Origin of the sequence: Roseivirga thermotolerans, from assembly GCF_014653175.1 — a bacterium.
Classification (GTDB): Bacteria; Bacteroidota; Bacteroidia; order Cytophagales; family Cyclobacteriaceae; genus Roseivirga; species Roseivirga thermotolerans.
The window spans coordinates 519,044-576,714 of record NZ_BNAG01000004.1; the positions used below are offsets into that span (position 1 = coordinate 519,044).

A 57,671-nucleotide genomic window follows, 5' to 3' on the forward strand; every position below is an offset into this window, starting at 1 on the left:
TGGCCTGGCTGTGGGCATTTGTTGCTGCCTGCTCATTTTTCTCTATGTGAAAGATGAACTGACTTACGATAGATTTCAATCAAAGGCCAACCGTATTTACCGAATAAACTCTGTGATCGACTGGTTCGGCAATAAAGATACCATGGGGGCCACTAACAGGGTAGAAGCCTTCGAGTATACCCAGCGCATACCGGAAATAGTAGACTTTACGAGGTTTTCTTCCGCCACCATTGTGGTTCAGAAAAATGAGGAATGGGTGCAAGAATATGGCTCGTTTTATACAGACCCCGGTACATTCCGCATATTCGACTTTAGGGTGTTGGATGGCTCTTTAGAAGAGGCACTCTCCAACATCAACTCTGTGGTGATTAATCGGACTATGGCCGAGAAGTATTTTGGCTCGGTAAAGGTGGCTGGCAGACAACTAAACATTAAACTGGAAGGAAATGTAGAGAAGTACGTGATTGATGCCGTTTTTGAAGACTTACCTCACAATAGTTCTTTATATGGACAGGCCTATTTTTCATGGCAGAAGTTTGAGCGAGTTCGTCCACTCAGAAACCCGACAAGGGCATGGTCAAATATTGGCTATACTTCGGTGGTCCTATTAGATAAGGAAAATGTCGACATTCAGCTTCTTGAGCAAAAACTAAAAGAAGTTCGGCTTACACTAAACCCCGATGAAAAAGAAGGTGAATGGGCAAGAAACATAGATAGTAAGCTTCAGGCTTTTACCTCCATTCATCTCGATAAGGAAATCTCCAGCTCGGCAGGATTGAGAAGTTCCAGCAACCCCACCTATTCTTACATACTATCAGGCATTGGTTTTCTAATTTTGTTACTGGCCTGCATCAATTTTGCCAACCTATCAGTAGCACGTTCAATACCACGCGCCAAAGAAATTGGTATTCGAAAAGTACTGGGCGCGCGCAAAAAGCAAGTGGCCTGGCAATTTTTAGGAGAGGCCTTGTACATATCTATCATAGCCTTTGTTCTGGGGCTCATTCTGGCCGAACTTTTCTTACCCACCTTTAGCCAATTGACCAATAAATCATTCTCCTCAGGCATTATTCAAGATGCCTATCTTGTATTGGCCTGCCTGGGAGTAGTTGCATTAAGTGCTTTGTTGGCAGGGGCTTATCCAGCCTTTGTGGTGGCACGTTTTCAGATACTTAAAAGCCTGAGTGGAAAAGTTAAGCTGCAAGGGCGTCAATACCTTACCAAAGGACTTGTGCTCTTTCAGTTTGCTATAGCAGCTATTCTGGTTATTGGTACCCTGGCCATGAATAGGCAGATTTCCTTTCTGCTGAATACGGATTTGGGCTATGAAGATAAAAATATGGCTGTAATGCAGTTGGGTGGTAATCGGTCGCAGGCCGGTGTGATAATGTCCGAGCTTTTAAAGAACCCAAATATTTCTATGACCTCATATTCTGATGGCTTTGGATCGGCCACTTCGTTGGGTTATAACAATAAAGAATTTTTCTCGGCCTACACAGAAGTGGATACCAATTTCATTCATCTGATGGACCTTGATCTGGTAGCTGGAAGAAACCTGAAACCCTTGCGCGATGTGTACCTTAAAGGGACAGATACATTGACCAACCTAATTGTGACCGAAAACTTTATTGAAAAAGCAGGAATAGAAGGTGACGCTGTAGGCACATTTTTAACTGGGGGCGGGGGTGATAATGCCAAAGATCAGTACAGGATTGTTGGAGTGGTAAAGGACTTCATTTATTCTTCTGCCAAGAATGGAGTATCTCCTGTAGTAATGATTGCCGGCAACCCCGACAATGGAGACTTTGGGTCTATTAGCATGCGCTACCAACCGGAATACAGTACTCAATTAGAGGCAACACTAAACGAAATATGGAGAAAGGTTGATCCTTACACCCCTTTGCAATTCTTCTTTCAGGAAGAAATTAACCGAAATAGTTATGGAGAAGAAAAGCGTTGGAAATCTATAATTACAACAGCATCAGTAATTGCCATCATTATTTCTTGTCTTGGCCTTTTCGGAATGGCCCATCTTTCTGCTCAACAACGACAAAAAGAAATAGGGGTACGAAAAGTACTAGGAGCTACTGTAGGTCAGCTAGTCTACATGCTTAACCTCAGTTTTACCAAACTGGTGCTTTTGGCTTCACTCGTGGCCATACCTGTAGCTTATTATTTTCTGGATGATTGGTTGTCGAATTTTGCGTTTCGAATAAACCTGGGGGCTTTGTTGTTTTTAGCGCCTACACTGCTTACTCTGTCCATAGCCTTACTAACGGTAACGGTGCAATCGTTCAGGACAGCTAGTGCCAATCCTGTAGACTCATTGAGAGATGAATAGAATAGATCAGTTCAAAGTTCCATGTTTTAGTTCATAGAATACCGTACCATCATGAACTATGAACCATAAACCATAAACAATGAACCACTCCACTTAAACTAAAAACACATGATTAAGAATTACCTCAAAACTGCCATTAGAAATATTAGAAGAAACAAGCTTTATGCAGGACTCAATATTCTAGGGTTGAGCATTGGCTTGGGTTCATTCTTTATCATTTATCTGTTTTTGCAAAATGAGCTGGCTTATGATCAGTTCCATGAAAAAAAGGACAGGATTTATCGGGTTGTTCATGCTCTCAACAATGTGGGTTCACATAAATATGGTGCGGGAATTACACCTGCTTTAGGGCCTGCAATCAGAGAAGAAGTACCTGAGATAGAGGCTTACAGTAGATTAGATAATTGGAATAAATCAGTGATTATTCCAGGCATAGCCGATTCTACAGATAATGTGCAAACCGCTTCAGTTGACCCTGAATTCCTCGACTTCTTTCACTTGGAAATACTGGCTGGAAGCAAAGAAAATGCCTTGGATAACGATGCCGGAGTACTGCTGAATGAGTCGAAAGCTATTCGGTATTTTGGGTCACCACAAGCAGCCTTGGGGCAAACACTTAAGGTAAGCCGTTCTAAACCGCTTCTGGTAAAGGGAGTGTTTAAGGATTTACCGAAAACCACTTCCATTAAAGCAGAATTGATTGCTCCCATTATGGCGGTTAATTCCTACCGGGGAGACAATATGACTAAGTGGAACCTTAGTTATGGTGATCAATTATATGTTCTGTTGGCCTTTGGAGTAGATCCAAATTTGGTATCTGAAAAGATACTTAAGGTAGGGAAGGAAAAGAGTAAAGGTAAGGGAGTTGAGTTTAAAGACGTTCAACTTCAGCCTTTGAGAGATGTTCATTTTTCCTTAACCACTGCTGGCCCTGTACAGGAGAAAACCGACAAGCAGTACATATTCATTTTCACCCTAGTGGCCATATTCATATTGGTTTGTGCAGTATTCAACTATATCAGTTTGGCACTTTCGCAATCTGTTGAGCGAACCAAGGAGATTGGCATTAGAAAAGTGGCCGGAGCAGTTCGGTTTCAACTCTTCAGACAGTTCATCACTGAGTCCTTTTTGCATGTGATACTCAGCTTTCTGGTGGCCATTATTTTAGTTGAATTACTAACGCCTGAATTGGAAAACCTGATTGGAAGGGATTTAGAGTTTAGTGTATTAGACGAACCCGTTTTGTTGATTGAGAGCATCGTTTTCTCAATGGTAGTGGCTGTGCTTTGTGCGCTTTACCCAGCCTATTTGAGTACAAGATTGAGTGTGGTTCAAATATTCAGGAGTGGAAGAGGAAGCTTTTCTACTAAGAGACTCATTAACGCGGTAAGCGTCTTCCAGATAGTAGTCTTTGTGGTGCTGATCTGTGTGGCGGTTACGGCCAATAAACAGATGTACTTTATGAGAAATGAGAACCTTGGTTTCGATAAAGAGACTCAAGTGGTCATCTCCAGGTTTTCTCGTGAAGCAAGTACCAAGGTTGAGCTTATTAAAAATGAATTACTTGCCGTTCCCGGAGTTGTGAGTGCCTCATTTGCCTCCTCGGTCCCTTCTCGGGTAATGGGGTCAATGGCTTATTCTGAATACCCATTTACATGGCATGCTTTCGAGATTGATGAAAACTATCTGGATGTATTGGGTATCAAACTGAAAGAGGGAAGAAACTTTCTACCTGAAGATTCAGATTCTGCCAATGTGGTCTTGATCAATGAAACAGCGGCCAAAAACCTTGATTTTGAAGGTGGAGCCATTGGGAAGACCTTGCACTTGGGAAAAGATATGCGAATTATTGGTATTGTTGAAGACTTTCATTTCAACTCAAAGAAGGAACCCATTGAGGCAACACTTTTTAAACCTATTCAAGGCCCGTTCTATAGGTTGGTGCTAAAACTAGCTCCACAGAAAATAGGCACCACGATGGATGCTATAAAGGCTAAATACAGATCGGTTACCGGAGGAGATGAAATGAATTTTTTCTTTTTGGAAGACCAGATTAATTCACAGTACAAACAAGAAAACGTAATGATCACCTTGATCAATACTTTTGTAGTGGTGGCAGGAGTAGTGGCTTTCATAGGTCTCTTTGGGATTTCCGGCTATTCGGCCCGAAGAAGACTCAAAGAAATGAGTATCAGAAAAGTGTTGGGAGCGAGTTTTATGGCTATACAGAAAACCCTTAATTGGAGTGGTTTCATGAGGCTGGCTTTAGCTACTTTAATCGCCATTCCTGTGGTGTATTACTGGATGGACTCCTGGCTTTCTTCATTTGCTTACCGCATTGAACTGCCCATTGGTCTTATTATTCTGGCCATACTAATAGCCTCTGTAATTGTGCTCAGTACTGCTATACTCCATAGTATCAGGGCTTATTTGATTAACCCGGTAGATGTGCTCAAGGAAGAATAGATCAGTTCAAAGCTCCATGTTTTAGGTTCATAGAGCACCGTACCACCATGAACTATGAACCACTCCACTTAAACTAAAAACACATGATTAAGAATTACCTCAAAACCGGGTTTAGGAATCTCTTGAGAAACAAGCGGTTTGCTCTTATTAACATATTCGGTTTGGCTGTTGGAGTAGCCAGTTGCTTGCTCATCAGTTTGTTTGTTAAAGATGAACTAACCTTTGATAATTGGCATTCCAACGGGGACAATATTTATAGAATTACTACAATCTCTGAAAGACAAGGAGAAGAGTCAACAATATTAGCTGTTGGTTACCCGGTTGCTGAAGCCTTTGCCAATGAAATTCCAGAAATACAAGCCTTTGCCCGACTGAGAAAAGAAGGGGCAACAGTTAAGTCGGGCAATAACTACATCGATGAAAAAAGTCTTGTATATACCGACCACGACTTATTTAAAATATTCGATTTCGAGGTGGTGGATGGTGCTTTGGATGAGAGGATGAGTGATTTGGAGTATATAGTGATCACTGAGAGTACAGCTATCAAGTATTTTGGTTCGACACAAGTAGCAGGAGAGTCGCTTACCATCAAGTTGAGAGATCATTTTGAAGATTTTGTGGTGGTTTCCGTTATCAAAGATCATCCGTCTAACTCTACCTTTAATTTTAGCATGGCTATCTCCTGGAGTAAGTTCAAAACCATTATGGATGATTTTTCCTTAAATATGTGGTCTATAACTCCGGCCAATGCCTATGTACTCTTAAATCCAGAGGCCAATTTAGACTCGGTACTGAGAAAAATGGCTGCTTCCAGGGCGTTGCATAATGAGGGAGAGGAATCATTCAAGGCCTTTGCAAGAGAGCAGGAAAATGGACTGCTTCCTTTGTCAGACCTACATTTTTTCGATGGGTATGGTGGTGCAGATATCAATCAGGTTTATATTCTTTCCAGTATTGCTATGCTCATTCTAATCATCGCTTGCTTCAATTTTGCCAACCTTTCTTTGGTTAACTCAATGAGCAGATATAAAGAGGTTGGAGTGAGAAAAACCATAGGTGCAAGCAAAAAGCATCTGGTTACTCAATTTCTCATAGAGGCCTGTATTATATGTGTTATAGCTTTTGTATTAGGGGTTATTATAGCAGAGGTTTCACTTCCCACTTTCGAAGGTTTCATGCAAAAGGACTTCAATAGAAACTTACTACATGAGGTCGATTTGTTGTTAGTTTGTCTTGCCGGAGTGGTTGGTGCTTCCATGGTTTCCATTATCTATCCTTCCCTGTTTTTATCGGCCATAAAGGTGAGCAATGTGCTTAAAGGATTCACGGGATCAGGTGGTAAAAAGTGGCTTACAAAAGCTATTGTTGGCTTTCAGTTCTTGCTGGCATTAGTTCTTATCACTGTTACAGTTACACTTAATAAACAGCACCACTTTTTAATCAATAAAGACAAAGGCTATAACGATCAGAACCTCATTCGGTTGGAAATTCCTAATGATGATACCGAGGCCATGGCAAAAAGAATTGGCAATAGTTTGAGTCAATCTCCAAATATCGTTGCCATAGGAGCCTCTAGTAGTATGAATGAAGCCATAAGCCTGAAAAGAGCCGATGGTTCTAACCTTCTTGTTATTCAGTCAGACATTGATGAAGGTTATATTGAAACTCTTGGAATTGAATTACTTGAAGGGAGAAACATTACTGAGGCCGATAAAATTGACATTGAAGAAGAACGACTTACCTCCAATGTTTTAATCAATAAGGCAACGGTTAAGGCTCTGGGTATTGTTGATCCGGTAGGAAAGATCATAGGCGATGGAGCTTTCCGAATTGTTGGAGTTATTGACGATTATCAGCTCTTTTCTGCAACTTCGCCAATGAATTCAGTAATGCTCATGGCTAATAACTGGCCAAGAGCTACAGCGAATACAAACCAAATTTATCTGCGTTATAAACCCTCTAAACTTTCTGAGGTTATTAGCTCTGTTGAAAAGGTTTGGAAAGAGGTTCTGCCTTATGAACCCATTAATATGACCTTTGTAGATGAGTATAATTCCAACCTATACACCAAGGAAGCCCGCTGGTCTAAAACCTTAAACTACGCTTCAATTTTGGCCATTTCTGTGTCTTTGGTAGGTCTGTTTGGTTTGGTGGGACTATCGGTGCATAAAAGAAAAAAAGAGGTTAGTGTAAGAAAGGTATTGGGTGCTTCTGTGGCCAATTTGTTATTGCTTTTAAATCAAGGTTTTACAAAAATATTGCTCCTGTCGGCCCTTATATCGATCACTGTTGCCTACTATGTCATTAGTGAAATCTTGCAAGGCTATATTAACAGAATAGATATTACGCCAATGCTCCTAATACTGCCATTACTAGCCACGATTGTAGTGGCTTGGCTAACTGTATCATCGATCACCCTTCAATCTGCCCATGCCAACCCTGTAGACTCATTGAGAGATGAATAGAATAGACCAGTTCAAAGTTCCATGTTTTAGTTCATAGAGCACCGTACCATCATGAACTATGAACCATAAACAATGAACCACTCCACTTAAACTAAAAACACATGATTAAGAATTACCTCAAAACTGCCATTAGAAATATTAGAAGAAACAAGCTTTATGCAGGACTCAATATTCTAGGGTTGAGCATTGGCTTGGGTTCATTCTTTATCATTTATCTGTTTTTGCAAAATGAGCTGGCTTATGATCAGTTCCATGAAAAAAAGGACAGGATTTACCGGGTGATTCAGAATTATGAAAGTGACTTTGGTTCCGAAAAACAAGCGAGTTTTAGCGATGCCTTTTCCCCAAAATTAGTGGAGTCAGTCCCGGGAATTGAAGCTTTTAGCAGGGTACATAGTAATTCTATTGGCTTTGGTTTCAATAAGGAAGAGCAGGGTAGGTCCAACATTGCAACCATATTAGTAGATCGTGGTTTTCTCGACATTTTTTCTATTGAAATAATCAATGGTTCAACGGTTAATCCGTTGGAGTCTCCCAGTGCTATGCTTATTAGTGAATCTGCTGCTATAAAGAACTATGGAACCATAGATGTAATTGGCAAAGAGGTAGATTACTACGGAAGGGACACTTATCTGATATCAGCAGTCTTCAAGGATTTGCCTAATAATTCTTCCATTAAAGCAGACGCTATTGCCTTGTATGAGAAGATGTATGCCTACAAGGGAGATGGTAATTGGAATGTCACTATGAATTCTTTGCAGACATTTCTCCTATTGAATGCCAACACAGCAATTAGTGATGTTGAAGGTAAGCTCACAAATATTTATGGAGAAGAGAACCCTTGGGGAGCTGAAAAGACATTAAGTCTACAGCCATTAAGCAATGTACATTACTCTCTGGATGTGAGAGATGAGGTAACGGAAAAGACCGACCGTCAATATGTGACTATTTTCTATCTGGTGTCTTTTTTCATTTTGGCCTGCTCTGTTATAAACTACATCAGCTTGGCAGTTTCTCAGTCAATTGAAAGAGGGAAAGAGATTGGTGTAAGAAAGGTGGCTGGAGCAAGTAAAGGGGAACTCTACAGGCAGTTTATGGTAGAATCGGTTATCCATGTTTCGGCCAGTTTTGTACTCTCTATGATATTGGTAGAGTTGCTAATTCCTCAATTAGAAACTTTGGTTGAAAGAGATTTGGGAATCAGTACCTTGAATCAACCTACACTTATTTTAAAAGGGGCGATTTTCTCTGTTTTCATTGCCATCGTTTGTTCACTTTATCCAGCTTATTTAAGTACTAGGCTTAGGGTGGTCAGTATCTTCAAGCATACCAATCAGGCACTTTCACCACAGAGCTTAATAGGGGCTATCAGCCTCCTTCAAATAGCTGTTTTTATTGTCCTTATCTGTGTTTCAGCTACCGCCAATAGACAAATGCATTTCATGCGAAATGAGAATCTTGGTTTTAATAAAGATCATCAGTTGGTCTTGGAAAACATGCCTTGGACAACAAGGCATGCCAAAAAGAATGAATTATTAAAAATACCTGGTGTAAATGCTGTCAGCGGGGGAGGCCAACTTCCAAACGATGTTACCGCTTCAATGAGCTTTTCCGGTCACGATTTTAAGTTTCGCTTTTTTGAAATAGAGAAGGATTACTTTAAAACCCTTGAAATAGATTTTTTGGCAGGGAGAAACTTCTTGCCCGAAGACCCTGACTCTTCCAAACTGGTAGTGATTAATGCCACTGCAGCTCAGAAGCTGGGCTATGATGCCGAGTCTGCTGTAGGCAAAACGCTTGGCTCAGGCCGTTCCACACATAAGATAGTTGGGGTGGTCAATGACTTTCACTTTGCGTCCAAGAAGGAAGTTATTGAACCTGTATTATTTAAGCGCTTTATAAAGGGCTCAAATGGTGAATTCCTGATTAACATTGATGGTGCCAATTGGGCTGAAACCGCTCAGGCTGTTTTAGACTATTACCACGACATTCCTGATGTATATGAGTACTCCTACTATTTCTTAGAAGACCGTATTGGTGCACAGTACAAACAAGAAAATGTGATGATTACCATGCTCAATACCTTTACAGGAGTTGCCGCGGTGGTTGCCTTTATCGGCTTATTTGGAATTACCGGCTATTCGGCCCGAAGAAGACTCAAAGAAATGAGTATCAGAAAAGTGTTGGGAGCGAGTTTTATGGCTATACAGAAAACCCTTAATTGGAGTGGTTTCATGAGGCTGGCTTTAGCTACTTTAATCGCCATTCCTGTGGTGTATTACTGGATGGACTCCTGGCTTTCTTCATTTGCTTACCGCATTGAACTGCCCATTGGCCTTATTATTCTGGCCATACTAATAGCCTCTGTAATTGTGCTCAGTACTGCTATGCTCCATAGTATCAGGGCTTATTTGATTAACCCGGTAGATGTGCTCAAGGAAGAATAGGTCAGTTCACTCAGTACTTTTGACCGCCAGATTACACATTAGAGGATAAATCCAAAACATAGTGGGGTTACGTAGGTTAGTGATGTAACTTGACCCCGCCAATGGAAACTTCTTCACCGACAACGGCCATTATCTTCTTTGCTTTTTCAGCATCTCGAGAAACGAGTCGTAAAAAGCTGATGAATGAAAGCAAAGCTAACACTGCTCTGCTGGAGGCTCTTCGTGCTCAAAGCCTGCAAAAAGCCATGGCTACTCAGTTTCCTGTTTTTGAGTTCAACGAACACAATCAAAGAGGCGCTAATTTTGGAGAAAGGCTCCAATCAGCTTTTGACAGTGTTTTTAGCCAAAACTTTGAGAGGGTTATTTGTATTGGTGCCGATTGCCCCGAGCTAACCTCTGAAGATTTGACCACAGCGGCCAATGCCCTTAGCAAAACAGATATTGTTATTGGCCCCGATTTGAGAAAAGGAATGTTTTTACTGGCCATGAATCGTTATGGCTATGAGCAGCTTTCATTCGAAGCTTTAGCCTGGCAAAGCCCACAATTAATCGAGAGCCTCCACACTCATTGCCAACAGCTATCCATTTTCTTTCTCAACCCTAAGTTCGATCTGAATAAAGCCTTCGATCTCTGTGCTCAAAGTAACTCAACCGTTCTTAAAAAACTGCTCAAGGTCATTCGGTCAACTCTTAACACAGCCACCTACCATTTCAATTTTCTTTGCAGTATTCTCATCAACTCACAACTTCCCCAGCGTGCTCCGCCCATGCAGTAATCGGTTCATGCACACATAAACATTCATCTACCACCTTATAAATTACATATGAAAACGCTTCTTTTAGGGCTGTTCGGGCAGTTCCTTTTTCTGTCTGTTATGGCACAGTCGTCTGTGACCGGTGTTGTGACCGACATAGGCAAAAATCCATTGCCTGGAGTAACCATTGCCATAGAAGGCACCACAAAAGGCACCATTACGAATGCTCAGGGTCAATTTCAGATAAACACTGAAAGCGGTGAAGTACTGGTGTTCTCATCGGTTGGCTTTCAAACCCTCAAAATTATAGTGGACGGACAAACACCACTGAATATAACTATGCAAGAAAGCTTAGGCTCTCTGGGAGATTTTGTGGTCACAGCCCTTGGTATAGAGCGGCAAACCCAAGATCTTGGCTATAATATTCAACGACTTGAGCCTAAAGCCATAGGAGAGGTAAAAGCTGCCAACTTTGTAGATAATCTGGCCGGTAAACTAGCCGGTGTTACTGTAACCCAGGGGGCTACAGGCGTTGGATCTACTTCTAAAATCACTATTAGGGGAGAAGCTTCATTTACCAACAATAATCCTTTGTTTGTGGTAGATGGCACTCCAGTAAATAATAATTCGGTAGTAAACTTTACCAACGATGCAGCTGCCGGTTTTCAGGAAGTAGATTTTGGCAACGGAGCCATGGAAATCAACGCTGACGATGTAGCATCGGTTTCTGTGTTGAAAGGCCCCGCAGCCTCGGCTCTATATGGCACCCGGGCGTCTAACGGAGTTATAATCATTACCACCAAAGACGGCCGTAGTGCACAAGGAATGGGACTCAGCTTCAACAGTAGCACCTTTTTCGATCGAGCCTTTCAACTGCCCCGGTTTCAAAACAGCTATGGTCAAGGCAACTCCGGTCAGTTTGAGTTTGTAGACGGCCTGGGTGGGGGGATTAATGACAATATCTCTTACAGTTGGGGGCCAAGACTAGATGCCGGGCTTCTTATACCTCAATACGATAGTCCTGTAACTTTGCCCGATGGAAGGGTGGTAAGGGGAGGCGATGTGGCCGTACATGGCGGTAGCCCCATTACACCTACTCCCTTTGTTTCTCATCCTGATAACCTTAAAAACTTCTACCAAACGGGAATTACAGCCATTAATAATCTTGCCGTAGCCTCAGGCACTGAAAAAGGCGATGTAAGAATCTCCTTTACCGATCTTAGAAGCAAGTCTATTATACCGGGAGTTAATCTGGATCGTACCACTCTTTCGGCCAGGCTGAATCTCAGGCCTAACCCAAAGCTTAAAATTTCAAGCTTTATCACTTATTCCAATGCTCAATCAGACAATCGGCCTTCCAGTGGCTATGGATCGGAAAACGTCAACTATGCTTTGGTAGCCTGGGGGCCACGATCTTTAAACATTGCCCCTATGAAAAACTACTGGCAACCCGGACTGGAAAACACGCAGCAATACTCTTTTAACTATACTTTTTTTGACAATCCCTACTTCACTTTGTTGGAGAATCGCAACTCATTGAACCGGGACAGACTCTTTGGCAACCTGATGGCCCGCTACATTTTGTCGGACTATTGGAGTGCGAGTTTGCGCAGTGGCATGGATTATTCCTCCGAACAACGCCAATTTAGGAGAGCATTTAGTTCTAACCGGTTTAGGAATGGTGCCTATGCCGTGCACGATGTATTGTTTAGGGAACACAATACCGATGTTCTCATCAATTATGTAAGGGAATTCGGGTCTTTCAGCTTTGAAGGTTCTGCCGGAGCCAATCGAATGGATCAGCGGGCATCTACCCTGCAATCACAAGCACTTTCACTGGCTCAGCCGGGAGTGTTTAGACTCTCCAATGCGGCCTCACCTCTGGAGGTTTTTGAGTTTTTATCTAAAAAACGAATTAACAGTGTCTATGCTTGGGCAAAATTGGGTTATCATGATTTTCTCTTTCTTGAACTTACGGGCCGAAATGACTGGTCCAGTGCCCTGGCAAGCCCTACGTCTACCGAAAACGTGAGCTTCTTTTATCCATCCGTTTCAGGATCGTTCGTAGCCTCAAACCTATGGAGAATGCCCACTTCCGTAGACTTTCTAAAACTAAGAGCTTCTTATGCGCAGGTGGGCAACGATACCGATCCCTACCAGACTGCCGGTGTTTTTAATGCACAAACACCCTATAGAGGCCAGCCCACATTCAGTGAGCAATCTACCATTGCCAATCCCAATCTGCTTCCGGAAAGAACCCGGTCTTTTGAAATTGGGAGCGAGGCCCGAATGCTCAACAGTCGCATACATGTGGACCTCACATACTACAATGCCATTACCAGCAACCAGATAATTTCGCTTCCTGTCTCCATCACTTCGGGCTATACAGAACGAGTAGTGAATGGTGGCCGCGTGAGATCGGAAGGAGTAGAGGCTATTGTTGGAGTTAACTGGATGTCGCGAGGCCAAATGAGCTGGACAGGTACCTTTAATTTTAGCCGTAACATAACCACCGTACTCGATCTTCCCAATGGTGTAGACCGACTTACGCTGGCTTATAGCCGTATTTATGATAACGTAAATCAAACTGTATTCTTTCAGGTGGAAGAAGGCGGAAGAGTTGGTGATATGTATGGAACAGGTTACCTGAAAACCGAAGATGGGAGATTTATAGTGGGTGAAAATGGCTTGTACATTCCTGACAATCGCTTACAAAAACTGGGCAACTATAACCCCGATTTTATACTGGGTTATACTAATGAAATTCGCTTTAACAATTGGAATTTCAATTTTGTATTTGACTGGCGTCAGGGTGGAGAATTGGTATCCCGAACACTGGCCCTGGCCGCAGTAGGAGGTCAGTTAGAAGAAACCGCTTATCGACCAGAGGCAGGTATTGTGGCTAATGGTGTAGTCAACACCGGCTCTGCCGACAACCCTGTGTATGTAGAAAATACCAAAGCAGTATCTGCTGAAGCCTACTATCGCAATTTTTACGATAGAAACCATGAAGAAAACAATACTTACAATGCCAGCTTTCTCAAACTACGTCAGCTATCCGTTGGCTATCGTTTTAGTGGTTCCTTCTTTCAAAATGGTAAAAGTTTAGATGTAGCCCTTGTTGGCAGAAATCTTTTTGCAATCTCTGAAATACCTCATTTCGATCCGGAACAACTGGCCGTACAAGGACAACAGTTTGTAAGTGGTGTTGAAGATATGTCTTATGCCACCACCAGAAGCATAGGGTTTAAACTAGGTTTCAATTTTTAAAAGAAGTCAGATGAATACTTTATATAAGAACTATATACTTCTGTTAATCAGTATGTTATTCGTATCTTGTTCGGATGGTTTTGAAGAAATCAATACCAATCCGAATGCGCCCATAGAGGTGCAGCCAGAGTTGCTTTTCCGTCAGGTAATTTATGACTATGGAGAACAAATGTCGTACGAAGGTTTCGTGGCGGGTAATCTACTGAGTCAGCATTTTGCCATGGTCGATTTCAATCTGTTCGATCGGCACGACCTAAGCTCACCACAGTTGGGCGGCAATCCATGGCCCATTATTTATCGCAATTTGCGAGATAATGAACTGGTATTAGAGGCAGCCGGAAAGAGCCCAGTTTATGAGGTATTCGAAGGGCCTGCTCTTATTCTGAAGGCCTATATGGCTGCTGCCCTCACTGATATTTATGGAGATGTACCCTATTTCAATGCTTTAAACGGTAAGCAAGGCCACATTACCCCGGCATATGATGCTCAAGAAGATATCTATCTGGCTTCCGGAGGCATTTTAGACAATCTGGAAAAGGCCGTTGTCGCCATTAAAAATTATTCCGGGTCGCAAACATTAAAGGGAGACCTCCTGTACAACGGTAGGCTTCAGGCCTGGATAAATTTAGCCAACTCGCTGAGGATTAAGTATCTCATGAGAATTTCTGATTGGGTTGATGTAGCCCCGGCACTTCAGGCCATAGTCAATGAAGGTGAGTATATTCAAAACAATGCAGACAACGCCACGTTCGATTTTACCAACTCTCAGCCCAATACATTCAGAATGGCCGTATTGCGCTCTGGTGATTTTAATCTTTTTGTTCAATCAGAAACCTTAGAAGAGGTTTTGGAAAACCTTAACGATCCCCGGCAGCGGGTTTTCTTCAGACCTTCTGAAGCCACAGGAAATTATGAAGGACTAAGAAATGGACCTGATGCTTCGAACACTTCCATTTCTGTAGCCAATTACTCGCTCACCGGCACCATTTTCAGAGAGAATACGGGGGCCCTTGATGCCAATTTTATGACGGCCTGGGAAACGTACTTTTTATTGGCAGAAGCTGCGGAAAAAGGTCTTATTTCACAAAATGCTCAAGCTTATTATGAAATGGGGGTGCAACTGGCTTTTGAATACTGGCAAAGCGAAATGCCTTCAAGCTACCTGACAACAGGAAATGCGGCTTATGGAGCGAATGGAGCGAACCCACTGGAGCAGATCATTACTCAAAAGTGGATTGCAAACACCATCAATGGCTACGAGGGATGGATTGAATTCAGAAGGACTGGATTTCCTCAACTGAAAAATGTAGCTGCCAGCCTGAACAATGGTCTCATTCCGGTAAGAATGCCATATCCTGCCGATGAAGCTGCATTAAACGCTGTGAACTACCAGGCCGCAACAGCCAACAATAAAAATAGTGTGAATAGTAAGGTTTGGTGGGATGCGAATTAAATCCGTCTTTGTCATTCCCTCGCAGGCGGGAACCTCCGTATTTAATGATCAAATGAGATTCCGGACATTTTTCTTCATTTTGAAACTTATGAAGAAAAATTCCGGAATGACGATAGTATGGAGTGCAGCAAACATAAGAAATGCAAAATAGCCCCCATCCAAACCTTCCGTTTGTGCGGAAAAATTTCACAATGGCAGGCTGCCATGTCCCCCGCTGGCGGGGGTTAGGGGGTGGAAAAGTAATCAGGAAATGACCACGCAAAACATAACCCTCTGGCAATGGATACTAGTCATCGCATCTAGTTTGGTGCTGATTGCCATTTCCCCATGGGCAAAAACCAAGAGTGACTTTTTCCAAGCCACCAGAAAAAATAACAAAAAGCCCGGCTTATGGCTGTTAACGAGCAGCTTGGTCATTAGCTGGATTTTTGCCAAAAGTATTACCAATGCGGCTAATCTAGGCCTTTCTTATGGCATTGTGGGAGGCGTGGCTTATGCCACCTATTACCTATCGTTCCTTTTTGCCGGCATCATCATTTTCAAGCTGCGCGTTAAGGGAGGTTTTCAGAGCATTCATCAGTTTCTTAGTTCCAAATACGGAAGGGGAGCCGTGATTCTCTTCTCTCTTCTCATTGCTTTCAGGCTCTTTAATGAAGTCTGGTCTAACACCATAGTGATTGGCAGTTACTTCGGTGAAGTGGGCTCCAAGCCTTATTATTTGGCTATTCTGGTCTTTACCTTGCTCACTTTGCTCTATTCCCTCAAAGGAGGGCTCAGCAGCTCTATGCTGACTGATGCCATTCAGATGGTGCTGTTTGCCGTACTGTTATGCGTAATTCTTGGGGTAATACTTCCTGATTCCGATGGTATTTCAAGCTATCTCGGCTCTGGTGACTGGAGCCTTTCTGGTGGAGTAGATTTGCTACTGGTTGCTCTGATTCAGTCCATTAGCTACCCATTTCATGATCCTGTGATGACGGATAGGGGTTTTATTACTGATCCGCAGACCATGAAGAAGGCCTTCTATTGGGCGGTTCCTATCGGCTTTATCTGTATTGTGCTCTTCAGTTTTATAGGCGTCTATGCTGCTCAAAAGGGCATGGAAGGTGAAGCTGCGGTTGAAGTAGCACAATCACTTGGAATCATTAGCATGTTGGTAATCAACTTGATCATGATTACATCAGCCTCGTCTACGCTGGACTCTGCCTTTGCTTCCTTTTCCAAGCTGATGGCGGTTGACCTGAAAATCGGACAGGCCAGTGTCAGTTCTGGCCGCTTGATTATGGTGTTGATTGCTGTTCTCGGTACCATTCCAGTGTTTTTCAATCCCACGGTGTTGTCGGCTACCACCATTTCCGGTACCATGGTTATTGGTTTGGCGCCTGTTTTTGTTTTCTGGCAATGGCGCGTTCATCGCTTGGCATTTGTGTTGACGGTGTTAACAGGAACGGCCTTCGGTATCTGGTTTGCCACAGGAGCTTATCCCAAAGAATGGGTGTTCTTTCCGGGAAGTTATGGCGATTTACTTAGTGTAAACCTATTGGGTACAGCGGCCTGTTTTTTAGTATTTATCTTCATGAAAAGAAAAGGAAATGCATTGGTTGGATAAGGTGAAGGACATAGGGACACTCTGTGGCGAAGTGATGATATTTGGTGGTGTGTACAGTAATCTTCAGGCACTGGAAGCTTTGCATGAGATAGCCGGGGAGAAGGAAATTCCGGCATCCAATATCATCTGTACGGGTGATATGGTGGGCTATTGTGCTCAGCCGGTGGAAGTGCTGGACTTCATCAGAAACTGGGGCATTCATGCCATTCTGGGCAATGTGGAGATACAGCTCAAAGAAGGGGAAGGGGACTGCGGTTGTAACTTCAATGACGGCTCCCGCTGTGATCTGTTTTCCAGGCAATGGTATCCTTTTGCGCAATCGCAAGTAAGGTCTGAACAAATTGAATGGCTACGGGAATTACCGGAGTTTATCCGCTTTCAATTTGCCGGAAAAAGCTGCTTTGTATTGCATGGGGGCCTTGAAAACATCTCAGAATATATTTTTGAGTCTACCCCAGACGAACGCAAGCGTGCCATTTTAGATCAGACGCAGTCAGACATTATCCTGGCCGGACATTGCGGTTTGCCCTTTAATAGCCCTGTAGAAGATAAACTTTGGCTCAATCCCGGAGTCATCGGCATGCCCGCCAATGACGGCACTCCACGCGTCTGGTATATGTTGTTGAACGACCGAAACGGATTCTCCTTTCAACACCAGTCCTTTACCTACAACCACGACCTCGCCAACCAGTTGATGTTGGAAAAAGGCCTACCTAAAACCTATGCCGCCACCCTTAAAACAGGCATCTGGGATAATTGTGAGATTTTGCCGGAGGTAGAGGCTGGGAGGCAGGGGAAGAGGATTAGGCTTGATTAGTGCGCTTACAATCTGCGTATTGCTCCCTGTTTTGATTCCTCCCGATTTAAAGTAAGCAACGTGTCGGCTAATTACTATCACCTACCGTTTCGAATAGTAGATTGTCACATTCTTGGATAATGTATTCCGGAATAATATCGTATTCCATAGGGTTGAGTTGTGCTATAAATTCATTTTCTATATGATAGGTTTCATTGATAAACTTTTTGAGCACAGAGTTCTCAATGTTCAATTCAAAGAATCGAAACACCTGCAATTTCTCATACCCATTCTGACAACTACTATATAGGGTCATTAACTCACTATCATTTTGAAGAATATTCAACAGTGAATTGTAATCGAATTGGGGTATGTGTTCTTTAATGTCATTGCAGCCATTAAGAAGTTTATGAGGTTCCAATTCTGGATATTCCCTATTATCGCCTAGTTCTCTGGTATCAATTAGAGTAGGTCTTTTATGAAATAAATTTGAAAGCACTTGATATGCATCGCAGGAATCATCCAAGATTTCGAAGTGTCTACGTAGATATATTAATTTAATAAGGTCTGGTAACTGGGTTTGTATTACTGACTTACAAATATTAGAGAAAGTCTGGATATTATCTTTTCTAATTTCCTTCTCAGTAATTACTCCTTCTCTGAGCTGTAAAAATGATGCCCTTGTAATCCCTTGGAAATTTCTCGACAATGACTTGACGGTGTCAATAATTGGTTCTACATCATGAGTTAGCATTAATACTGTTTTGCTTTTTAGGCAGAGCTCCGAGTCGCGTCTGAATAACATTTCCAATATTGCATACTTTTTGTTTTTGTCAAAGGATGAAATTGGGTCGTCAAGAATTATAATATCAGGCCTTTTAGCAAGACACTCATACATGAAGAGGACAATTGCGAAGGCATTTTTTTCACCAAAGCTTAAATGTTGGGTTCCACCACTCAAATGCTCTGGATAATCGATATGATACAATTTTAATCGAGCCTGCTCTCTACTACCTGCAATCTTGACCTGATATTTATACCCTGCACTTGCAAGGAAGTTATTAATATCCAACTGATGTTTTTGAATTATTTGTCGTAGATGATTACGTTGATGGTTAATTTTTCCCTTTAATACTCCAGCTCTACTAATTATTTCGTCTATTGAATTATTGATTGGTTCGATTGCCAGTCGAGTATGATCGGAGTTCAAATGATCATAGAAATCTAAGCCAAGCCTAAATCCATTTAGTTTTTCTGTCACATCCTCTTCCTCAGTAAAGTCAAATCCAGAGAGTGTACGGAGCTGCTGAAGTTTTTTAGTCAGGTTGTCAATTTGCCTGCTAATGCTAATTAGATAATCAATATGTTCCTGTTCTAAACCACTGTTTAGGGTTGTAATTGTTGTAAGTTTTGTTTTTGCATCCTCGGAAAGAAACTGACCCAAATTTCTAGTCACCTCGATAATACTGACTAAATGCTTTATGGTATTCTTGTCGTATTCCTGTGCCACTTTTTGAATCTGTTCGGTCTTTTCAGCTGTTTCTGATGTACAATAAGGACAACTTGTCGAAAGTTCATTGAATGAATTGCCTTTAGTCTGCCAATCAACCCATTCTATACTCTTGTTACTTTGAATAAAAGGTTGATATAGCTCAAGTCCTGCTGGAATGTTTTTTATTTTGTTTCCCGAAGAAAGTGCTTTGATTCCGGTAGAAGCCTTTGAAATACCGGAGTTTGTGAGCTTAAACGCTTTTCCTAACTCTACCAAAGTATTGATTAGATAGTCTAAGTCTTGATTGTTTGTAAAAACCTGTTTTACATCAGACACCAACGATTCTATTTGACTTTCTAACTCCTTGTATTGATCGTTTCTTATTAGAATGTCGAAACTATTAGACAAAAGTTCATCTTGCTGAAAGACAAATTGACCTATATACTCTTCATTGAAGCATAATACGCTACTTATTCCTTCAAGTCCTTTAATGCTGGGAATATTGTCGGGTTCATTACTTCCACGATACTTAAAAGGTGTTAATTCGTTAAGTGTTGATCCCTTTGATTCTAATAATATTGCTTTTGAAATAGTACTTTTCCCTGTTCCATTTGGAGCTAATTTTATGTTCAACTTGTTTTCGACAATGTTGATTTCGGCTGATTGAATATTGTTGCAGTTGTTAATAGAGACAATCATACGCTTTAAAGGGATTTACTTTTTGCTGGAAAGTTCTTTTCATGAAAATCTAATCCAAGCAATTCTTTAGGTTGGAAAATAACTTAACAGAAAAGCACAGAGAGTGAAAGGATGTTGTGTGTTTTCTAGATTGAAGAAAGGCATTTTGGGGAAAATTTACAAGTGAAGCGATATGGTGCTAAACTCTAGGAGATTCTTCGGTCGTATCTTCTTTGATATTCATCAAGATGTTTCATTCCTCTGAATGACGCTTACCGAGGCATTTGAGGTTCATTAATGCATCAATGACTATTGAATAATGACCAGTCTACCAACTGACTGATTCCCCGATTTCCGTTCAACCGATCACTGATTCCTCCTCTTAACTCCCCGAATAGCCGGTTCATTCCACGGATCATCAGGCCAGACATGTTTGGGATAGCGTCTTTTCAGTTCCTTTCTCACTTCGAAATAGGCGTCTGACCAAAAGCTTTTCAGGTCGGAGGTAATTTGAACGGGTTTGAAACCGGGAGAGAGCAGGTGCATCAGCACGCTTTGTTTTCCGGCATTGATCTTAGGGGTTTCGGCCATACCAAAGACTTCCTGTATGCGGACGGCTAAAATAGGGGCTTCAGCATTGTCTCGATAAGCGAGGCGAATTTGTGAACCACTCGGCACTTCAATTTTTTCCGGGGCCAGGTCATTCAGTTTGCTTTGCTGGTCAAAACTCAAACTGTGGTGTAAAATGTCTTTAAGCTTAAGCTTTTTGAGGTCTTCCGGCTTGCGGATGTTATTGAGATAAGGGGCCAGCCAGTCACCACAGGTTTGGAGTAGGGAAGAAGTACTTACTTCCGGCCATAGTTCTTCAGGGTTCCATTTCCTGAGCGATAACACACGGCTTTGCCATTGGTTTACCTCCTCATTAAAGTCGAGCAAACGTTCGCCTTCTTTCTTTATGGCATCTACTATGGCATTCACTAAATGGGCTGGATCCGGATCGGGCAAGGGAGTGCTTCTTAGCACAATGCTACCGATGCACAGGTTTTTGGAAGCAATAAGCCCTCCATCTTCTGTATCCCAGGTAATTACTTCTTTCTCTTTTACTAAAGGAGCCAGATCTCTGGGGTTGAGAGGGGAGGCCATATGAATTTTACCCATACCGTCTCGAGCATCGATATGGCAAACGGCCAACCAAGGCTCAGCAGCCAAATCATCTCGATGACCGGCCATGGCATAGCGACCGTTAGACAATTGGAATTGGGCATTATTACCAGGACGAGCACAGGCAATGCGTTCCGGATAGGCGTGGGTGAGCAAAACACCAGTTTCATATGGATCGACAAAGTCGTTTTCTGCCTCAATCTGAAACAGTTTGCGGTATTGCTCGGCTATTTTTTCTATCCGTTGCAGCTTTTTACCATCGCGATTTTCCCTTCGGTGAGTTCTCAAGGCTTCTATGCGCGTATTAATGTCTATTCCTGCCTCTTTGCCGAGCGGATCGCGCTCTTCAAGCAAGGCTGCAATATCTGTAGCCAAAGCCAATTGATCGTGCTCCTCTGCCAACAAGAGCATATGAGCTATTCGCGGATGGCAAGGTAGCCTGAGCATCTTTTTGCCATGCTCTGTTATCTTTCCATTTTCCAAAGCCTCCAGTTGGTGTAAAAGGTCTCTGGCTTGCGCTAATGGGCCGGCAGGAGGGGGCGTAAGCCATGTCATTTGTTGTGGGTCTATGATACCCCATTGGGCCATATCGAGTACTAGTGAAGCCAGGTCGGCTTCCATAATCTCCGGTACAATGTGCTCAGTCATTCTTTGGTGCGTAACTGGGCTCCACATGCGATAGCAATGGCCTGCACTTAAACGCCCTGCCCGGCCGGCTCGCTGATCTGCTGAATCTCTGGAAATACGGACTGTTTCTAAACGAGACAGGCCGGAGTTCGGGTCGAACTTAGAAGTGCGTCCAAAACCACTATCAATAACCACTTTAATCCCTTCAATGGTCAAGCTGGTTTCGGCAATATTGGTAGCCAGAACTACTTTTCGTTTACCGCTACGATCGGGCATAATGGCGGCCTGTTGCTTATGAGGCGGTAAACTTCCATAGAGCTGATGAATGGCCATTCCTTTTAAGCTTCCTCTCAACAGGTCGGCCGTTTTCTGAATTTCTCTTTGACCGGGAAGAAACACCAGAATATCTCCATCGTGAAGCCTGGCCGCTTTGCTGATGGTCTTGGAGATTAGCTCAGGAATTAAAAATTCATCGATATCTCCTTCATAAATTATTTCTACGGGGTATTGCCGGCCTTCACTGACTACCGCAGGAGCTTTTAAGAGGCTGGTCAACTGCGGCATATTTAAGGTAGCAGACATAATCATAATGCGCAGGTCGGGCCGAAGCACTTGTTGAGCTTCTCTACAAAGTGCCAGAGCTACATCTGCATGGATGCTACGCTCATGAAATTCATCGAAAATGACCATTCCAATACCGGAAAGCTCATTGTCTGACTGAATCATACGGGTGAGTATGCCCTCAGTAACTACTTCAATCTTGGTTTTATCTGAAACCCGATTGTCAAACCGAATACGGTAGCCAACAGTCTCGCCAACCTTTTCCTCAAGGAAGTAAGCCATGCGCTCCGCAATGGTACGAGCAGCCAGCCTGCGTGGTTCCAGCATGATGATCTTCTGACCCTTGAGCCAAGGCTCATCCATCAAAGTAAGTGGTAAAAGCGTACTTTTTCCTGCGCCCGGAGGTGCATTAACGATTAGCGTATTCTTTTCAGCAAGGTGCTTTCTGGTATCGGGAACAACTTCCTTTACAGGGAGGTCTATATGTTGGTATTGAAAACTCATAGGGTAATTGAGCTGCGAAGGTAAGGACTAAAGTATTGCGATGTGAGATATACTTAGTGCGAAATGGGTTTTAGAACTGAAGAGACTATGGTCTACTCGGGGTTGAGAGGAATAAAATAATTACTCTGAACAAAAATAATTCAGACTTGAAGTCTTTTGGGTCGCATTTGTTAGGTCCGGTATACTAGCCAAAAACTGTGTCCTCACAGCGTCTTTTAACAGCCATTTGTGAAGACACACTTAGAGGCAAGGTTTAGATATATACTGCTTGCGACTTAAGTAAGTAACCCTAAAAAGTAATTCGGACTTGAAGTCTTTTGGGTCGCATTTGTTATATCCGGTATACTAGCCACAAGCTGTGTCCTCACAGCGTCTTTTAGCAGCCATTTGTGAAGACACAAATGGAGGCAAGGTTCAGAAATATACTGCTTGCGACTTAAGTAAGTAACCCTAAAAAATAATTCAGACTTGAAGTCTTTTAGGTCGCATTTGTTAGGTCCAGTATACTAGCCAAAAACTGTGTCCTCACAGCGTCTTTTAACAGCCATTTGTGAAGACACACTTAGAGGCAAGGTTTAGAAATATACTGCTTGCGACTTAAGTAAGTAACCCTAAAAAATAATTCAGACATGAAGTCTTTTGGGTCGCATTTGTTATATCCGGTATACTAGCCACAAGCTGTGTCCTCACAGCGTCTTTTAACAGCCATTTGTGAGGACACAAATGGAGGCAAGGTTCAGAAATATACTTCTTGCGACTTAAGTAAGTAACCCTAAAAAATAATTCAGACTTGAAGTCTTTTGGGTCGCATTTGTTAGGTCCGGTATACTAGCCACAAGCTGTGTCTTCACAGCGTCTTTTAACAGCCATTTGTGAAGACACAAATGGAGGCAAGGTTCAGAAATATACTTCTTGCGACTTAAGTAAGTAACCCTAAAAAATAATTCGGACTTGAAGTCTTTGGGCTAGTTTTGTTATGTTCAAACAAATTTTTTAAAACTAAAAACATAATGACAAAATTTAAAGCATTAATCACACTCGTTATTTTCATTTTTATTATCAATGTTAGTTACGCTCAAAATAGGTTATATGAACACCCAAATTTCCCTCAGATAGCTGCTAAACATCAGATGATAGCTATTCTCCCTTTTAAGGCAACTGTCAACTTAAGGCCAAAGCAGATGGAGCAAATGACCTCCGAACAACTGGCGGATATGGCAAAACTTGAGGGTTATAATATTCAAGAATCAATGTATTCATGGTTTTTAACTAGAAAAGGAAGGGGCGAAATGGTAGTAAATGTTCAAAATACCGTAGAAACTAATGCAATCCTTGAAAAAAATGGTTTTGAGTACAACTCGATATCTAAATATACACCAAAGGAATTAGCAGGATTACTAGGAGTTGATGCGGTTATTATGGGTAGCTTTGAAACGTCAAAGCCAATGTCTGAAGGAGCTTCAATTGCGCTTGGTTTGCTCATTGGCTTTTGGGGTAGCACAGACAAAGCAGTATTGAATATGTTTATCTACAATGGGGAAGATGGAGAAACCTTGTTCAACTACAATAGAGCAGTCAATGGCTCATTAGGCACTAATACCGATAATCTTATCAATAGATTAATGAGAAAGTCTTCAAGAAAGATCGCATACACTAATAAAAAATAGAGTAAAAGTTAATGTGTAGAAAACCGGAAGTCAATAAAGGCTTTCGGTTTTACATTTCTAATCATTTGGTTTAGTAGAAATAAGTAACTGAAATAGGTGCTTAGGTATACATGACTGAGAAATTTTAGGCATTCTTATAGTCACGCCTAGGCTTTCTCCCAAAGGTCGAAATGACTTTCCATTGAGGTACTCTCTCAGGACTCACACTATGCTGTTACTGAAGGGGCAAATCCCCCGGCCTAAAGGCCACCCCCTTTGTTTCAAAGGGGGATTGGTTCGTGCCAGAGTTAAGGACTGCGGTCTGAACTGGCAGAATGTACTGTCCCTCGCCTCGAGGAGAGATAAAAGCGTGTGGCTCATTCCAGTCTCAAAACTCACTACATGCATCGCAATACAATATTAACATTAGCTATAACTCCTTCGAACATTTTAGCGGCTCACTTTGTATGTTTGCACAAAGAGTAAAAACGATATGCTATTAGTACTTTCCCCAGCCAAGACCCTCGATTTTGAAACCCCATGCGACAAGGAAAAAACCTATCCGAAATTCCAGAAAGAAGCACTGGAGCTTATTGGAGTGCTGAAGGAGAAAAGTCCGGAAGAAATTCAGGAGTTAATGGATTTGAGTGAAAACCTGGCAGAGCTTAACGCTGACCGGTACAGGAAATTTACCAAGAGCAAAAATCCTAAAACAGCCAAGCAGGCGGTTTATGCTTTTAAAGGAGATGTGTATGTAGGGCTTGAAGCTGAAGAGCTGAGCCATGACGATATTCTCTACGCTCAGGAGCATTTGCGCATACTCTCAGGCTTGTACGGTCTGTTGCGTCCGCTCGACCTTATTCAACCCTATCGATTAGAAATGGGCACCCGACTGGCTTTTGATGACCATACCACACTCTATAACTATTGGGCCGATAAGATTGTAGCTCAGGTAATGCGCGACCTCAAAAAGCAAGGCGACAAAGTACTAATCAACCTGGCCTCTCAGGAGTACTTCAAAGCTATTGACAGGCCAAGCCTAAAGGCCAGAGTGGTCAATGTTGAGTTTAAGGATATGAAGAATGGTGAGTATAAGATCATCTCATTCTTTGCTAAAAAGGCCAGAGGTTTAATGGCTCAGTATATCATCAAGAATCGTATCAATGAGGTGGAAGGACTTAAAGGCTTTGATTATGAGGGTTATTGGTTCGATGCAGAGGGTTCGGATGAGAATAATTTGTTGTTTAAGAGAGGGTAGATATTCTCTGAAGGCTGAGAAAGCAAAGTACCAACGGCCTGTCTTCTCACGGTTATTGGCCATCGACTTTCGTAAATGAAGAATTAATGTGTAAGCTGCACAGTAGCTACCAAAGGCCTATGATCAGAAACAAGCGGCTCATCCAGTAAATCGATAAACGTTACCTGCAGTTGTGACTTTGGGGTATTCCTATACACTACATGGTCAATTTCTACCTTTGTGTTCCCCTGAAAGCTAAGGTTATCGGGGCCTTTAGGAACAAAGACAAAACCGGCCTCATAGAATAACCGCATGGTTGGTGAATCCGGCTCACAATTAAAGTCTCCGGTAATAATTGTCGGTAAATCAAATTGGTTTAAGTATTCAATTAGCGTAGCTGCCTGTGCCAGGCGTGTTTCTTGACCTTCCAGGCCCGCTATCCAGTCTAAATGTACATTGGCAAATAGGATAGAGGTACCTTGAGCCACTTCTATCTCTTGAACAATGGATATTCTTGGTTCATAAACACCATCCGGTAAAGGGAGTATTTTCGTTAAACTGACAGGCTTTGCTGAAAGGGTAGACATACCATAGCCCCCTCCCTGAAAGGTCATAAACTGCCCAAAAGTGCCAGTCATGTGGAGTTCACTAGCCAAAAAGTGGGTTTGGTCTACACTGTCTGATCGCTCTGCGAAATGATCAATTTCCTGAAGGGCAACCAGATCAGGTGACTGGGCTTTAATAACCTCTAAAGCACGCGATAGGTCCAACTGCTGGTCGTTTCCAACACCATGTTTGATGTTGTAAGACATGATCTTGAACTCTGTGATTTGCGTCTGAGAGCAAGAGCTAATGATAAGGAACACTAAAGTTAGTCTAAGGACTATAAGCGCAGACTTCTTAAAGTGTTCCTTGCAATTATTCAATACGGCTTTACTTTCCACCCGATTTCTCAATTTCAATTGTTCTGTTCTTTCTCTCCAGAGCTTTGTTGAACTTCGGTATGTCTTCATTAATAATCTGATCGAACTGCTTTATTGCGGCCTGAAGCCTCTCATTCAGTACTTCGTACACTTCGCCTTGCTGATTGGTGGGGCGGAAGTCAATACCGCTGCCGTTAATATCACTGGCCAGTGCACTCAATCTGCCGTAAAGCTTAATGGGGCTTCTGAAGGCATCCTCACGGGCTCCGGTTAGGTGAATATCGTAGAGTTTACCGGCAATATCTTCGGCTATACCCAAAAGCCTCATGGCCTCTTTTTGGGTTCTTTTATCAGATTCTTCGTCAATAATTTCTTCCAATTCTTTGCGCAACATTTCTACTGCATTGATATTACTTACAGCCACGTTAATGGCATCTCTTAATTGTAGAGAGAAGTAGACTTGCGCCTCAATGTCTTCCTGGGTTCCTTCAGAATATGGGTCTTTCAGTACATTGAGATCTTTGGTAACCTCACGGATAGTCTGGCCGCTTTCATCTTCTACTTTCAGCCTCACTTTATAGGTGCCTGGAGCCACTCTGGGACCGTACTGTCCGGCCATGAGGTCTAAATCCCATTGCACCAGGGGTCTCCAACCTTCGCCATTGAGCTGAACCCAAGGACGGCCCGGTGGTTGTGTTAAAAGTCTGGCCTGAATAATTGGTTCATACCTTAAATCCCAGGTTGTTCTGTTTATACCGGCTCTTGATCTTGGCGTTAAAGTACGAATAACATCGCCCTGTCGGCTAACAATTTCCACTTTTACATTGCCTTTTACACTTTCCGGTAAGTAGTAATTAATGATCGCTCCATTGGGCGGGTTCTGACCTGAATTGAAGCTACCTCCATCTGTTTTAATGCTTTCGCGATTGTTGAAGCGGTAAGTATCCCTTACATCCAGTAAAACCAAATCGGTGTCCAGTTGGTCGGCTTTTCTGAGTGCAGCCAAATCGTCCAGTATGTAATAACCGCGTCCGTAAGTACCCACCACCATATCGTCAAACCGCTCTTGAATCTCAATCCAATACACCGGAGCAGGAGGTAAGTTTAGTCTCAAACGATCCCAACTGGCTCCATCGTCATAGCTTACATAGATACCTTTATCGATACCCGCGTAGAGCATGCCCTGGCGTTTAGGGTCTTCCTTAATTACATGCACAAAGCTCGATTCAGAGGAAGGGATTCCATCAGAAATTTTCTTCCAGCTTTGGCCGTAGTCGGTGGTTTTGTAAATGTAAGGGGCAAAATCACCCATCTGATGTAGGTCTACAGAGATGTAAACCGTACCTTTCTGATAACGCGATATTTCGATATTGGCTATAGTGCCCCATTCGGGAAGCCCCTTAATATTCGATGTAACGTTGGTCCAGTTCTCGCCTCCGTTTCGGGTTACCTGCACCTGGCCATCATTGGTTCCAACCCAGATCAAGCCTTTTTCTAAAGGCGACTCTTCAATGGCGAAAAGCGTAGAACCATCGAAGGTCATCAGGTTATCGATGGCTACTCCACCTGAGCTTTGCTGATGCGATTTGAGGTTGAGGGTAAGATCGGGAGAGATGATTTGCCAGCTTTGGCCACCATCGTCCGACATGTGCACGTATTGACTACCTACATATACTCTTCCCTTGTGATGGGGCGAAAAACTTAAAGGAAAGTTCCAGTGCCAGCGATATTTCATATCGGCCGGAGCCCATCCATAGCCTGCTTCAGGCCAAACTCTCACTTCCCTGGAATGCCCTGTTCGAATGTCGTGCCTTTCGAGGCCTCCATCATAACAGCCAGACCAGATGATGTTGTTATCGTTCGGATCGGGTTGAGCGAAACCGCTTTCGCAACCTCCAACGCCTTTCCACAAACCAAGTGGAATATAGCCCTGAAGTGAGTTGCTTGGCCCCATGTAGGACCAGCCATCCTGACGATTTCCAAAGACGTTGTAAGGAATTTTGTCATCTACGGCTACGTGGTACATTTGGGCGATTGGAAGCACCACTCTTTGAAAGCTTCTTCCATGGTTGAGGGTCATGCTCACCCCACCATCATGGGCTACCAGGTAGCGATCGGGGTTTTGAGGATCTATCCAAATGTCGTGATTGTCGCCACCACCACGGGGCGGCCTGGGGTTTCTGGTCTTTCCACCATCTAGCGAATGAACAAATCGCACGGACATGGAATAAATTTCGTTAGGGTCTCCGGTATTTACCCGAATTCTGGTGTAATAGGGGGCTCTTTCGTTCCAATCGTGCTCACGGCTCATCAAAGTCCAGCTCATGCCTTTGTCTTCCGACCTCCAAACTTCAGGGCTTTCTGCCTCGAACAGAGCATAGACCACATTGGGGTCGCTATGTGAAACAGCTACAGATGTTTTTCCTACTATTCGCTCGGCCCCAAATTTCAACCCATACTTATTCAATGGCTCCCAGCTATCTCCGCCATCGGTCGACTTATATATACCACTGCCGGGGCCACCGCTGTTTAGCCCCCAGGTATTGATGTGTATAGACCACATGGCTGCGTATATGATGTTCGGGTTTTCCGGATCTATGGCTAGGTCTGAAGCGCCTGTGCCTTCATCGATAAACAGCACTCTTTCCCATGTATTTCCTCCGTCTTTGGTTCTGTAAACTCCGCGTTCTTGTTGTGGGCCATAAGTGTGACCCAGGGCTGCGGCATAAACAATCTTGGGGTTGGTGGGGTGTACGAGAATATGGCCAATTCTTCCGGTGTTTTCTAAACCCTTGTGTTCCCAGGTTTGACCTGCATCGGGCGAAAAGTAAATGCCGTTACCCATGGCATGTGCCGGCCGAATGAGGAAGGTTTCTCCTGTGCCCACCCATACCTGATCAGGATTGGAGGGAGCCAGTGCTACCGAGCCTATAGAAGAAATGTCCTGATCGTCAAAAATGGGGCGCCAGTTAATGCCTCCGTCATCGGTTTTCCAAAGTCCGCCCGAAGCGGCACCAATGTAATTAATCATAGGGTCGCCCGGAACACCAGCTACCGCAATGGCCCGATTACCCTCCGGACCAATGAACCGAAAGCGGTGATTGCCTAGCTTCTGGTCTAAATTGCTCTGAGCATGAGCAAGTAGTGAAAGCAACAAAAGGGGGAGTAGGGTGAGTTGTTTGAGCATAATTCTTATGGTTACAAAAAGTGAATGAAAAAGGAGATTAGTACGCGACCAATCTCCTTTTTATATCGTATTTATTAGGCTGATTACCAGCCTGTTCTGTATTCTCTCTTCACAAATTGGTTGGCCTCATCGAAGTTGGTCACCTTCATGTTTGGTCCATCCCAAAGTAGTTTTATGTATCGGCCCGGGTAAACGGTTCTGTTGCCTTCTTTCTTTTGAATATCGAAGCTTCTTAAAGCCAGGTTACCCATCAGGATGCTTTCTGTCAAAGGCCCGGCAATATCGAAGTCGGAACTACACTCTTTTTGCTTATAACCAGCCATAGCTGCATTTACCCATTGCACGTAGTGTCCTTCCGGCACTCTTGGAATAGTTTCCTTTACATTGAGCGCATCATTCAGTTCCAGCGGAATGAGTTTAGGGTTCATACCATAAGTTCCGCACATCATGGTGCCTCGGGTTCCTTTTATAATTACTCCGTTGCCTCCATCGCCCATTTGTTCATTGGCACCCAGTTCCTCAGGTCGTGGTGGCTGAATACCTCCGTCCATCCAATGAAGTTTTAAAGCCGGCTGATCTCCTCTTTCGGGAAAGTCTAGGGTAATGTGCGAAGAAGGAGGGCAGCTTTCCGGGAAGTAACCTCTTCTAAATTCACCCACATACACAGAGCCTACGGAAGCCTCAACTCCTGTAGGATAACCCAGTTTCAAGGTTTTAAAGGCCGGTTCTATAATGTGGCAGGCCATATCACCCAGAGCTCCTGTACCATAGTCCCACCAGCCACGCCAGTTGAAAGGCACCAGGTTATCGATATAGTCTTTCTTTGGGGCGGTTCCTAGCCATAAGTCCCAATCCAGCTCTTTTGGCACCTGTGCTTTGCGTTCAGCTGGCCAGGCAATTCCCTGTGGCCACACCGGACGGTCGGTCCAGCACCACACCTCTGTGGCATCGCCTATAAGGCCGGCTTGATACCACTCTTGCATTTTTCTTACACCATCTCCAGAGGCTCCCTGATTTCCCATTTGGGTTACCACTTTGTATTTGTGGGCTGCTTCAGTAAGTTCCCGAGCTTCGGCAATGTCGTGGGTAAGTGGTTTCTGCACATATACGTGTTTACCACGTTGCATAGCAGCCATGGTTTGAATGGCGTGCATATGGTCAGGACTGGCAATGGTTACACCGTCTATGCCGGTTTCTTTTTCCAGCATTACCCGGTAATCTTTGTAATAAATGGCATCAGCAAAAGTTTTGCGGGCATTGGCCGCTCTTCTGTCGTCAACATCACACAAAGCAACCACTTTTACTGCAGGGCTTTTAGCACATTCGGTCAGGTCTGAATAACCCTTTCCGCCTACACCAATACCAGCCAGATAGAATGTATCTGACGGGGCCTTATAGCCTTTGCCTAACACATGGCGTGGCACAATGGTAAATGCAGCCGTTCCTAGTCCTAGTGTTTTAATAAAGTCTCTCCTGGAGGTGTTCTTTTTTGGTTGTTCCATAGTTTCAAATGGTTTGAGCCAGCGCGCTCAGGTTTCATACAATCGTTTAAAAAATTTGATAATTTCTGTGAGGATCGAAGCAGAAAATGGAGTGTTTCAGTGGTTGTTGTATTTCCTGCAACAATCGACCGATAAATTAATAAGAAAAGCCTGAACGGGAAACGCTTTTTTATTATTGTGGCTTGATGGGTGTTTGGGCAAATTTAATTTTACAGAAACAGATCATTGCCAATTAAAATTACAGACCTGTATTTTTAAGTTCTCTCTGGCAGGTTTTCATAATTACCTCCATTCAAATCTTTACCAATGGTCGGCTTTAGGCATAGTAGAAACATGGTCCGTAACAAAGCATGGGGTCTTTATTCAGACCAGCTAAAAAGAGATTTAATAAAGACAGTCGCCTATACAAAGGTAGTTCTAGAGTATAGTTGTTATGAACAGGTATCGGACTACCTGTTGTCCTCGTCCCGGACTTTGGTGTCTGCCAACTGCTCAAGGGCCTCGGCAATGACTAATAGGTTTTCTCCCGGCTGTTCTTTTCGAATATTGTCGGCACACTGCAGCATATAGTTGGCCGACCAATGCTCAACGCCTTCTTCCAGTATGGTATATTCTCCGTTGCCATTTCCATCAGGCCCCATATTTTCTCTAATAAAGCTCTGCCGAACCAAAAGGGCTATGGTTTGCTCGGTAGAAAGGCTGGAAATAAGATGGTCTATGGCTTCTGAAATAATTTGTTGTTCAGGATTGTTAAGCTCAAAATTGATGGCCGTAACAATGTCGGTAGCAAACCAGGGAATTTTATCAGTCCACTGGGTTATAAACAGTTCTCGCTCTTTTTCATTAGGTAGAGTAGCTCCGGCCACTTCAAGATAAAAGACCAAGGCCGGTTCTTTGTTAGGAGCCAGGGTGGTAATGAGTCCCAGAAGATCTTCAGCCGATTCCTTGTGCAGTGCTTTCGGGTTGTAGCCGCGTTGTCCTTTCGGGGCATCTGTCATAAATCCGGCATCGAGAAGAAACTCATAGGCCTCTTCCACAGTAAAAGTGGTGGGTGTAAAGACCTGGTCTTTCCGATTTTCACAAGCTACTAGAAGCATTGTTAAAACCAGGGTGTGTATCCATTTGGTGAAGGTTTTCATGCCGCGAAAATAGTTTGGTCCAGCCTTTCAGGCAAGTGCTGTTACTTATAGTACCTCCAGAATAAGGCCCTTCAGGTATTCACCCTCCGGGTGGGTAAGGCTTACGGGGTGATCGCCTGGTTGCGATAACCGCTCCAGCACTTTTACTTTTCTCCTGGCCTGAATAGCTGCTGCGACCACTGCATTATAGAAAAGATTCTTATCGACCACCTGAGAGCAACTAAATGTGAAAAGAATTCCTCCTGGTTTTATTTGCTCTAAGGCCATAGCATTGAGACGCTGGTAGCCTTTGAGGGCATTATGACGAGCACTTAAGTGCTTAGCAAATGCAGGTGGATCGAGTACAATAACATCGAAATCTTTGCTGTTCTGCTGCAGGTATTCAAAGGTATCAATGGCCAGACACGGGTGTTGTTCTGGCGAGTAGCCGTTATTCAGTAAGTTGACTTTAGTTAACTCAATGGCTGGCTTGGAAACATCTACTGACACTACACGTTCGGCTCCGGCCGCCAAGGCACACAGGGAAAATCCTCCGTTATAGCAAAAGGTATTCAACACTTTCTTGCCTGAGCTGTATTGAGCCAGCTTCTTTCGGTTTTCCCGCTGATCGACAAAAAAGCCTGTTTTTTGACCGTTCAATAGATCGAGGCTATAAGAAAGCCCCCATTCTTTGGCCGTATACACTGTGCTTGCTTCACCATAAAGAACTTCGGCTTGTGTAGAATTGGTGGCACTGGGGTGCTTCAAAATAATACATTCCAATTCGTTACCCAACACTTCTTTCAATGCCGTGGCTATATTTTTGGCCTGCAGGAACATACCATGGGAATGAGGTTGTATAACAGCTGTTTTAGCATATACATCAATCACCAAGCCTGTGAGTAAGTCGCCTTCTCCATGCACCAGTCTATACATATTGGTATCGGCATTGGGCAATCCCAAGCGCTGACGGGTCTCCAGAGCTGATTGCAGCGATTTTTGCCAAAAAGCCTCATCAATTGGCTGGTCTTCGAAAGAAATGATGCGTATGGCTATGGAAGCATTCTGATAATGGCCAATCCCAAGAAACTGGCCTTTGTGAGACTGCACACGAACCAATTCTCCGTTGTGCAGACTTTCTTTCAGGTTTAATGCCCCACTAAACACCCAAGGGTGTCCGCGAAACAATGATTTTTCTTTACCGGGCTTTAAGGCTATGGTCTTCAATTTTTTGGCTTTTCACTAACTGCCCGCAAGTTTACATATTCTTGCAACAACCTGTAGGCAATTGACTGCCGATCTACTACTTTAAAAAGATGGGGGAGCCGGGTACACTAGCTTTTCTATGGTTATATTTTCTTTTGGCAGGTAAGGCAAATCATCATATAAAGCATCGGTTTCGTTACTTTTGATTATGCTTGGCTTGAATTTCCATGAAACCTTTCTGGTGCTCACTTCGGTGCTGGCCTGCGCGGTGCTGTTCAACCTAACGCTCTATTTTGGCTATAGAAGACAAATCACCTATTTGTTTTTTGCGGCTTATTGCGCCTTTCATATGCTTAAAGTGGGGTTGAAGACTTTACCACCGGAAGAACTGTTGATTCTTGGGTTAAAAGCCTCAGACTGCATTTACATAAGTGTCATATTAGGTCTCTTTAGCTTAAACTTGTTCTTAGGCTATTATCATAGGCTAAGTAACCTTAGGTGGTGGGCATTGGGTTTTCTGTCCTTTTCGGCCATAGCTTATGGTTGGTTGAGCGAGGACTTATTTCTTGTGGCCGGTATTGTTATTGCCATTTTGCAAACAGCCCGGTACACGAAGAAAGAACCTTCATCTATACTTTTTCTACTCGGACTCATAATGCTTTTGGCCTTTACCTTACTGGCGTTGGCCAACCTTGTGCCTTTTGGCTACTTTATTGGTACTATAGTAATGGTGTTAATGATGATGGCCGCCAGCGGAATGCGACTTTCCAAACAGACGCTCGATTATCAAATGGCGCAGCGTAAATCGGTCGAGTTGGAAAACCATCTGTTGCGAAAAAGTATTCAGCCACATTTTATTCTCAATTCCCTTACCTCATTGCAGGAGCTGATCGAAAGTCATCCTCAGAAAGCCGGTGAATTCGTTCAACATTTATCGGAAGAATTCAGCTTCTTTTCAAAGCTAAGTCAACAGCGCATGGTGAGTGTACAGGAAGAGCTGCAACTTATTGAGGCTCATTTGGGCATTATGTCTACACGCCTCAACAAAGTGTTTCGCACACGCATTGAAAACATTTCAGTAGAAGATGAATTGCCTCCGGGCATACTACTTACTCTGGTAGAAAATGGAATTACACATGGCTATAGCAGTAAGCAGGAGGGACTTTTCGTAATTCGAAAAGAAGAAAATGAGGGCTCTATTGACTTTGTGGTACATAATGACGGAGAGGCTCCTGAGAGCGTGAGAGAAGGTCTGGGCCTGCAGTATGTGCGATCAAGGCTCGCAGAGGTATATAAGCGATTTGAGCTCAAACACGAGTGGAACAATTTTGGATTTTCAACCCGAATAAGCCTGCCTAAATGACGGAAGTACTGATTATAGAAGATGAACACCTGGTCTTTCAGCGGCTGGCACGCTTCGTTCGCCTGGCTTTTTGCGACCGGTTGGTATTGCACCATGCCGATTCGCTTGAAACCGCCCACGAGCTATTGGAAGAACACCCGATTGAACTTACATTTTTAGACCTGAGCCTGCATGGAAAAGATGGATTTAAGGTATTGGATTTCTTTTTAGCACAACCTTTTAAAACCATTGTTGTATCGGCCTACACCGACAGGGCCATTGAAGCCTTCGAACATGGAGTGCTCGATTTTGTGGGCAAACCATTTACCCAAGACCGTATTGCCAAGGCAGTAGAGCGGTTTCGCCTATCTAAGGGCACTGATACTCATTTGCAACGGTTGGCGGTAAAAATGAGGGGAGATATCACCCTGGTGCCCATAAGCGACATTCAATTTATTCAGGCTTCAGGTATTTACTCGGAATTACATACTTCTAACAAAACCTATGTCTACGACAAACCGCTCAACCACTTACTCAAACTGCTTCCTAATCAGTTTATGAGAGTGCATCGGTCGTTTGCAGTAAATTTTTCTCTGGTTACGGATATAGTGCGGGTAAAACATAACCTCTATCATTTGCAGCTAAGTACCGGTAAAACCGTTCCTGTGAGCCGCCAAATGCGGCAACAGATCAGGCAACGGCTAATGGCATAGAACCCTCTGAAAGTAAATAGTACTGACGAGAAAGATAAACGAATACGCTTCGCAGGAATTAGTCAACTTAAGTCCATGACGCGTATTCAACAATCAATTAACCGTAGAGACTGGCTTGGAACGGCCCTTACAATGGGAGGGAGTCTGTTGCTATCTCCGTACCTCTCCAAAGAATTTTTAAGGCAAAATGATGCGGAAACAGTCATTAAACTTAATGCCAACGAAAACCCCTATGGACCACCGAAAAGCGTCTTAGATTCCATCCGTCATTTTGATGGTGAGCTATTTCGTTATCAGGGAATATATGCCAATAATCTACGTGAGCAACTGGCATCTTTTCATGGGCTGGAAAGTCAAATGATAATGCTTGGGGCCGGTAGTTCGGTTTTACTGCAACTGCTGGGACATTATGTGCAGCAGAAAAGCGCTACCCTGCATTATTGCAGCCCAACCTTCAACATCTTGCCTGACACGCTAAAGAAAGCAGGAGGGAAGCCAAACTCCTTACCACTCACTAAGGACTATAAGTTCGACCTTGCTGCATTGAAAGAAGCAGATGAAACCCCGGGAGCCATTTATCTGGTGAACCCGAACAACCCCACAGGTACCTTTTATGAACGGACTGAAATGGAGCTTTTTTGTAAAAGCATTAACTCAAAAACCCTGATTATACTCGATGAAGCATACATTGAGTATGCCGGTGACGGGCAGTCTTTGGTGGGGCTTCTCAAGCAAATGCCCAACCTTATTATAGTGAGAACTTTTAGTAAAATCTATGGTATGGCCGGGCTTAGAATGGGGTATTTAATGGCTTCAGCTGCCATTATCAGGCAATTGCAACAACTTGTTCCCTGGCCCAACCACGACTTGAGTACTCTTTCCCTTGTGGCAGCCGGTAATGCACTACAGTCTAGCAGCTTTGTACAAACCACGCGAACCACAAATGCCCGGGTTATGCAATCCACCATAAAAGCACTGGAATCGCTTGGCTACCGTTGTAGCCCTTCGGTAGCCAACTTTGTCTACTTCAATACAAAGGGCAGGAATTTGCGTGCAGCGTTAGAAGGCTATGGGGTGCAAATAGGCCAGCTCGATTATGAAAACCAAACCTATGCAAGGGTCACGGTTGGTAAAGAACAAGAGATGGAAAGGTTTGTTCAATGTCTCCAAAAGCTCAATTAATAACACTTAATTAAAAATCAAAAATCATGAACATTAGTAAAATTCTGGTTTGCCTTATTGGGCTTACCATCAGTAGCTTATCGACACAGGCTCAATCGCAAAAGCAGGAAGTAGACCAGATTACCACCACGCTTAATTATTACCTGGAAGGTGGCACAAACAACGACTACGCTACTTTGGCCAAAGCTTTTCATCCGGAGGCCATGATGCAGTCAGTTGGGGGCAACGGACACCAAAATGTAAATGTGCTGGAGTTCTTTAAGAAAGGCATGAAGCCGGGCCCCAGGCAAAACCGAACAACCCGCATTGTTTCTGTCGATGTGCAAGGCAATGCTGCGCAGGCAAAGCTTACCATTACTTATGAAGGCTTTCGCTTTATCGACTACATGACTTTGTTGAAGGTAGACGGGAAATGGCTGATTGTAAGCAAGGTTTTCTATAAAGAAGATCTATAAACAATACTTATATTCAAGTATAACGGGTCAAGAGTCAGGTTGATTTTTGGCCAAAAGAGATGGGAAGAAATCCCTTTCACCTAAGGTTAACTACCCACTAAAAGCCTGTGTGGCTGTGCGTTTTTCTGCAAATTCTGTGTAGATTTCAGAAATAATAAACACCACATCATGATCTCCACATACAAGCTCTTTTGCTTTAAAGCATTAATCAGCACAGCTTTATTAAATAAGTGCAATCTAAAGAACGGTTCCCTGTTTTATGGTCGAACCGTTTTTTTATAGCTGTTTGTCTGTGCCTATGGTCTGTTCATTTAGGCAAGAAAGCACGTCTATCAGATCTTATATTGCATATTATAATCAATTGACTTACTGATACTTAAAAACACACACATAAACAAACACCACACACATTATGAGCATTGAAAAATACGAAGTTATTGTAATTGGAGGCGGGGCTATGGGCCTGGCTTCAGCCTATTACCTTGGCAAACGCAAGGTGAAGTCGCTTGTCTTAGAACAGTATGAATTTCTAAACCAGCAAGGAAGTTCGGCTGGGGTATCCCGGCAATTCAGAATTCCATATCCTCAAGAATATATGGTGCAAATGGCTCTGGATTCCATGCCTTATTGGGATGAGCTACAATCACATGCCCAATCGGTATTACTGGATAAGGTAGGAACCCTGTGGTTTGGGGACCCAACCGTACAATCGACCGAGGGCAATATCAACGAAGCGAAAAAGGCGATGGACGCTCTTAATGTACCGTATGAATCGCTTACAAGCAGTCAGATTGAATCGCAATATCAGTTTAAGAACTTGCCTGATTCTTACGAGGGTATATTTCAGGCCGATGGTGCCAGCATAGATTTTAGAGCAACTATCGAAACTTTATTGGAGCAGTGCCACAATAACTCATACATAAGCCTGAAACAGCAATCGCCAGTAATTCATATTCAACCGGAGGGAAGCGGCTTTATGGTTTCTACCCCAACGGCTAAGTTTTTGACCGAAAAACTGATACTAACTCCAGGTCCGTTTGTGAACGATGTCATTAACCTGCTCAATTTTAGCATAGAAGCCACTTATTGGAATATGGCCTCGGCCTACTTTAAAAAAACCGAAAACAGTATACAGTATCCTACCTGGTTTGTTTTTCAGAACCCCGAAGGCACTAATGGCAATCAGTTTTACGGGTTTCCGGAAGTATACTGGGATAACCCCGAATACATACGAGTAGCTCCTGATTTTGTAATGCAACCCCTGGACGACCCTTCCCAACGCACATTTATACCCAATCCACAAGAGTTGGCCTATACTTCTCAATGGGTGAAAGACCATATGACCGGTCTGGCTCCTGAACCGCTTTTTACTTCTACTTGTCTGGTGGCCCTGAGCAAAATACCGAACAAGGAACTCATTATAGATTTTGCACCAAATTATGTAGATAACTATAAGAATGTGGTGATTTATGCCACCGGCTGGGCGGCAAAGTTTACGCCATACTTAGGAAAAATTCTGGTAGACCTAAGTCTCGATGGCCATACTTCAATCGATTTAAGTCCTTTTAAAATGGGCGACCAATTCTTCAAAGCATTAAAGTAACATACAAAACAACTTTACATTATGAACAAAAACACACCACTCAACTCCGGTTTTAAAGACGGACTTCAGGTTGAAGTTGCCATAGTAGGAGCCGGAACCTCAGGCCTCTACAGTGCCTACCGTCTGTTGGACGAAAAGAAATACAACGGAAGCCAGGTACAAATATTCGACATGAACACCAAGCTGGGAGGAAGGCTGGAGTCGGTTATTATGCCGGGTATGAATTTTTGGGGCGAACTAGGAGGCATGAGATACCTTACTTCGCAAGAAATAGTGACTACACTCATAGAAGGTTACCCACTCTCTGAGCCGGATCTGAACAAACGAACTTCGGTACTTAAGGATAAAATGACACCGGTGCCGTTTCCTATGGGCAATACTTCCAAGCTACTTATGTATTTACGAAAAGAGCATTTTAAGCAAGATGCATGGGAGGTGGCCCAAAAGCAGAATAAAAAACTTACTACCCGTTACTTCCTTAACCAGGACGATATTGGCTACAGTGCCGATCAGCTCTTTAATAAAATCATTTACGATGTATTAATGGCCGACCCGTGGTTCAAAACCAACTATGGAAGTAAAGTAAGTCATGAGGCCGGCAGCTACGACTACACATTTATGCTTACCAGTCGGGATTGGGACGAGGTAAAACCCATGCTCACCTATAACTTCCCGGGCTCGCCTTATCATGCCCGAAAAGTAAACGACATAGGTTTTTGGAACCTCATTAAAGACCAGGTATCACAAGAAGGATATCTGTTTTTGGCCAATGCCGGAGGCTACTATTCCAACACCATCAACTGGAACTCTGCCGAGGCATTTCCCTATATGGTTGGAGATTTTTCGCAAAACCCAACCTATAAAACCATTGAAGAGGGTTACGACAGTATTGCCTACGCCCTGGCCAATCAGTATATGGAATACTCCGGAGCCTGCATTTGGAGCGAAAACCAACTTCTTGACTTTGGTAAAAACGATGAGCAGTCCAAGGGCAGGTACCAGCTGACCTTCCTGAATTTAAAGAGTAATGAAAAATGGCAGGTATATGCCAACTCCATTATTCTGGCTATGCCCAGAAAGTCGTTGGAGCTGCTCAATCAGCAAAACTTCTTCTTTAGCGATGACAGTGTAAACAACAACATGCGATCGGTGATTAAAGAGCCTTCTTTTAAGATTCTAATGGGCTTTGAACGGCCCTGGTGGAAGGAGTTGGGTATCGATTCGGGGCATTCCATTACCGATCTGCCAATGCGACAGTGTTACTACTTCGGTACCGATCCCAACAACCAGCACTCTATGCTATTGGGAAGCTATGGCGACATGGAAACCGAAACTTTCTGGAAGGCCCTTTCAGACGATGAGCTGTTGTTTGAAGTAAAATCTACCCAGTCGGTTGGAGCCGAAGAAGTAAAGAGTCTCAACGATGTACAGGCCAGCCAGTTTATGGTGAACGAGCTAATGAATCAGCTGAGAGAGTTGCACGGTGACAGCGTAGAAATTCCCGATCCGTACATTACCTATTTCAAAGACTGGACAGACGATCCCTTCGGGGCGGGCTACCACGCCTGGAAAGCCGGTTTTAAAGTGAACCGTGTAATGCCCTACATGCGCAAACCCATTTCGGGCGAAAACATTCATATTTGCGGAGAAGCATACTCCGATCAGCAAGGTTGGGTAGAAGGTGCATTTTGCGTGGCCGAAAATATGCTGCAAGAACACTTTGGATTAGGCTGGCCATACTGGCTCGACAAAGACTATTATTTGGGCTGGTAGAACAATCAGACCGGGGTTGCCTGTGCAAATCTTGCCTGTGGGGCAGTTTGCATGGGCGGCCTTCAGTTAAATTATCTTGTATTTTGATGGCAGAATAGGAAATGCCATTAATTAACCCCACCTTTGCCATAAGAAATAGCAGGAGTAGCTTTTCTTTATTTAATCCCACCTGATTCAATAAAAATTTTGCCCCACTTATTTCTTGATTAAAATGCCTGAAAGGGCAAGCCTTGGGTTGTACGTCTAAACCATTTAGTACAGCTCCGGGAAATAGTAATTCATTAATGTTTAATACAATGCAAAAAGGAACAGTTAAATTTTTCAACTTCTCTAAAGGTTTTGGCTTTATTGTGCCTGCCGATGGAGGAAACGACATTTTCGTTCACCAGTCAGGTCTTACTGAAGACATCCGTGAGAATGACGAGGTAGAATTCGAAACTGAGCGCGGTAAGAAAGGTATCAATGCCGTGAAAGTAAGAGTAGTAGCTTAAGCACTAAACTTTATACCACTCGATGGTGTACCTGTGATGGGCTATCGAGTGGTTTTCAATACTTTATATTCATTTCTAAACTAATTTATGGCCCGATCACAAACCACATTCAACAAAAAAGAAAGAGAAAAAAAGAAACTTCAGAAGAAGAAAGAAAAGCAGGCAAGACGCGAAGAACGCAAAGCCAATTCTTCTGATGGTAGTCTGGATAGCATGATGGCTTATCTGGACGAAAATGGAAACATTACAGACACCCCACCAGATCCGAACGCAAAACCAAACAAGGTAAAGGCTTCGGATATTGAAATAGGTATTCCTAAAAAGGAAAAAGAAGACCTGACTGCCGAACGCAGAGGTCGTGTAGCCTTTTTTAATCATGCCAAAGGCTACGGATTCATCGATCAGGATGGAACCAAAACCCGCTACTTTGTACACATCAATAGCACCAAAGAAACCATTCAGGAAGGCGACAAAGTAAGCTTTGAGGTAGAACAAGGTCCTAAAGGACTGGTAGCCGTTCAGGTGAAAGTACTTCGCTAAACCCTACTGATTTGCCGATACTTGCAGGGTTGGGATTTTTCCGACCCTTTTTTAATGCAATTGGTTTTTGGTTCATAATTCATTGTTCATGGTTTATGACCTTCCCGAAACACAATGGCTTAAGACTTGTTATACCTAAAAAACGTATGACCCGGCAAGAAGCACAATCGGCCATAGATGCCATACCTCTGGGAGCAACTCTGGAGCTTGTTAAAACCAACGGAGATATTATTCAGGTAAAACTGATGAGTAAGGACCTTAGCGCCATTGAAGCCAAAGACTATGGAGCTGTTACGGTACCCCAATTGCCTCCGGCACTTACCGTTGTAGGTGGTACCCGATTCGGCAAATACAGAATAGAACTATCGGAATTGGTGAGCATTGCCAGGGTTGGCTAAAGCATTTCGCTCAACCTGAGGTCTGAGTTTTTATAGCACTTTTCTTTAAAAAGCCCTTTATATAGCTTGTATAAAAGTGCCCCCAGGGAATAACTATCAGCTCAACCAGTATTGCAACCCTCCAGGATAGAAAAAGCTCCTCACCGGCAGGCTTACCACTCGTGTACAAAGGGTAATAAACACCCACTACCCAAATAAGTTTATATAAGAACTGAAGCACCATAAGCGGAAGCAGTTTATATGGATACCTAATGCCAAGCAACATGAGTAGGGCATAAGCAGCCCAAACACTGTATGTGACTCCATAGATCGGATCCCAGGTGCCTTCGGGCATAAGAATTTCCCTCCATGCCTGAAAACCAACACTTACGGCCGTAGCCAGATAAATAAACTGCAGTAAATAGGTTCTGATTTTATTGAGTCTTTGAGAATACATGCTCTGTCGATGGTTGATGTCAGGATTCGTTGTTTTCAAACGTTTCGAGTTCCTGAAGATGATTAAGTACTTTGTTTAAAGAAAAATTGATAGATAAATCTGTAAGAAATGACTGTTTGGCGAGCTTTTGCCACATGACACCATTGCCCGGTTTGTCATACTTGCTTAGCAACCAGTGGGCGAAAGGAAACCAGCTCACCAACAAGAACACATGAGCCCATACCGTGAGAGGACTCTTCTGCCAGGTATTTACAAGAGCATTGGCAATATCCCATTCAAAAAGGGTGATAATCAATGACCAGAAATAGACTATACAACTGTAGAAAATTAGCCGATTGTGCCGAATTCTTTCCAGCTTTAGCCTTTCAATCTTCTTCTGATACTTTGCTATGGGCAAAGCCACATTTAGGCTATACATACCCTGGAGTTGTTTTATGTTGAGGTACGCAACCCAACCACTAAGCAGCCATAAAAGTACTGCACCCATAACAACCGCTATAACCTGTTTGTGACTCCATAAAACCATGGTTGACCACCCCAGCATTACCAGGTTATAGAACAAAAAGAGCCATGTATTCAACTTGGTTCGGTCGATTACCCGTTCGGCCTTTTGATGCTTTACTTCCTTAAAAATCCTTAGCACCAGGTCATCAGAATTCTGGGCTTTCCATGCACTATGCAATTTATCTTCTATCATAACCCTCTTTCTTCACGTTCAAATTGTTGCTTCAATACCTTCTTTATCCTAGAAATCTTTGTTGCCACATTAGTTTTACTAATACCCAATGCAGCAGCCATATCGTCATAAGTCTGTTCATCCAAATAGAGTAACATTAATGCCCGATCTAGCGGACGCAGGCGCCCAATGAACCTGTAGAGAAGCTTGTGGACTTCCTCAGTCCGGTCCAGTTCTTCAGCTTCAATTAACTCTAATTCAACCTCTTCAATGGCTCTATACATTTGCACCCGTTTGCTGTGTTTTCGGTAAAAGGAGATGGATACATTAAGAGCAATGGTATATACCCAGGTAGAGAGTTTATACTTTGGGTTATAGTTAGGCCACGATTTCCAAAGGTTATAGCTTACTTCCTGAATGAGGTCGTCTCTATCGTTCTCTGTGTTGGAGTAGGCGTTGGCCACTTTTATAACAATGCCTTTGTGCTGCTCCAAAAGTTGGAAAAACTGTTTTTCGCTATGGTTAAATGCTTTCACTAAAAAATACTCTATTGAAAGTGCCGATTAAACCAGGAAGAAACAATGCTCATGGCTTTTTTGCTGTGGCGTATACCTCCATGTGAAAGCCCTTCTAACACTACTGCCTCACCATTGCTAAATTCTGAAACAGCAACCGGGTAAGCCGAAGCCCGGAATACTTCGTCTTTACCTCCCGCTAAAACCAGCAGAGGTTGGTTTACAGCCCTTAAGCCCTCACGGTAATCATTGGGAGCCATGCTTTCAAATGCCCTGTAGGTATAATGACGAAAGGGGAACTGCTCCGGCAGATTAAAATATAGCACCGGCAAACTATCATATCGATGTTCTTGGAGCAGGTTCAGTATTTTTATTCCCAGAATCCTCCGAGAATGTGCTTTTAGCATTTGAGAATTATCGGGGGTGTCAGAAGATGGCACAGAAGTAGGGGAGTTTTCACCAAAAAGAGGGGCAAATAAAACATAGCCGCCTACTTCGGGTACGTTCTTCTTCATGGCATAGCGAAGAGCTATTCCACCGCCCATGGAATGTCCTGCCAGAATAATCTTGCGACTTGGTTTTTGCTTCATTAAAAAGGCCACTACATCGGCCAGGTCGTCCACATACTGATCCACATAACTCACATCTCCTTTAATACCTTCGGAATTGCCATGGCCTCTAAAATCCAGGGCTATTACCTCAGCACCGGTGGCCTCACGCAACAGGCCTGCCGTTTTGTTGTACAGATAACCCGTAGAAAGAGCCGCATGGAGTAATAGAAAGGTGTAGTTACTTTCTGAGGTATAATGATAGGCCTGCAGCTTGTTTCCATCCCTCATGGTCATTTGAATCAGGTGATTGGCATATACCTGTTCAAAGCCAATGTCTTCCAACTCTTCTAAGGTTGGGGTAGAACTTTGAAAAGGGGAAAACTCCGGTGCTTCAGAGTGTATCAAACTAAGGGCCTGTTGAACAATGATATCCAAAGCCCCGGCCGTTTGAAGAGAGTCTCTCGCTTGTTGAGCATTGCCATTGCTCGCCAACATCAGCCAAGTGATACAGATCCCAATTAGCCCACGTGCTTTTGTTCTTCTTAACATTTTTCCTGAGTGATTTTTTTCATAACCCTTTACTCAATTATTCGCAGCAAGGGCCTGAAAATCACACCGAAAAGTATAAAACGAACAAGTCCGCTCAATCAACAATATCTAATTAACTCATAATCAACACTTCAAGTGAAGTGGGGTCGATGTCAAGGTCAGTCCTTTCTTAACATGGGTAAAGCCTTAAATCACGGGAGGTGCTCTATAAATTAAGGCTTTATTGAGCCGCGTACACTTTCCATTCAGAACCAGCAGTCGACCTCTCGGCCCTTTCGCCATAGTTCAAATAATAGATTTCATTTAATGAGGGGTCTAACTTTACTAGCTCGTTCAAGCAAATACAGATAAAAGACCAATAACCCGTGGGCAAAAAAGAGATTCCGGATATCCGCTGCGCTACTTCCGGAATGACGTACTGATGGTGAGCTGGGCCACTATTTGATGATGTACAGTTCCTAAATGAATTATCCTACTTCTCGTACTCGATACTCATGATTTTCCAAACAAAATCACCCAATTTGGTCGTAACAATGGCTTCGTCACCTACTTGTTTACCAAGTAATGCTTTGGCCATGGGGGAGTCCATAGAGATATAATTTTTATTGCCAATAAGCTCTTCATAACCTACAATCCGGAAGCGATTACGGAGGCCTTTTGCTTCGTTTTTGATTTCTACCCAGGCACCAAAATTTACTTTTCCTTCCTGGTTGGGGTGGTAGTTTATGACTTTAAAGTCATCGATACACTTCCTTAAATAACGAAGACGACTATCAATTTCTCTTAGCCGCTTTTTGTTGTAGTGGTAATCGGCATTTTCTGAACGGTCTCCCAGGCTGGCTGCCCACGACACCTTAGCGGTAACGTCCGGGCGTTCCACGCGCCACAAATGATCATGTTCTTCCCTTAATTTTTGCATGCCTTCGGGAGTAATCATTTGCGAGCGATTGAGTTTTGGTAGCGTTGATTCAGGGATTTTTCGCCTCATGGTCAATGAGCAGGTTTTGACTTTTAGCAAAATAAGCGAATGATCAGCAGTTTGTTGGTGCCAAATACATGAAAATAGGGCAATATGTTGCCTGAAACTTTCAGCAGGTATTTGCAGAGTAATCGTGGATCACTCATAATCATCATTCCTTTGACATAAAACCTGACGTTATTGTACTAGAGTCGATAACTGATTTTATATTAAATGCATGGCACTGCGGGAATTGCTGGGTTTGTTATATAATGTCCTGCGTTATATTAATATAGCTTAGGGATTGAGGGGAGGCCCTTTTTCATCCTTTGGAGCAGTCATGAGCACTCTTTTGACCTCTTTGGCGAGAGGGAGGGAAGTGGGAATGGCAAATGTGTGCGGATAGATAAGTATAAATCCGAACGCACCGACTCCCAAATAAACATCTCAAATTTTAAGATAAATATCACAATGTAGCTATCTTCCACTTTGGTTAATTCGATAGATGATGAATCGAATAAAAGTGGTACTTGAAGAAAAGGGAATTAAGCAAACTTGGCTGGCAGAAAAGCTTGGTAAAAGCTATAATATGACTAACTCATATGTGCAGAACAGGAGCCAGCCTAGCATAGAACTTTTGTTTAGGATTGCGGAAATACTTGATGTGAACCCTAAAGACCTGTTGGCGGAGAGAAACGAAGCAAAATCGAATAGAAACAAATGAAAATAAACCTCAAGCAAGCTGTAAAGTACTTTTTCACCAATCCATCGCTTGAATTGGTCTATGTAGAAGCAGTTGCCAATTCAATTGATGCAGGGGCCACGAAGATTGATATTGAAATATCCATTGAAGAACTCAGTAAGCCGGAGACTTTGCGTATTGTAATTCGCGATAATGGCGAGGGTTTCACTGATCACCGATTCAACAAGTTTGCTGAGTTAATGAAAGTGGAAGATGATAGTCATAAAGGCTTAGGTCGATTAGTTTTTCTGTCGTATTTCGATAAAGTTGATATCACCAGTTATTTTGGCAAACGAAAGCGGGTATTTCAGTACTCGACAGGTTTTGAAGAATCACAAATGTCTGTCCAAGACATTTCTGGTAAAAAGCAAGAAACTGAGCTTATATTCACGGCATATCATCTTAAAAAGATTGCTACGCATGATTATTTAAGACCTGGTTACCTCAAAAAGCGGCTGCTGGAGAACTTTTATCCAATTCTCTACTTAATGAAACAAAATGGTCAGCAGTTGGAAATCAATATTCGATTAACACTAAACCAAGAAGACGCCAGAGTTCAATTAGCATCAGAAAAGAAGACCATCTCCATTAATGAAATAGAAGACCTTAAAATTGAATCAATTGATGCTTCTGAGCTGGCAATGTTCGAGAATATGGAACTGCACTATTCTATAAAGGAGAAAGCAGGTGAAAAGACCATTATAACAGCACTGTGTATTGATGGCAGGACGAAAAACATGGATATTATCTCAGATGAAAACATACCATTTGGTTATGAAATGATTTTCCTCTTAAGTTCCTCATTTTTTGATGGCAAAGTGAGCGGCTCAAGAGATGAATTGAAATTGAATGAAAAAGAAAAGAGCATAGTCAAGAGGATTTTTCGAAAGAAAGTTTCAGAAGTTCTAAAGAGGGAAATTCCGGTTATTGCAGAAAGCAATAAAAAAACCAAAGAGTCATTAGCAAATACATATCCGCACCTCCTGGGGTATTTCGACAAAGAAACCATTGGCTTCGTGAAACGCGAAGAGTCCATTGAAAAAGCTCAAAAGAGGTTCTTTAGGGACCAAAAGGAGGTTCTGGAGGCTGTCTCATTAACTGACGATAAATACGAGAAGTCACTTGAACTATCTTCAAGAGCTCTCACGGAGTATATTCTTTATCGGCAGCTGACTATTGACAAACTGAAGAAGATTGACCGGAACAATAGTGAAGCTGACATTCATAACCTTATTGTCCCCATGGGTAAAACTTACAGCCAATCAACCTTCATGAAAGATCTGTATAACAATAACGCTTGGCTGTTAGATGATAAATACATGACCTACAAAACGGTTCTTAGTGACAAGGTCATGAGTGAAGTGGTCAAAAAGATCACTGAGGATGACACGGAAAAGGATAACTCTGAACCTGATATTACACTTATCTTTTCTAATGACCCAGAAAAGACCGAGAAAGTCGATGTGGTGGTGGTTGAATTGAAAAAAAGGGGATTAAAGCTTGAAGATAACATTACAGCAATTATACAGCTTGAAAAACGTGCCTTAAAATTGATGCAGTATTATCCTGATAAGATTCAAAGAATTTGGTTCTATGCCATAGTTGAGTTTGATGATGAGCTGAAACTGTACCTTGAGAACAATGGTTATACCTCATTATTCTCTTCCGATACACTATATTATGGAGAGAGGACTTTGAAGCTAAGTTTGACTGCCACAACTCATGTGAATGTTGGGTTTTATATCCTATCGTTGGATGCCTTCATTAACGATGCAGACATAAGAAACTCTACATTTTTGAGGATTTTGAAAGAGCACTTCAATGAAGAAGATCAGCCCCAGTAAGTTTATCTTTTATAAGCTCAATTTGAAAGCAAAAAAAGCTCCCTAAAAAGGGAGCTTAGAAAGGCCGACTTCGAGCCAAAGGAAGCGAACAAAAGATATAAATGCCGCCCAGCCATAAGAACCGAGCCTGAAAGCCACACCGCTAAGAAGCCTCACGCGAAAACGAAGAAGATAAGATAACACATAACTTTGCTTTCTCCTTAGTGCGCATCAAAACCACTCAAATCAAGCCGTTCATTTATAAAAGGGGAGAGGAGAAGCACAAAAAAGGGGCATCAAGGCCCCAATCTTTCAAAACAGCCGCCCACCAAAGCGCATGCTTGCAATATTTATGCATGGCAAGCTTTCTTGCGCAATAGCGATTAGAAGCCAACACCTCAAAAGATTTGAGGCATTCAGGAAAAGGCAAGCCCGGAAACTGAAGGACAACGAGATAATTAATTATATATGGCAAAAAGATTTAAATGAACCCCGGCAACCAGCGCCAGGGCATGCCATTGCCACATGGGAGAACGAGGCAAATGCAAGGCCCAAAGCGGTTTTTGCACTTTATGTGCGGAATCTGCCTTATTTCTTCTAGATTTTTACATACTTTTTATCAATGAAAAGTATGAGCCCAGCGCCTGCCTGCCGGTAGGCAGGGCTTGAGTGATTAAGCGAACACAGATAAAAGATAGGTGGCCTATGAGCTATGCAGACTCTGCTAAGAGTGTTAAGAGATTCCGGATATCCGCTGCGCTACTTCCGGAATGACGTTCTGGTGGTGAGCTGTGTCAAAACAAAGCGCCCGCCTGAGCGAATTCATTCGGGCAGGTTGGCCTTCAAGTGTTTTACAGGCAAATTACTAATTGCGGAGAAGTGCGTAGCATTAGTCAGGCTCAATTGAAAAAAATCTAACGCTCGAGAATTGAATATTTGTAAGCAACCTGGCCAATAAAATAGAGCAATACACTTTGCCTATAAATCTCTTGGTCGGGCTTACTTGAGTCTCGGCCCGGATTGATCTGGCTTAAAACGATAACCAAGAACTTCAAAGAAAGACGAGAGTGTACGGTTCCCGATACTTCGGGATTAAACTAATATAGAGTTATATAACAAGCGTGGCCGTAATTCCTTTAACATAAAATCTGACGTTATCTAACTGAAGTTGAGATAACTGATCTTATGTAAACCACTGCGTGGCCGCAAAACACTATGTGTTATATAATGTTTAAAGCGTTATGTTACTTTGCTTTGGTTAAATGAGTGTCTTCCCCAGGAGCAAAGCGGAGTGGGGGAGAAAGCTCATTTATTCAGGGAAGTGATATGGCTTTTTCCTTTTTTTCAGGGCGGGGCATCGCGGCCCCGACCAACAGGGAAGAGAGAAAAATTTGTTTCTGATCCTACCTTTGAACTAGTGATTTATAGAAACTACTGAAAGATTCACATTTTTCTCCGCTATCCAGAGTTTCGTAATCTTCTTTTGTAACCTGATTTACTAGTTGGTCAATATCTCCTTTGCTCTTATCGTAGCGTCTGCCTACTAATTCATAAATCGCTTTAACCTCATTGGCTGGATGAAAGAACTCCGTTTCGGGGTCAATTTCATCAATATTATACTTCCTGTGCTCTTCTATGTATTCAGCCGTAAGCCGATTATCCATCCTCGTTAATGCTTCTGGCATACCAAGAAACCAAGCTTCAGCTTCCATGACCGCAAAATGAAATCGAATACTCTCTGGCCGTGTGGCTTTGCTCCGAATTTGTTGGTTGTGGCCATCAATGAACTTGTCGCTTATTTCTTTCTTGATGGTTCTGTCCTTCACTATTTTGATATAATTCTCAGAAAACATGTCTCTAAGGCCAAGTATTAGATCATATCCGGCATTGATCAACTCTTGTTCGCGATTCAAGAGTCTCGTCAAAACAGCATTATCGCCTCCTACATTTATTATTTGAAAATGGGTTTCTGCAAATTCATTTGGAGCGGGGAATGAGTAATCTGTAGCGTTAAGCTTATTGTCCGAAAAAAGAGTGTAACAAGCAATACTAACCTCCTGATATGCGAAATGCCTCAATAGCATTTCTCTTATCAAAATCAGTTCCGTTTGCCCCTCTACAAAAACTGCTGTCTTCAAGAAATTTCTGTTTTTGATAAATAATCAGAAGCAAAAAAGTCGAAATTAGATAGTCCGGTGAACCTGAATTGCTCAAATAATTCCGGGTGTGACTGGTAGTTTATTACTTCAACAATTTTCCCTTTTCGAACAAGCACATTCCAATATTCAATGTCAATCTTATCCATTAGGAAGCTATCATTAGATGTAGCAATTAGCTGAATATTGTGCTTTTTACATTTAGCAAAGACAATTTCACTCAGTTTGCTGGCTCTTGCGTAATCTAAACCCTCGCATAAGTCATCTATGATTACAGTAGCTGGACGTTTTCTACTGATCAAATACTCTAGATAAATTATGACCGAAAGCGTCCTGAACATCCCTTGTGAGAGATTATAGTGCGGGTGTTTTTTGGTGAGTCCTTCTTCTTGCACATTGATTACCACCAAATCTCCCTTTTGCTGAATAGATATATCTGTGATCGCATACCCTATTTCATTGAACTCAGCAATGATCTTTAACTTGTTTTCTTTTTGCAAAGAAGAGTACAGGGCAGGGATGTCTTCAATGGATGTAAGGAGGTCGTATTCCTGCTGATTAAAGCCTGAATACGGACTGATATTTCCAAACTTGAAGCCATAAGACTGTTCAGCCCATTCCACCAAATCCTCAAGAAAAGGGTAGTTTTTTACATCACGTCTAACATGTAAAACTAGCTTATCCTTTGGAGGGAAGATCTCTTCCGTTTTCTTTGAAAGACTGGAATACAGAGTGGTGATAGGCATATTTCTTTTACTTGTCTCTCCTCTGTAAAGTACTTGTCGACCATCAACTGTAATTTTTTCAAAGGTGACTCCTTCTTTCCTCTGACTCGTAGCAAATTGATATACTATGCTTTGCTTCTTGTGATTAATGAACTTCAATTCCCATTTAGACCCCCAATTCAAATCACGTTTTTGCGTAATCATTTTATAAAGCAGGTCTATTGTTGAGAGCGTCCTCGACTTTCCTGTCGCATTTTGGCCAACTAGCAAATTAACATCTCCCAAACAGAGGTTACGCAATTCCCAATTAGTATCTGTATATGACAGTTCTATTAGTTTCATTTATAGCTTCTTATGTTCCATTTTATAACTCCCGAATTTCTCCAAGCCGCAACCCCGTAAGCTTCTTGATCACTTTTTCATCATAACCTTCCTTCTTCATCTTCTTCGCGATGACTTCGGCTTTCTCGTGCTCACCTCGCTGCTTTTCCATTCGCAGTTGCCATTCCTTCAACTCCGCTTTCTCCCGCTCCACAATCTCAAAAAGTCCCGAGCTTTTCAGCTCCTCAATGATTCCCTCATCCGCGAAACTGGTGTAGCTCTCTTCGGAGATCACTAGGTGATCCAACACATTGATGTTAATCAGCTTGCCGACTTTTAGCATGCGGTCTGTGAAATCCCTGTCAGCCTGACGGCATTAAATGCCCACTCGGATGATTGTGCACCAAAATCATACTTACCGCGAGTTTGTAAATGCCCATTCGGAACACATCAGGCGGGTTCGTATTCACCCGGTTCCCCTGCCCAAGGCCTATCAACTCAATGAAAAGGATCTTGTTCTCGCGCAGCAGGATTTGCTGCATGATGCTGTACACAGCATCTGAGTTAAGCAGCTTGATCCTTTGTTCTTGTGACAAGCGGACGTTCATAAAATCAAATCTAACTATTCCCACTGTAAAAATATCTCATTTTGCGAGATATATTGATACAAACTGTTATTTTTAATCCTTGGAACTCCGAATGAAAATGAATCGGATCAAGGAAGTATTGAAAGAAAAGAGTGTAAAGCAAACGTGGCTAGCTGAAAAATTGGGCAAAAGTTATAACATGGTTAATTCTTATGTTCAGAATCGTAGTCAGCCGAGTTTGGAGACTCTTTTCCGTATTGCAGAGCTGCTTAACGTTGATCCAACAGACTTGATCGACAATAATCATTCTCAGAAGGACTGAGTAGGCACCTAGTATTGGCACATGACCACACAGCTTAAAATATTTATAAGCAGCACGATTGCTGATATGCCTAGCGAGAGAAAAGCTGCACTTAAAGCTGTAGAAAAGGCTGGGGGTTTTCCTGTGATGTCAGAGTTCACAATTGAAGCACAAAGCAAAGATTCGTTGACAACGTGCTTGGAAAAAGTCTTGGAATCAGACATATATGTTCTCATACTTGGTGGAAGGTACGGCTGGCAACCTGAAGGACAGGAGTCTATTACAGAACTAGAGTATCGAACAGCCTTAGAGTCAAGAAAACCCATACTCGTCTTTAATACAACGTACTCAAAGGAGTCACCGCAAAAGCAATTTGAAGCACGGGTCGAATCAAGTTTCTTTAGAAAAACCGTTTCGGACGCGTTCGAACTTCAAGATGAAATCGAAAAAGCACTTAAAGCAGAAATACAGAAAAAACAAAGCGAATTATTTAATCAGACTGAACCTGTCTACTCTAATCTGGTCAGAGTTAACTTTCCTGATCATGTATACAGGGCAGAGCTGAATATTGACAAGAAGGCTATTAGAGCCCAAATGAAAGAACAAGGGTTAAAGTTGAAGCATAAACCTACTTTGTTTGATTATGTAATTGGGGCACTTCGCATAAAGGACATACGTTTTCCTGGGGATTGGGTGTTGTGGGGAAACTCTATATTGTCCTTTCACGATCTCCAAGACCCAAGCTTGCCCTTGGCAGAAGTAATCGATTTAGGAACCGCTGAGCGCTTATCATGTGATGAGGTTTATGACATGTCAGAAGACGATATGTCAACATTTAAATTTCTTCTAAAGAAGTGCCTAGAAACAAAACTTCATAAGTTGAAGATTAAATGGATTAAGGATGAGGGTCTCTTTGCTTTCATCCCTAACCAAAAAGACCCTTTAGATCAGTGGATGAGCAGGTCTGCTGAATGGAGAAAAGGTAACAAAAAGGCAACTCGCAAAGTGGTAGACATTAAGCGGAATTTGAAGAATAAGCAGGAAGTATTTAATATGAAGTGTTTGGCCTTTCGTGTTCGATTTGAGCATTTTGGTGGTGAATGGTTTTTGGCAATTAAGCCTGACTGGATTTTTCTGTGGCCGGATTTTAGGGTATCAAACTTGGCTTTCAAAAATATCCAATGGCTAAAAAAAACAGAGAGGAACATGCCAGTTTTCAACCACTTCAATTTTATTCTAAGGTACTTGCAGCCTTCCATCAATGAATCTCTATTTGAAGAATTTAGAGACTATAAGTTCCTGAAGCTAGGGCAAATTGAAAAGTTTGATTTTTCACCAATCGTTCCTGACAATATTTGGGTCAATCTAGAAGCTCAAGGAGTACAAAAGAAGCTAAGTGATAGTAGTGGCGATGTAGATCTTTTTGATAGTTATGAAAGCTGAGTATTTAGAAGAGCCTTTTTTGATATTTGGCAAGGGGAAAACCATCTGTCCTCGAGAAGGGATATCCGGGTTGAACGTTTACGACACTGTACAGTCGGCCAGAAAAGATCAGTTGCTGATAGGAATGGTTGGCCTTGAAGAAGATATTGAAAACCTTAAGGGTTGGCTTCATAGATTCGAAAGCTTTATACCAGCAAATCCAAAAGGAAAACAAAAAGGCTTGTTCAAGTCCTTTCCTGGATTCAATCAGGATCAAGGGTTTTGTGCGAAGTTCCTATACGATACTAACTACGATCGAATATTATCCCCGAAAGATGTGACCGAAATTGCTAAGGAGTCAAATCACGAAAAAAGAATTCTGGATGCAGTTAAGCTGTTCGAGGAAAATATTAAGTTTTTGGCAGATATAAAGAACTGCGATGTAATAATGTGTGTGATTCCCAAGTCGTTTGAAGGTAAAATCGTCTTAGAGAACAAAGACGAAGAACCGGTTGAAGGAACGGCAGAGGATGATGATGGCCCTGAATTGGAGACTAATTTCAGACGTGCATTGAAGGCAAGAGCCATGCGGTTTAATGTTCCAATTCAGATTATCAGAGAATACATATTGCACGACAACAAAAAGTCCCAAGATGCCGCAACAAAGGCATGGAACTTATGTACCGCTCTTTACTACAAGGCACTCCAAACAATTCCTTGGAAACTTGAAGTGGATGAGAACCGACCTAAAGTCTGCTTTGTGGGGATTGGCTTTTATAGAAGCCGGGATAAGCAGACAATTCAAACAAGTCTTGCACAAATTTTCAATGAAAATGGCAAAGGGGTTATTCTCCGTGGAACTCCAGTAACGGAGGATAAAGAGGACAAAAAGCCTCATTTGACTTTCGAGCAATCTTATTCGTTACTCAAAGATGCCTTAACGAAATACAAGTTCGCAACCGGAATGATGCCAGGCAGATTGGTCTTACATAAGACTTCTAAATATTATGATGACGAACAGGACGGCTTTGAACAAGCTATGGCGGAGCTAGGAATTACGGAATATGATATTGTAACAGTTATGGAAACAGACTTACGATTTTTCCGAAATGGCCTTTATCCGCCTGTGCGAGGCTCCCTATTTCAATTAACTGAGGATAGATATGTATTGTACACAAGAGGGTCAGTCCATCAATATCAAACATATCCCGGCATGTATATTCCGGCTCCTTTAGAGATTAGAATAGTTAGTCGTGTGTCATCCGCCAAGACCGTTTGTAGGGAAGTCCTTGGCTTGACCAAAATGAATTGGAATAATACTCAGTTTGATAATAAATATCCGATAACTATCGGTTGTGCTAGGAAGGTAGGGGAGATTATGAAGTACTTAGGAGAGAATGAGATGCCTAAGGAATCTTATGCATTCTACATGTAGTATTTGAAAGCAAAAAAAGGCTCCCTAAAAAGGGAGCGCTGAAATGCCGACCTCAAACCAGAGGAAGCGGACATAATAGAGATAGACACCGCCAAGCCATGAGAAACAGCACCTGAACTGGCAAATAGGCAAGCGACCTGCATAAACATAGCCACTAATGGCTTTCACTTTGACATTGAAGAAATAACGAAACATAGCTGAAACGATTTAAAATGAACCCCCAGCACCGCGCTGGGGAAAGCATTTCAGCCATGGAGGGAGCGAGGCAAATGCAAGGGGCAAAGCGGCTCGATAGAGCGGCTTTGATTCATTTCACCCTTGTCATTTCCCGAACCCCGCACATAACTTTGCTTTATCCTTAGTGCGCTTCAAAACCACCCAATTCAAGCCGTTCATTTATAAAAGGGGAGAGGAGAAGCACAAAAAAGGGGCATCAAGGCCCCCAATTTTTTAACACAGCCGCCCACCAGAGCGCATGCTTGCAATATTTATGCATAGCAAGCTTTCTTGCACAATAGCGGTTGGAAGCCAGCACCTCAAAAGATTTGAGGCATTCAGGAAAAGGCAAGCCCGGAAACTGAAGGACAACGAGATAATTATACATGGCAAAAAGATTTAAATGAACCCCGGCAACCAGCGCCAGGGCATGCCATTGCCACATGGGAGAACGAGGCAAATGCAAGGCCCAAAGCGGTTTGCGAAGCCTGCGAGCAATCGGCTTTGAGTTCATTTTAGCCTTGTCATTTCCCGAGGCTCGACCATAAATTTGGCTGCCTCTGGTGCGGTAAACAGAACACCTTTACATTATGTTAAATAGAGAGCTTCAAAACTGACCGTGAGCGATGATCTGTGGGGCGCGTTGGGCGAAAATATGGCCGGGGCTTGCGTTGGCCTTGCGGGCGGAAGTGATATATTTTCTTGATTTTTGCGCAACTTTTGATCAAGCAAAAGTTGTAGAAGAAGACAAGCTGGCCACCATCAGCCGGAGAAACCACCACCGTTCATTCCAGCTTTCTGATCTGCGCCACACAATTCCTACACAGACAATCCGATTACGTTTCAATTAGAAACGAATACCTGAATTCTTAACTCTCTGAGAATCGCGTAGAATTTTTCATCTAGTAGAATGGAGCGTACAAGCTCTGGATTTCGCACGTATGATCGATGCATAGTCAGACCAGAACAAACTTCAATCAAAGACGAAGGCGTGAAGAATGAATTTTTCTCTCGCGCGTGGGTAAAAAAGGAAAAAGGCATTTGTGGGCATGGCTCAGGGCTGAGCGGGTCGGGTGGCAAAATTCTCTTGGATGCGCAGCAGACAACACAGAGTGTTTTGCCACGCAGCGCAATGGCCGCGGGGCAATTTACACATAACGCAAATTATATGACAAAAGGGTTCGGTCGCTGAATCTGCCGCAATCCTTAAAGAACTTTCTAAAGGAACGAGAACGTCAATGTCCCCGCGACTGCGGGGTTAACATAATGTCATTATGTAACAAGCGCCAACGGGGTTTTGCCTGAATACCGCATTTCATGCGTTTGTTATATAATTTACATTATGTTAAATATGATTATACTAATTCAAATAATTAGTATTGTTATATTCCAAAGGGTTTGTTAAGTGCATAAATATTCAGTTTTAATCTATGATTTTTATCATAGCCCTAAACTGCTAGTATTAACAACTTTGCAACAGAAAAACAGATGCTACCAACATCAGTACAGAGTAACGGGCGTAAACGCTCGCCCGTACTCATCAACCAACTTTACAGGCTTTTAAAACCTCTCGGCTGGAAATTTGACAGAAGTTTTCAGCTATTTACTCATCCCCACTATCACGGGTTTAGGGTGTTTGTAAAACACCTAGAAGAAACTCGTTATTTTTTATTTCAGCAGTGGGAAAATAAAAGTGCGATCGAATCTAACAGGATTAAGCATGTACATGCTCATGATTTGTTTTCTGTTGAGGTTCCAGCTTCTCCACTCCCTGACCTCCTTTTGAAATTGGTCAGGTTCAAAATGATTCCTGAAGACCATTTGAAACAGATATAAAAAGAAAGCCCTACCAAATGGCAGGGCTTAACATTTAATGACTCCTACGTCTAATTAAATGTGCATAAAAAGATGCTACCAACAAATTTTAAATGCTATGAAAATTACAAACAAAAAGCGAACCAGCAAAAACAAAGTTCAATTGGTGGGACTTCTAAAAGTCGGCCAAAAGTTCAAAAGAAGCCTTTTTACTCCTGAAATTCTGGAAGTTACACACCGAAATTCTACGGGTGTAGTGATGGCAAAAAACATTCTCACCGGGAATTATGCCCAGATTTTCCAGACTAACAAAGTCTACCCTCTACCCTATTAATTCAAAACAACGCATTTACCACAAAATGAGAAGTACGTTGATCAGGTACCCGAAAATGGAACTGGCTGTTAAGTATGGCCAATCGAATTGGAAGTACTACAAAGTCAAACATTCAAGGGATGTTAAAAAGCTTCAGGACTTATTTAAGAAGTCGCAGAATTTCAGGTT

Annotated in this window: 40 protein-coding genes and 1 pseudogene (1 of these 41 cut by a window edge); 26 read left to right on the top strand and 15 right to left on the bottom strand. The window is 42.7% G+C overall.

Annotation, left to right across the window (positions count from 1 at the left end; translation table 11 throughout):
- The 9 genes from IE164_RS16045 to IE164_RS16085 all read left to right on the top strand — a co-directional run.
- Nucleotides 1-2,341 carry the 3' portion of an ABC transporter permease gene (locus IE164_RS16045; RefSeq protein ID WP_189631268.1) on the top strand. It extends 74 nt beyond the left edge of the window, so the window shows 2,341 of its 2,415 coding nt (coding positions 75-2,415); its start codon lies beyond the left edge, outside the window; its stop codon occupies nt 2,339-2,341.
- 108 nt (nt 2,342-2,449) lie between these two features.
- Entirely contained in the window at nt 2,450-4,807 is a 2,358-nt protein-coding gene (locus tag IE164_RS16050) for an ABC transporter permease (protein WP_189631269.1), read from the top strand.
- Nucleotides 4,808-4,890: 83 nt separating this feature from the next.
- A complete protein-coding gene (locus IE164_RS16055; RefSeq protein WP_189631270.1) occupies nt 4,891-7,272 on the top strand; it encodes an ABC transporter permease in 2,382 nt (793 codons plus the stop codon).
- A 101-nt stretch (nt 7,273-7,373) separates the two neighbouring features.
- Entirely contained in the window at nt 7,374-9,719 is a 2,346-nt protein-coding gene (locus IE164_RS16060; RefSeq protein WP_189631271.1) for an ABC transporter permease, read from the top strand.
- Nucleotides 9,720-9,820: 101 nt separating this feature from the next.
- On the top strand, nt 9,821-10,495 hold the full coding sequence (locus IE164_RS16065; RefSeq protein WP_189631272.1) for a DUF2064 domain-containing protein: 675 nt from the start codon (nt 9,821-9,823) through the stop codon (nt 10,493-10,495).
- A 48-nt stretch (nt 10,496-10,543) separates the two neighbouring features.
- The gene (locus tag IE164_RS16070; RefSeq protein ID WP_189631273.1) at nt 10,544-13,744 is read left to right on the top strand and encodes a SusC/RagA family TonB-linked outer membrane protein; all 3,201 of its coding nucleotides are present in this window, start codon (nt 10,544-10,546) and stop codon (nt 13,742-13,744) included.
- Between the two features lie 10 nt (nt 13,745-13,754).
- Nucleotides 13,755-15,197 (top strand): SusD/RagB family nutrient-binding outer membrane lipoprotein, encoded by a 1,443-nt coding sequence (locus IE164_RS16075; protein WP_189631274.1) that lies wholly within the window; start codon nt 13,755-13,757, stop codon nt 15,195-15,197.
- 250 nt (nt 15,198-15,447) lie between these two features.
- Complete coding sequence (locus IE164_RS16080) at nt 15,448-16,806, top strand: sodium:solute symporter family transporter (RefSeq protein ID WP_189631275.1); 1,359 nt, start codon at nt 15,448-15,450, stop codon at nt 16,804-16,806.
- Nucleotides 16,790-17,623, top strand: a complete 834-nt coding sequence (locus IE164_RS16085; protein ID WP_189631276.1) for a metallophosphoesterase family protein — start codon at nt 16,790-16,792, stop codon at nt 17,621-17,623. Before IE164_RS16080 ends, IE164_RS16085 begins: the two co-directional genes overlap by 17 nt.
- Nucleotides 17,624-17,690: 67 nt before the next feature.
- Here IE164_RS16085 and IE164_RS16090 read toward each other — a convergent pair whose 3' ends face one another.
- A complete protein-coding gene (locus IE164_RS16090; RefSeq protein WP_189631277.1) occupies nt 17,691-19,793 on the bottom strand; it encodes an AAA family ATPase in 2,103 nt (700 codons plus the stop codon).
- Between the two features lie 345 nt (nt 19,794-20,138).
- The gene (gene hrpB / locus IE164_RS16095; RefSeq protein ID WP_189631278.1) at nt 20,139-22,625 is read right to left on the bottom strand and encodes an ATP-dependent helicase HrpB; all 2,487 of its coding nucleotides are present in this window, start codon (nt 22,623-22,625) and stop codon (nt 20,139-20,141) included.
- Nucleotides 22,626-23,635: 1,010 nt separating this feature from the next.
- On the opposite strand from hrpB, the gene IE164_RS16100 reads away from it, so the two are divergent.
- Nucleotides 23,636-24,292, top strand: coding sequence for a hypothetical protein (locus IE164_RS16100; RefSeq protein WP_229838732.1), 657 nt, complete (start codon nt 23,636-23,638; stop codon nt 24,290-24,292).
- 472 nt (nt 24,293-24,764) lie between these two features.
- On the top strand, nt 24,765-25,529 hold the full coding sequence (gene yaaA / locus IE164_RS16105) for a peroxide stress protein YaaA (protein WP_189631279.1): 765 nt from the start codon (nt 24,765-24,767) through the stop codon (nt 25,527-25,529).
- Nucleotides 25,530-25,612: 83 nt separating this feature from the next.
- Here the strand turns inward: yaaA and IE164_RS16110 are convergent, their stop codons facing one another.
- From IE164_RS16110 to IE164_RS16130, 5 genes are all read right to left on the bottom strand, one after another.
- Nucleotides 25,613-26,320, bottom strand: coding sequence for an endonuclease/exonuclease/phosphatase family protein (locus IE164_RS16110; RefSeq protein ID WP_189631280.1), 708 nt, complete (start codon nt 26,318-26,320; stop codon nt 25,613-25,615).
- Nucleotides 26,321-26,441: 121 nt separating this feature from the next.
- Nucleotides 26,442-29,618: a WD40/YVTN/BNR-like repeat-containing protein gene (locus IE164_RS16115; RefSeq protein ID WP_189631281.1), complete on the bottom strand. Its 3,177-nt coding sequence runs from the start codon at nt 29,616-29,618 to the stop codon at nt 26,442-26,444.
- Nucleotides 29,619-29,701: 83 nt separating this feature from the next.
- Entirely contained in the window at nt 29,702-31,120 is a 1,419-nt protein-coding gene (locus IE164_RS16120) for a Gfo/Idh/MocA family protein (protein ID WP_189631282.1), read from the bottom strand.
- Between the two features lie 449 nt (nt 31,121-31,569).
- On the bottom strand, nt 31,570-32,259 hold the full coding sequence (locus IE164_RS16125; protein WP_189631283.1) for a hypothetical protein: 690 nt from the start codon (nt 32,257-32,259) through the stop codon (nt 31,570-31,572).
- Nucleotides 32,260-32,304: 45 nt separating this feature from the next.
- Nucleotides 32,305-33,465 (bottom strand): class I SAM-dependent rRNA methyltransferase, encoded by a 1,161-nt coding sequence (locus IE164_RS16130; RefSeq protein WP_189631284.1) that lies wholly within the window; start codon nt 33,463-33,465, stop codon nt 32,305-32,307.
- 187 nt (nt 33,466-33,652) lie between these two features.
- On the opposite strand from IE164_RS16130, the gene IE164_RS16135 reads away from it, so the two are divergent.
- From IE164_RS16135 to IE164_RS16175, 9 genes are all read left to right on the top strand, one after another.
- Complete coding sequence (locus IE164_RS16135; RefSeq protein WP_189631285.1) at nt 33,653-34,807, top strand: sensor histidine kinase; 1,155 nt, start codon at nt 33,653-33,655, stop codon at nt 34,805-34,807.
- Nucleotides 34,804-35,499 (top strand): LytR/AlgR family response regulator transcription factor, encoded by a 696-nt coding sequence (locus IE164_RS16140; protein ID WP_189631286.1) that lies wholly within the window; start codon nt 34,804-34,806, stop codon nt 35,497-35,499. The genes IE164_RS16135 and IE164_RS16140 overlap by 4 nt, the downstream gene beginning before the upstream one ends.
- 75 nt (nt 35,500-35,574) lie before the next feature.
- Nucleotides 35,575-36,681, top strand: coding sequence for a pyridoxal phosphate-dependent aminotransferase (locus IE164_RS16145; protein WP_189631287.1), 1,107 nt, complete (start codon nt 35,575-35,577; stop codon nt 36,679-36,681).
- A gap of 26 nt (nt 36,682-36,707) precedes the next feature.
- A complete protein-coding gene (locus tag IE164_RS16150) occupies nt 36,708-37,136 on the top strand; it encodes a nuclear transport factor 2 family protein (protein WP_189631288.1) in 429 nt (142 codons plus the stop codon).
- A gap of 412 nt (nt 37,137-37,548) precedes the next feature.
- Complete coding sequence (locus tag IE164_RS16155; protein WP_189631289.1) at nt 37,549-38,739, top strand: FAD-dependent oxidoreductase; 1,191 nt, start codon at nt 37,549-37,551, stop codon at nt 38,737-38,739.
- A 21-nt stretch (nt 38,740-38,760) separates the two neighbouring features.
- Nucleotides 38,761-40,512 carry a flavin monoamine oxidase family protein gene (locus tag IE164_RS16160; RefSeq protein ID WP_189631290.1) on the top strand — a complete coding sequence of 584 codons (1,752 nt, stop codon included), beginning with the start codon at nt 38,761-38,763 and terminating at the stop codon, nt 40,510-40,512.
- A gap of 296 nt (nt 40,513-40,808) precedes the next feature.
- Nucleotides 40,809-41,003, top strand: coding sequence for a cold-shock protein (locus IE164_RS16165; protein ID WP_189631291.1), 195 nt, complete (start codon nt 40,809-40,811; stop codon nt 41,001-41,003).
- A gap of 87 nt (nt 41,004-41,090) precedes the next feature.
- Nucleotides 41,091-41,543 (top strand): cold-shock protein, encoded by a 453-nt coding sequence (locus tag IE164_RS16170; protein WP_189631292.1) that lies wholly within the window; start codon nt 41,091-41,093, stop codon nt 41,541-41,543.
- Between the two features lie 146 nt (nt 41,544-41,689).
- On the top strand, nt 41,690-41,941 hold the full coding sequence (locus IE164_RS16175) for a hypothetical protein (protein ID WP_189631293.1): 252 nt from the start codon (nt 41,690-41,692) through the stop codon (nt 41,939-41,941).
- Between the two features lie 10 nt (nt 41,942-41,951).
- Here IE164_RS16175 and IE164_RS16180 read toward each other — a convergent pair whose 3' ends face one another.
- From IE164_RS16180 to greB, 5 genes are all read right to left on the bottom strand, one after another.
- On the bottom strand, nt 41,952-42,377 hold the full coding sequence (locus tag IE164_RS16180; protein ID WP_189631294.1) for a hypothetical protein: 426 nt from the start codon (nt 42,375-42,377) through the stop codon (nt 41,952-41,954).
- Between the two features lie 19 nt (nt 42,378-42,396).
- Nucleotides 42,397-43,074 (bottom strand): hypothetical protein, encoded by a 678-nt coding sequence (locus IE164_RS16185; protein WP_189631295.1) that lies wholly within the window; start codon nt 43,072-43,074, stop codon nt 42,397-42,399.
- A complete protein-coding gene (locus IE164_RS16190) occupies nt 43,071-43,589 on the bottom strand; it encodes an RNA polymerase sigma factor (protein ID WP_189631296.1) in 519 nt (172 codons plus the stop codon). The genes IE164_RS16185 and IE164_RS16190 overlap by 4 nt, the downstream gene beginning before the upstream one ends.
- A gap of 11 nt (nt 43,590-43,600) precedes the next feature.
- The gene (locus IE164_RS16195; RefSeq protein ID WP_189631297.1) at nt 43,601-44,668 is read right to left on the bottom strand and encodes an alpha/beta hydrolase; all 1,068 of its coding nucleotides are present in this window, start codon (nt 44,666-44,668) and stop codon (nt 43,601-43,603) included.
- 472 nt (nt 44,669-45,140) lie between these two features.
- Nucleotides 45,141-45,656, bottom strand: a complete 516-nt coding sequence (gene greB, locus IE164_RS16200; RefSeq protein WP_189631298.1) for a transcription elongation factor GreB — start codon at nt 45,654-45,656, stop codon at nt 45,141-45,143.
- Between the two features lie 475 nt (nt 45,657-46,131).
- On the opposite strand from greB, the gene IE164_RS16205 reads away from it, so the two are divergent.
- On the top strand, nt 46,132-46,350 hold the full coding sequence (locus IE164_RS16205) for a helix-turn-helix transcriptional regulator (RefSeq protein WP_444544488.1): 219 nt from the start codon (nt 46,132-46,134) through the stop codon (nt 46,348-46,350).
- Nucleotides 46,347-48,212 carry an ATP-binding protein gene (locus tag IE164_RS16210; RefSeq protein ID WP_189631299.1) on the top strand — a complete coding sequence of 622 codons (1,866 nt, stop codon included), beginning with the start codon at nt 46,347-46,349 and terminating at the stop codon, nt 48,210-48,212. Before IE164_RS16205 ends, IE164_RS16210 begins: the two co-directional genes overlap by 4 nt.
- Nucleotides 48,213-49,594: 1,382 nt before the next feature.
- On the opposite strand, the gene IE164_RS16215 is transcribed toward IE164_RS16210, so the two are convergent.
- From IE164_RS16215 to IE164_RS16225, 3 genes and pseudogenes are all read right to left on the bottom strand, one after another.
- On the bottom strand, nt 49,595-50,329 hold the full coding sequence (locus tag IE164_RS16215) for a hypothetical protein (protein ID WP_189631300.1): 735 nt from the start codon (nt 50,327-50,329) through the stop codon (nt 49,595-49,597).
- Nucleotides 50,326-51,414, bottom strand: coding sequence for an ATP-binding protein (locus tag IE164_RS16220; protein ID WP_189631301.1), 1,089 nt, complete (start codon nt 51,412-51,414; stop codon nt 50,326-50,328). The genes IE164_RS16215 and IE164_RS16220 overlap by 4 nt, the downstream gene beginning before the upstream one ends.
- A gap of 22 nt (nt 51,415-51,436) precedes the next feature.
- Nucleotides 51,437-52,001, bottom strand: a pseudogene (locus IE164_RS16225) (JAB domain-containing protein).
- Between the two features lie 97 nt (nt 52,002-52,098).
- On the opposite strand from IE164_RS16225, the gene IE164_RS16230 reads away from it, so the two are divergent.
- The 4 genes from IE164_RS16230 (at nt 52,099) to IE164_RS16250 (ending at nt 57,503) form a co-directional block, all read left to right on the top strand.
- Nucleotides 52,099-52,302, top strand: a complete 204-nt coding sequence (locus IE164_RS16230) for a helix-turn-helix domain-containing protein (RefSeq protein WP_189631302.1) — start codon at nt 52,099-52,101, stop codon at nt 52,300-52,302.
- A gap of 21 nt (nt 52,303-52,323) precedes the next feature.
- Nucleotides 52,324-53,724 carry a DUF4062 domain-containing protein gene (locus tag IE164_RS16235; RefSeq protein ID WP_189631303.1) on the top strand — a complete coding sequence of 467 codons (1,401 nt, stop codon included), beginning with the start codon at nt 52,324-52,326 and terminating at the stop codon, nt 53,722-53,724.
- Nucleotides 53,714-55,138, top strand: a complete 1,425-nt coding sequence (locus IE164_RS16240) for an argonaute/piwi family protein (RefSeq protein ID WP_189631304.1) — start codon at nt 53,714-53,716, stop codon at nt 55,136-55,138. Before IE164_RS16235 ends, IE164_RS16240 begins: the two co-directional genes overlap by 11 nt.
- Before the next feature lie 2,149 nt (nt 55,139-57,287).
- Nucleotides 57,288-57,503 carry a hypothetical protein gene (locus IE164_RS16250; RefSeq protein ID WP_189631306.1) on the top strand — a complete coding sequence of 72 codons (216 nt, stop codon included), beginning with the start codon at nt 57,288-57,290 and terminating at the stop codon, nt 57,501-57,503.
- Nucleotides 57,504-57,671 lie beyond the last annotated feature (168 nt).

Bases quoted from the DNA above. Each gene is read 5' to 3' on its own strand.
- IE164_RS16250 (WP_189631306.1), top strand. From the start codon at position 57,288: ATGAAAATTACAAACAAAAAGCGAACCAGCAAAAACAAAGTTCAATTG.
- IE164_RS16220 (WP_189631301.1), bottom strand. From the start codon at position 51,414: ATGAAACTAATAGAACTGTCATATACAGATACTAATTGGGAATTGCGT.
- IE164_RS16080 (WP_189631275.1), top strand. From the start codon at position 15,448: ATGACCACGCAAAACATAACCCTCTGGCAATGGATACTAGTCATCGCA.
- IE164_RS16150 (WP_189631288.1), top strand. From the start codon at position 36,708: ATGAACATTAGTAAAATTCTGGTTTGCCTTATTGGGCTTACCATCAGT.
- IE164_RS16090 (WP_189631277.1), bottom strand. From the start codon at position 19,793: ATGATTGTCTCTATTAACAACTGCAACAATATTCAATCAGCCGAAATC.
- IE164_RS16110 (WP_189631280.1), bottom strand. From the start codon at position 26,320: ATGTCTTACAACATCAAACATGGTGTTGGAAACGACCAGCAGTTGGAC.
- IE164_RS16145 (WP_189631287.1), top strand. From the start codon at position 35,575: ATGACGCGTATTCAACAATCAATTAACCGTAGAGACTGGCTTGGAACG.
- IE164_RS16165 (WP_189631291.1), top strand. From the start codon at position 40,809: ATGCAAAAAGGAACAGTTAAATTTTTCAACTTCTCTAAAGGTTTTGGC.
- IE164_RS16065 (WP_189631272.1), top strand. From the start codon at position 9,821: ATGGAAACTTCTTCACCGACAACGGCCATTATCTTCTTTGCTTTTTCA.
- IE164_RS16240 (WP_189631304.1), top strand. From the start codon at position 53,714: ATGAAAGCTGAGTATTTAGAAGAGCCTTTTTTGATATTTGGCAAGGGG.
- IE164_RS16120 (WP_189631282.1), bottom strand. From the start codon at position 31,120: ATGGAACAACCAAAAAAGAACACCTCCAGGAGAGACTTTATTAAAACA.
- IE164_RS16180 (WP_189631294.1), bottom strand. From the start codon at position 42,377: ATGTATTCTCAAAGACTCAATAAAATCAGAACCTATTTACTGCAGTTT.
- IE164_RS16060 (WP_189631271.1), top strand. From the start codon at position 7,374: ATGATTAAGAATTACCTCAAAACTGCCATTAGAAATATTAGAAGAAAC.
- IE164_RS16230 (WP_189631302.1), top strand. From the start codon at position 52,099: ATGAATCGGATCAAGGAAGTATTGAAAGAAAAGAGTGTAAAGCAAACG.
- IE164_RS16205 (WP_444544488.1), top strand. From the start codon at position 46,132: ATGATGAATCGAATAAAAGTGGTACTTGAAGAAAAGGGAATTAAGCAA.
- IE164_RS16125 (WP_189631283.1), bottom strand. From the start codon at position 32,259: ATGAAAACCTTCACCAAATGGATACACACCCTGGTTTTAACAATGCTT.
- IE164_RS16050 (WP_189631269.1), top strand. From the start codon at position 2,450: ATGATTAAGAATTACCTCAAAACTGCCATTAGAAATATTAGAAGAAAC.
- IE164_RS16155 (WP_189631289.1), top strand. From the start codon at position 37,549: ATGAGCATTGAAAAATACGAAGTTATTGTAATTGGAGGCGGGGCTATG.
- IE164_RS16140 (WP_189631286.1), top strand. From the start codon at position 34,804: ATGACGGAAGTACTGATTATAGAAGATGAACACCTGGTCTTTCAGCGG.
- IE164_RS16170 (WP_189631292.1), top strand. From the start codon at position 41,091: ATGGCCCGATCACAAACCACATTCAACAAAAAAGAAAGAGAAAAAAAG.
- IE164_RS16115 (WP_189631281.1), bottom strand. From the start codon at position 29,618: ATGCTCAAACAACTCACCCTACTCCCCCTTTTGTTGCTTTCACTACTT.
- IE164_RS16160 (WP_189631290.1), top strand. From the start codon at position 38,761: ATGAACAAAAACACACCACTCAACTCCGGTTTTAAAGACGGACTTCAG.
- IE164_RS16070 (WP_189631273.1), top strand. From the start codon at position 10,544: ATGAAAACGCTTCTTTTAGGGCTGTTCGGGCAGTTCCTTTTTCTGTCT.
- IE164_RS16185 (WP_189631295.1), bottom strand. From the start codon at position 43,074: ATGATAGAAGATAAATTGCATAGTGCATGGAAAGCCCAGAATTCTGAT.
- IE164_RS16135 (WP_189631285.1), top strand. From the start codon at position 33,653: ATGCTTGGCTTGAATTTCCATGAAACCTTTCTGGTGCTCACTTCGGTG.
- IE164_RS16175 (WP_189631293.1), top strand. From the start codon at position 41,690: ATGACCCGGCAAGAAGCACAATCGGCCATAGATGCCATACCTCTGGGA.
- yaaA (WP_189631279.1), top strand. From the start codon at position 24,765: ATGCTATTAGTACTTTCCCCAGCCAAGACCCTCGATTTTGAAACCCCA.
- IE164_RS16055 (WP_189631270.1), top strand. From the start codon at position 4,891: ATGATTAAGAATTACCTCAAAACCGGGTTTAGGAATCTCTTGAGAAAC.
- hrpB (WP_189631278.1), bottom strand. From the start codon at position 22,625: ATGAGTTTTCAATACCAACATATAGACCTCCCTGTAAAGGAAGTTGTT.
- IE164_RS16085 (WP_189631276.1), top strand. From the start codon at position 16,790: ATGCATTGGTTGGATAAGGTGAAGGACATAGGGACACTCTGTGGCGAA.
- IE164_RS16100 (WP_229838732.1), top strand. From the start codon at position 23,636: ATGACAAAATTTAAAGCATTAATCACACTCGTTATTTTCATTTTTATT.
- greB (WP_189631298.1), bottom strand. From the start codon at position 45,656: ATGAGGCGAAAAATCCCTGAATCAACGCTACCAAAACTCAATCGCTCG.
- IE164_RS16210 (WP_189631299.1), top strand. From the start codon at position 46,347: ATGAAAATAAACCTCAAGCAAGCTGTAAAGTACTTTTTCACCAATCCA.
- IE164_RS16235 (WP_189631303.1), top strand. From the start codon at position 52,324: ATGACCACACAGCTTAAAATATTTATAAGCAGCACGATTGCTGATATG.
- IE164_RS16075 (WP_189631274.1), top strand. From the start codon at position 13,755: ATGAATACTTTATATAAGAACTATATACTTCTGTTAATCAGTATGTTA.
- IE164_RS16195 (WP_189631297.1), bottom strand. From the start codon at position 44,668: ATGTTAAGAAGAACAAAAGCACGTGGGCTAATTGGGATCTGTATCACT.